The organism is Pseudomonas sp. AC211, from assembly GCF_979258055.1.
Map to the genome: position 1 here is coordinate 399,241 of NZ_OZ409830.1, position 57,154 is coordinate 456,394.

At 58.6% G+C, this 57,154-nt stretch carries 49 protein-coding genes, 1 other RNA gene and 6 pseudogenes (2 of these 56 running past the window's edge); 40 read left to right on the plus strand and 16 right to left on the minus strand.

The features are described 5' to 3' along the window. From ACZZZP_RS01985 to pcaK, 7 genes and pseudogenes are all read left to right on the plus strand, one after another. On the plus strand, positions 1-103 hold the final stretch of the coding sequence (locus tag ACZZZP_RS01985) for a DMT family transporter (protein WP_463536217.1). It extends 194 nt beyond the left edge of the window; only the last 103 of its 297 coding nucleotides appear in the window; the start codon falls outside the window, past its left edge; its stop codon occupies positions 101-103. 256 nt (positions 104-359) lie between these two features. Next, positions 360-1,079: a protocatechuate 3,4-dioxygenase subunit beta gene (gene pcaH, locus ACZZZP_RS01990; protein ID WP_463381634.1), complete on the plus strand. Its 720-nt coding sequence runs from the start codon at positions 360-362 to the stop codon at positions 1,077-1,079. Between the two features lie 13 nt (positions 1,080-1,092). Beyond that, positions 1,093-1,698 carry a protocatechuate 3,4-dioxygenase subunit alpha gene (pcaG, locus tag ACZZZP_RS01995; protein ID WP_463536218.1) on the plus strand — a complete coding sequence of 202 codons (606 nt, stop codon included), beginning with the start codon at positions 1,093-1,095 and terminating at the stop codon, positions 1,696-1,698. Between the two features lie 9 nt (positions 1,699-1,707). Continuing rightward, the gene (gene zapE / locus ACZZZP_RS02000; protein ID WP_463381635.1) at positions 1,708-2,769 is read left to right on the plus strand and encodes a cell division protein ZapE; all 1,062 of its coding nucleotides are present in this window, start codon (positions 1,708-1,710) and stop codon (positions 2,767-2,769) included. A gap of 277 nt (positions 2,770-3,046) precedes the next feature. After that, positions 3,047-3,875 (plus strand): annotated as a pseudogene (locus ACZZZP_RS02005) (IclR family transcriptional regulator domain-containing protein); the annotation flags it as partial. Positions 3,876-4,136: 261 nt separating this feature from the next. Beyond that, positions 4,137-4,274 (plus strand): hypothetical protein, encoded by a 138-nt coding sequence (locus ACZZZP_RS02010; protein WP_463381636.1) that lies wholly within the window; start codon positions 4,137-4,139, stop codon positions 4,272-4,274. Beyond that, positions 4,271-5,620 carry a 4-hydroxybenzoate transporter PcaK gene (gene pcaK / locus ACZZZP_RS02015; protein WP_463381637.1) on the plus strand — a complete coding sequence of 450 codons (1,350 nt, stop codon included), beginning with the start codon at positions 4,271-4,273 and terminating at the stop codon, positions 5,618-5,620. Before ACZZZP_RS02010 ends, pcaK begins: the two co-directional genes overlap by 4 nt. 4 nt (positions 5,621-5,624) lie before the next feature. On the opposite strand, the gene ACZZZP_RS02020 is transcribed toward pcaK, so the two are convergent. The 3 genes from ACZZZP_RS02020 to ACZZZP_RS02030 all read right to left on the minus strand — a co-directional run bounded on the left by ACZZZP_RS02020 (position 5,625) and on the right by ACZZZP_RS02030 (position 7,271). Next, positions 5,625-6,161 carry an HlyD family efflux transporter periplasmic adaptor subunit gene (locus ACZZZP_RS02020; RefSeq protein ID WP_463384630.1) on the minus strand — a complete coding sequence of 179 codons (537 nt, stop codon included), beginning with the start codon at positions 6,159-6,161 and terminating at the stop codon, positions 5,625-5,627. After that, complete coding sequence (locus ACZZZP_RS02025) at positions 6,149-6,646, minus strand: hypothetical protein (protein WP_463381638.1); 498 nt, start codon at positions 6,644-6,646, stop codon at positions 6,149-6,151. Before ACZZZP_RS02025 ends, ACZZZP_RS02020 begins: the two co-directional genes overlap by 13 nt. Before the next feature lie 235 nt (positions 6,647-6,881). Then, the gene (locus ACZZZP_RS02030; protein WP_463381639.1) at positions 6,882-7,271 is read right to left on the minus strand and encodes a hypothetical protein; all 390 of its coding nucleotides are present in this window, start codon (positions 7,269-7,271) and stop codon (positions 6,882-6,884) included. Positions 7,272-7,343: 72 nt separating this feature from the next. Between ACZZZP_RS02030 and ACZZZP_RS02035 the strand changes: the two genes are divergently transcribed. The 5 genes from ACZZZP_RS02035 to ACZZZP_RS02055 all read left to right on the plus strand — a co-directional run bounded on the left by ACZZZP_RS02035 (position 7,344) and on the right by ACZZZP_RS02055 (position 12,972). Next, complete coding sequence (locus ACZZZP_RS02035; protein ID WP_463381640.1) at positions 7,344-8,933, plus strand: recombinase family protein; 1,590 nt, start codon at positions 7,344-7,346, stop codon at positions 8,931-8,933. Then, positions 8,911-9,819 (plus strand): ParB/RepB/Spo0J family partition protein, encoded by a 909-nt coding sequence (locus tag ACZZZP_RS02040; RefSeq protein ID WP_463381641.1) that lies wholly within the window; start codon positions 8,911-8,913, stop codon positions 9,817-9,819. Before ACZZZP_RS02035 ends, ACZZZP_RS02040 begins: the two co-directional genes overlap by 23 nt. Further along, entirely contained in the window at positions 9,816-10,547 is a 732-nt protein-coding gene (locus tag ACZZZP_RS02045) for a ParB/RepB/Spo0J family partition protein (RefSeq protein WP_463536219.1), read from the plus strand. The genes ACZZZP_RS02040 and ACZZZP_RS02045 overlap by 4 nt, the downstream gene beginning before the upstream one ends. Continuing rightward, entirely contained in the window at positions 10,501-10,725 is a 225-nt protein-coding gene (locus ACZZZP_RS02050; RefSeq protein WP_463536220.1) for a hypothetical protein, read from the plus strand. Before ACZZZP_RS02045 ends, ACZZZP_RS02050 begins: the two co-directional genes overlap by 47 nt. Before the next feature lie 315 nt (positions 10,726-11,040). After that, entirely contained in the window at positions 11,041-12,972 is a 1,932-nt protein-coding gene (locus tag ACZZZP_RS02055; protein ID WP_463381643.1) for a hypothetical protein, read from the plus strand. Between the two features lie 17 nt (positions 12,973-12,989). Here the strand turns inward: ACZZZP_RS02055 and ACZZZP_RS02060 are convergent, their stop codons facing one another. After that, complete coding sequence (locus tag ACZZZP_RS02060; RefSeq protein ID WP_463381644.1) at positions 12,990-13,469, minus strand: hypothetical protein; 480 nt, start codon at positions 13,467-13,469, stop codon at positions 12,990-12,992. Positions 13,470-13,754: 285 nt separating this feature from the next. On the opposite strand from ACZZZP_RS02060, the gene ACZZZP_RS02065 reads away from it, so the two are divergent. Then, the gene (locus tag ACZZZP_RS02065) at positions 13,755-14,549 is read left to right on the plus strand and encodes a bestrophin-like domain (RefSeq protein WP_463381645.1); all 795 of its coding nucleotides are present in this window, start codon (positions 13,755-13,757) and stop codon (positions 14,547-14,549) included. Here ACZZZP_RS02065 and ACZZZP_RS02070 read toward each other — a convergent pair. Next, positions 14,546-15,034, minus strand: coding sequence for a GFA family protein (locus ACZZZP_RS02070; RefSeq protein WP_463381646.1), 489 nt, complete (start codon positions 15,032-15,034; stop codon positions 14,546-14,548). The genes ACZZZP_RS02065 and ACZZZP_RS02070 overlap by 4 nt on opposite strands. Before the next feature lie 186 nt (positions 15,035-15,220). Between ACZZZP_RS02070 and ACZZZP_RS02075 the strand changes: the two genes are divergently transcribed. The 15 genes and pseudogenes from ACZZZP_RS02075 to ACZZZP_RS02145 all read left to right on the plus strand — a co-directional run bounded on the left by ACZZZP_RS02075 (position 15,221) and on the right by ACZZZP_RS02145 (position 32,774). Then, on the plus strand, positions 15,221-17,578 hold the full coding sequence (locus tag ACZZZP_RS02075; RefSeq protein ID WP_463381647.1) for a DNA polymerase II: 2,358 nt from the start codon (positions 15,221-15,223) through the stop codon (positions 17,576-17,578). Between the two features lie 308 nt (positions 17,579-17,886). Then, entirely contained in the window at positions 17,887-18,540 is a 654-nt protein-coding gene (locus tag ACZZZP_RS02080) for a hydrolase (RefSeq protein ID WP_122493409.1), read from the plus strand. Between the two features lie 240 nt (positions 18,541-18,780). Next, complete coding sequence (locus tag ACZZZP_RS02085) at positions 18,781-19,059, plus strand: hypothetical protein (protein WP_122493408.1); 279 nt, start codon at positions 18,781-18,783, stop codon at positions 19,057-19,059. Between the two features lie 146 nt (positions 19,060-19,205). Beyond that, positions 19,206-20,114 carry a LysR substrate-binding domain-containing protein gene (locus ACZZZP_RS02090; protein WP_463381648.1) on the plus strand — a complete coding sequence of 303 codons (909 nt, stop codon included), beginning with the start codon at positions 19,206-19,208 and terminating at the stop codon, positions 20,112-20,114. Continuing rightward, a pseudogene (locus tag ACZZZP_RS02095) lies at positions 20,111-21,016 on the plus strand (ABC transporter ATP-binding protein); the annotation flags it as partial. The gene ACZZZP_RS02090 and the pseudogene ACZZZP_RS02095, both read left to right, overlap by 4 nt. Positions 21,017-21,028: 12 nt before the next feature. Further along, positions 21,029-21,790 carry an ABC transporter permease gene (locus tag ACZZZP_RS02100; protein ID WP_463381649.1) on the plus strand — a complete coding sequence of 254 codons (762 nt, stop codon included), beginning with the start codon at positions 21,029-21,031 and terminating at the stop codon, positions 21,788-21,790. 224 nt (positions 21,791-22,014) lie between these two features. Beyond that, a pseudogene (locus ACZZZP_RS02105) lies at positions 22,015-24,389 on the plus strand (type VI secretion system Vgr family protein). 32 nt (positions 24,390-24,421) lie between these two features. Then, the gene (locus ACZZZP_RS02110; RefSeq protein ID WP_463536221.1) at positions 24,422-25,246 is read left to right on the plus strand and encodes a hypothetical protein; all 825 of its coding nucleotides are present in this window, start codon (positions 24,422-24,424) and stop codon (positions 25,244-25,246) included. Between the two features lie 73 nt (positions 25,247-25,319). Then, positions 25,320-25,898: a hypothetical protein gene (locus ACZZZP_RS02115; RefSeq protein WP_463536222.1), complete on the plus strand. Its 579-nt coding sequence runs from the start codon at positions 25,320-25,322 to the stop codon at positions 25,896-25,898. A gap of 207 nt (positions 25,899-26,105) precedes the next feature. Then, positions 26,106-27,074, plus strand: coding sequence for a lysozyme family protein (locus ACZZZP_RS02120; RefSeq protein ID WP_463536223.1), 969 nt, complete (start codon positions 26,106-26,108; stop codon positions 27,072-27,074). Between the two features lie 765 nt (positions 27,075-27,839). Next, positions 27,840-28,331 (plus strand): hypothetical protein, encoded by a 492-nt coding sequence (locus ACZZZP_RS02125; protein WP_463536224.1) that lies wholly within the window; start codon positions 27,840-27,842, stop codon positions 28,329-28,331. Between the two features lie 449 nt (positions 28,332-28,780). Continuing rightward, the gene (locus ACZZZP_RS02130) at positions 28,781-30,004 is read left to right on the plus strand and encodes a hypothetical protein (protein ID WP_463536225.1); all 1,224 of its coding nucleotides are present in this window, start codon (positions 28,781-28,783) and stop codon (positions 30,002-30,004) included. 413 nt (positions 30,005-30,417) lie between these two features. Continuing rightward, positions 30,418-31,182, plus strand: coding sequence for a LysR family transcriptional regulator (locus tag ACZZZP_RS02135; protein ID WP_463536226.1), 765 nt, complete (start codon positions 30,418-30,420; stop codon positions 31,180-31,182). Continuing rightward, positions 31,145-31,363: a hypothetical protein gene (locus ACZZZP_RS02140; RefSeq protein WP_463536227.1), complete on the plus strand. Its 219-nt coding sequence runs from the start codon at positions 31,145-31,147 to the stop codon at positions 31,361-31,363. Before ACZZZP_RS02135 ends, ACZZZP_RS02140 begins: the two co-directional genes overlap by 38 nt. Continuing rightward, a pseudogene (locus tag ACZZZP_RS02145) lies at positions 31,351-32,774 on the plus strand (mechanosensitive ion channel domain-containing protein). Before ACZZZP_RS02140 ends, ACZZZP_RS02145 begins: the two are co-directional and overlap by 13 nt. A 74-nt stretch (positions 32,775-32,848) precedes the next feature. Here ACZZZP_RS02145 and ACZZZP_RS02150 read toward each other — a convergent pair. Next, positions 32,849-33,834 (minus strand): annotated as a pseudogene (locus ACZZZP_RS02150) (alpha/beta hydrolase). A 292-nt stretch (positions 33,835-34,126) separates the two neighbouring features. On the opposite strand from ACZZZP_RS02150, the gene ACZZZP_RS02155 reads away from it, so the two are divergent. The 3 genes and pseudogenes from ACZZZP_RS02155 (at position 34,127) to ACZZZP_RS02165 (ending at position 36,269) form a co-directional block, all read left to right on the plus strand. After that, a complete protein-coding gene (locus tag ACZZZP_RS02155; protein ID WP_122493102.1) occupies positions 34,127-34,339 on the plus strand; it encodes a hypothetical protein in 213 nt (70 codons plus the stop codon). 154 nt (positions 34,340-34,493) lie between these two features. Further along, positions 34,494-35,610, plus strand: a pseudogene (locus ACZZZP_RS02160) (alkene reductase). Between the two features lie 212 nt (positions 35,611-35,822). Then, positions 35,823-36,269, plus strand: a complete 447-nt coding sequence (locus ACZZZP_RS02165) for a lysozyme inhibitor LprI family protein (RefSeq protein WP_463536925.1) — start codon at positions 35,823-35,825, stop codon at positions 36,267-36,269. A gap of 102 nt (positions 36,270-36,371) precedes the next feature. Here the strand turns inward: ACZZZP_RS02165 and ACZZZP_RS02170 are convergent, their stop codons facing one another. Next, positions 36,372-37,574, minus strand: a complete 1,203-nt coding sequence (locus ACZZZP_RS02170) for an NAD(P)/FAD-dependent oxidoreductase (RefSeq protein WP_463381659.1) — start codon at positions 37,572-37,574, stop codon at positions 36,372-36,374. A gap of 293 nt (positions 37,575-37,867) precedes the next feature. On the opposite strand from ACZZZP_RS02170, the gene ACZZZP_RS02175 reads away from it, so the two are divergent. Next, entirely contained in the window at positions 37,868-38,404 is a 537-nt protein-coding gene (locus ACZZZP_RS02175; RefSeq protein WP_463381660.1) for an RrF2 family transcriptional regulator, read from the plus strand. 75 nt (positions 38,405-38,479) lie between these two features. On the opposite strand, the gene ACZZZP_RS02180 is transcribed toward ACZZZP_RS02175, so the two are convergent. Beyond that, the gene (locus ACZZZP_RS02180) at positions 38,480-38,716 is read right to left on the minus strand and encodes a hypothetical protein (protein WP_463381661.1); all 237 of its coding nucleotides are present in this window, start codon (positions 38,714-38,716) and stop codon (positions 38,480-38,482) included. A 341-nt stretch (positions 38,717-39,057) separates the two neighbouring features. On the opposite strand from ACZZZP_RS02180, the gene mqo reads away from it, so the two are divergent. After that, positions 39,058-40,707, plus strand: coding sequence for a malate dehydrogenase (quinone) (gene mqo / locus ACZZZP_RS02185; RefSeq protein ID WP_463381662.1), 1,650 nt, complete (start codon positions 39,058-39,060; stop codon positions 40,705-40,707). A gap of 39 nt (positions 40,708-40,746) precedes the next feature. Beyond that, positions 40,747-41,019, plus strand: coding sequence for a hypothetical protein (locus ACZZZP_RS02190; RefSeq protein WP_463381663.1), 273 nt, complete (start codon positions 40,747-40,749; stop codon positions 41,017-41,019). A 111-nt stretch (positions 41,020-41,130) separates the two neighbouring features. Here the strand turns inward: ACZZZP_RS02190 and ssrA are convergent. Then, positions 41,131-41,518: a transfer-messenger RNA gene (gene ssrA, locus ACZZZP_RS02195) on the minus strand. A gap of 154 nt (positions 41,519-41,672) precedes the next feature. Here ssrA and ACZZZP_RS02200 point away from each other — a divergent pair. Next, on the plus strand, positions 41,673-44,597 hold the full coding sequence (locus ACZZZP_RS02200; RefSeq protein WP_463381664.1) for a response regulator: 2,925 nt from the start codon (positions 41,673-41,675) through the stop codon (positions 44,595-44,597). An 89-nt stretch (positions 44,598-44,686) separates the two neighbouring features. Here the strand turns inward: ACZZZP_RS02200 and ACZZZP_RS02205 are convergent, their stop codons facing one another. The 4 genes from ACZZZP_RS02205 to ACZZZP_RS02220 form a co-directional block, all read right to left on the minus strand. After that, positions 44,687-44,995: a hypothetical protein gene (locus ACZZZP_RS02205; protein ID WP_122493087.1), complete on the minus strand. Its 309-nt coding sequence runs from the start codon at positions 44,993-44,995 to the stop codon at positions 44,687-44,689. A gap of 250 nt (positions 44,996-45,245) precedes the next feature. Continuing rightward, on the minus strand, positions 45,246-48,062 hold the full coding sequence (locus tag ACZZZP_RS02210) for an FAD-binding and (Fe-S)-binding domain-containing protein (RefSeq protein ID WP_463381665.1): 2,817 nt from the start codon (positions 48,060-48,062) through the stop codon (positions 45,246-45,248). A gap of 27 nt (positions 48,063-48,089) precedes the next feature. After that, the gene (lldD, locus tag ACZZZP_RS02215) at positions 48,090-49,259 is read right to left on the minus strand and encodes an FMN-dependent L-lactate dehydrogenase LldD (protein ID WP_122493085.1); all 1,170 of its coding nucleotides are present in this window, start codon (positions 49,257-49,259) and stop codon (positions 48,090-48,092) included. Positions 49,260-49,352: 93 nt separating this feature from the next. Beyond that, positions 49,353-51,044 (minus strand): lactate permease LctP family transporter, encoded by a 1,692-nt coding sequence (locus ACZZZP_RS02220; RefSeq protein WP_463381666.1) that lies wholly within the window; start codon positions 51,042-51,044, stop codon positions 49,353-49,355. Between the two features lie 310 nt (positions 51,045-51,354). Here ACZZZP_RS02220 and ACZZZP_RS02225 point away from each other — a divergent pair, with 310 nt between their 5' ends. Continuing rightward, on the plus strand, positions 51,355-52,122 hold the full coding sequence (locus ACZZZP_RS02225) for an FCD domain-containing protein (RefSeq protein WP_463381667.1): 768 nt from the start codon (positions 51,355-51,357) through the stop codon (positions 52,120-52,122). Between the two features lie 107 nt (positions 52,123-52,229). Here the strand turns inward: ACZZZP_RS02225 and smpB are convergent, their stop codons facing one another. Further along, complete coding sequence (gene smpB, locus ACZZZP_RS02230) at positions 52,230-52,712, minus strand: SsrA-binding protein SmpB (RefSeq protein ID WP_122493082.1); 483 nt, start codon at positions 52,710-52,712, stop codon at positions 52,230-52,232. Between the two features lie 176 nt (positions 52,713-52,888). On the opposite strand from smpB, the gene ACZZZP_RS02235 reads away from it, so the two are divergent. The 3 genes from ACZZZP_RS02235 to ACZZZP_RS02245 are packed head-to-tail and all read left to right on the plus strand — an operon-like array spanning position 52,889 to position 55,032. After that, positions 52,889-54,292 (plus strand): sodium-dependent transporter, encoded by a 1,404-nt coding sequence (locus tag ACZZZP_RS02235; RefSeq protein ID WP_463381668.1) that lies wholly within the window; start codon positions 52,889-52,891, stop codon positions 54,290-54,292. Between the two features lie 7 nt (positions 54,293-54,299). Further along, positions 54,300-54,734: a type II toxin-antitoxin system RatA family toxin gene (locus ACZZZP_RS02240; RefSeq protein WP_122493080.1), complete on the plus strand. Its 435-nt coding sequence runs from the start codon at positions 54,300-54,302 to the stop codon at positions 54,732-54,734. Then, positions 54,727-55,032, plus strand: a complete 306-nt coding sequence (locus tag ACZZZP_RS02245; RefSeq protein WP_122493079.1) for an RnfH family protein — start codon at positions 54,727-54,729, stop codon at positions 55,030-55,032. Before ACZZZP_RS02240 ends, ACZZZP_RS02245 begins: the two co-directional genes overlap by 8 nt. Positions 55,033-55,146: 114 nt before the next feature. On the opposite strand, the gene ACZZZP_RS02250 is transcribed toward ACZZZP_RS02245, so the two are convergent. Next, on the minus strand, positions 55,147-55,665 hold the full coding sequence (locus ACZZZP_RS02250; RefSeq protein WP_122493078.1) for an outer membrane protein assembly factor BamE: 519 nt from the start codon (positions 55,663-55,665) through the stop codon (positions 55,147-55,149). 97 nt (positions 55,666-55,762) lie between these two features. Here ACZZZP_RS02250 and fur point away from each other — a divergent pair, with 97 nt between their 5' ends. Continuing rightward, positions 55,763-56,167, plus strand: a complete 405-nt coding sequence (gene fur / locus ACZZZP_RS02255) for a ferric iron uptake transcriptional regulator (RefSeq protein ID WP_122454032.1) — start codon at positions 55,763-55,765, stop codon at positions 56,165-56,167. Positions 56,168-56,509: 342 nt separating this feature from the next. On the opposite strand, the gene recN is transcribed toward fur, so the two are convergent. After that, positions 56,510-57,154, minus strand: the 3' end of a protein-coding gene (recN, locus tag ACZZZP_RS02260; protein WP_463381669.1) for a DNA repair protein RecN. 1,035 nt of this gene lie beyond the right edge of the window; the window shows 645 of its 1,680 coding nt (coding positions 1,036-1,680); its start codon lies beyond the right edge, outside the window; its stop codon occupies positions 56,510-56,512.

The window sequence follows — 57,154 nt, forward strand, 5'->3', positions numbered from 1 at the left end:
GGGCAAGGTGTACCCACTGATGGCGCTGGCCTTCGTTTTGGTGCCAGTGGGCAGTTACGTGATGTTCGAGAAAAATTTCAACCGCAGTACTTTATGGGCGTAGCAGTAATCATCGCGGGCATCATCATTACCGTGAAGGCTTGACGGTCCGCAGCGGGTAGCACCCCTTGATCATCAAGTACTCGATATCCCCCACCGTGCACTATTCGCAGCAGTGTTTCCCAAGCTCAACCCAGCGAAAAGCTTTCTTCCATCACCATACGGTTATGGATAACCGCCTAACTTTCATTTTTGCGCGTCGCTTTGTCGCAGCAGACTGCCTGCCTGCTCGCCCGATAAATCTAACAAAGGAGAAGGACATGTCTGATGCAGACAGCAGTCGCTTCGTCATCCGTGACCGCAATTGGCACCCCAAAGCCCTGACGCCTGATTACAAAACCTCCGTGCCCCGTTCGCCGCGCCAAGCGCTGGTGAGCATTCCGCAGTCTGTTTCAGAAACCACTGGCCCTGACTTTTCCCATCTGAAAATTGGCGAGCACGACAACGATCTGCTCCTCAATTTCAACAACGGCGGTTTGCCGGTGGGCGAGCGCATCATCGTGGCGGGTCGTGTGTGCGACCAGTACGGCAAGCCAATTCCACATACCTTGGTGGAGATGTGGCAGGCCAACGCCGGTGGCCGTTATCGCCACAAGAACGACCGTTACCTGGCGCCGCTGGACCCGAACTTCGGCGGCGTGGGCCGTGCCCTCACCGACCGCGACGGGTATTACAGCTTCCGCACCATCAAGCCCGGCCCGTACCCGTGGCGCAACGGCCCGAACGACTGGCGCCCGGCGCATATCCACTTCTCCATCAGCGGCCCGTCGATCGCCACGCGCTTGATTACGCAGCTGTATTTCGAAGGCGATCCGCTGATTCCGATGTGCCCGATTGTGAAGTCGATTGCCAACCCCGAGGCGGTACAAAGTCTGATTGCCAAGCTCGATATGAGCGCGGCCAATCCCATGGATTGCCTGGCGTATCGCTTCGATATCGTGTTGCGCGGGCAGCGCAAGACCCACTTCGAAAACATTTAAGGAGGGTGAGTCCATGCCTATTCAATTGCTGAACGAAACCCCCTCGCAAACCGCAGGCCCGTATGTGCATATCGGCCTGGCCCTGAGCGCGGCCGGCAACCCGCCGCGTGAGCAGGAAATCTGGAACGAGATGGCCAAGCCCGACGCGCCAGGCGAGCACATTGTGCTGCTGGGCAATGTGTACGACGGCAACGGTCATCTGGTGCGCGATTCGTTTCTGGAGTTCTGGCAAGCCAACCACGAAGGCCGGTACGACGCCGATTACAACCTGGAAAAACCGTTCAATAGCTTCGGCCGTACCGCCACCACCTTCGATGCCGGTGAGTGGACGCTGCACACGATCAAGCCCGGTGTGGTGAAAAACGCCGCCGGTGTGCCAATGGCGCCGCACATCAACGTGTCGCTGTTTGCCCGGGGCATCAATATTCACCTGCACACGCGTCTGTATTTCGATGACGAGGCCCAGGCCAATGCGCAGTGCCCGGTGCTCAATTTGATTGAGCAGCCGCAGCGCCGAGAAACCCTGGTCGCCACGCGCTGTGAGGTTGACGGCAAGCTGGCTTACCGCTTCGATATCCGTATTCAGGGCGAAGGTGAGACGGTTTTCTTTGATTTCTAAGGGTGGGTTTTGACGTCCGATAACGCCGAGCCCGTTGGCCTGCGCATTCAGCGGCGCTTCAGTGATGCGCTGGAAGCCCGGGGTTACCGGGCCGACAACGCGCAACAGGCGGCCATCGACACCCTCGCCAGCTGGCTAGACGCCTGGCTGGCGGGGCGTCGTGGTTGGCTGCGCAAGCCCGTTGCCGGCATTTATCTGTGGGGCGGCGTGGGGCGCGGCAAGAGTTTTGTGATGGACACCTTCTTCGCCGCCGCGCCCGTGCAAGCCAAGCGCCGCGTGCATTTTCATGCGTTTTTGCAGGAGGTGCAGCAGCGCATGGGCGCCTTTACCGGGCAGAGCGAGCCGCTGGTGCGCGTCGCCCGTGAGGTGGCGCAAGAGGCGCGTTTACTGTGCTTCGACGAATTCCATGTGCATGACATCGCCGATGCCATGTTGCTTGGCCGCTTGCTCAAGGTGCTGGTGGACGAAGGCGTGGGGTTGGTCTGCACCTCGAACTACGCGCCGATCAACCTGTGCCCGAATCCGCTGTATCGCGACCGTTTCAAACCGGCCATCGACCTACTGGAGTCGCGTTTCACCGTGCTCAATCTGGACGCCGGCGAAGACTACCGTGAGCGTGCCGGGGCCCAGGAAGCGTGGGGGCTTTACGCCTGGCCGTTGTGCCCGGCACTGAGCGATTGGCTTGAGCAGCAATTGCAGTTCAGCGCGGCGGTTGAGCGCGACGCGGTGCTGGCGGTCAATCACCATCCGCTGCGTGTGCAGGCTTACGAGGGCAACCGCGCGTTGCTGGATTTCGATGAGCTGTGCCGCCATCCCCATTCCAGTTCGGACTTTCTCTGGCTGTGCCAACGCTTCCGGCGCATCGCCATTTATGGCGTGCCGCGGCTGGATAGCGAAGGCATCGACGTGCAGCAACGCATCCTTAATTTCGTCGACATCGCCTACGACAGCGGCGTGAATTTGCTGCTTGGCTGTGAAGCCGAATTGGACGAAGTGTGTCGGCCCGGCTCGCACCTGGACTTTGTGCGCACCCGCAGCCGCTTGCGTCAGCTCACTGCGCAGACCTTCTAAACCGTTGCAGGGAAATTGAGCCGGCCTGCCGACGCGCGGGTAGCGCGGCGGTGGCAGGGCTCGGACAGAGAAGGGAAACACCGAGGTATTTCCAAGGCCCAGCCTTGTGAGCCGAACCTGTGCCGCCACCGATGTGGGCGCAGCGGCGTCACGGTAGGCGCCGTGCCCGACAGGGTCAATTGCGATAATCGAACTTCGGTTCGATAATCGGCCACACTTCATCCAGAGCGTTTCTGGCCAGGCTGCACGAGACCTATAACAACATGACTGACGAAGCCCGCATCACCCTGCCACCCCTGGCGCCGCCGATTATTGCCTCGCCGGCCAAACGCATCGAAGCCTTCACCGGCGACCCGAATTTCATGACCTCCCTGGCCCGTGGGCTGGCGGTGATTCATGCGTTTCAGGAACGCAAACGCCACCTGACCATCGCCCAGATCAGCCACCGCACGGAAATCCCCCGCGCTGCCGTGCGCCGTTGCCTGCACACGCTGATGAGCCTGGGTTACGTGACCACCGACGGGCGCACGTACTCGCTGCTGCCCAAAGTGCTGACCTTGGGCCACGCCTATTTGTCGTCGACACCGCTGGCCGTTACCGCGCAGCCAATTCTCGACCGCCTCAGCGAACAGCTGCACGAGGCCTGCTCCATGGCCACGCTGGAAGGTGACGAAATTCTTTACATCGCTCGCTCGGCCACGCCGCAGCGCCTGATCTCGGTGGACCTCAGCGTCGGCAGTCGTTTACCGGCGTACTGCACCTCGATGGGCCGCATTTTGCTGGCCGCGCTGGATGACGCCGCGCTGGACGATTACATCGACCACGCCGAGATGCAGATCAAAACCAGCCGCACCGTGCACACGCCGGATGCGCTGCGCGCCAGTGTTGCCGAGATCCGCCAGCAGGGCTGGGTGATCATTGACCAGGAACTGGAAGTGGGGCTGCGCTCCATTGCCGTGCCGCTGAAAGATTCAGCCGGCCAGGTGCTGGCGGCGTTGAACGTGGGCACCCACGCGGGGCGGGTGTCGCGGCAGGAATTGGAGACGCGCTTTTTGCCGGTGTTGTTGGAGGCGAGCAAGGAGTTGAGTACGCGGTTGTTTCATTAACCGCTAGCCCTCACCCCTAGCCCCTCTCCCGCAGGCGGGAGAGGGGCTAGGGGGTGAGGGCTAGCGGTCAAGCTCCCTCGCCCGCTTGCGGGAGAGGGCGGGGGGTGAGGGCGAGGCGTCACGTCGATCCACAAGTGTTCGATAAACGCCCAATTAGTCGATTATCGGATTGAATCGCCCCCATCCCGCTGCGTACTGTTGGCCCTCGGTCGTTCTGTGCGACCACGCTTTGCTTCCAATAAAAACAAATGAGAGCCAGCCATGGATTTGCGTTCACCGCAGCGCACCCGCGCTTCGCTGATATTCGCTGCGCAGCGCCTGTCCAGCCCGTCCCTCATTCCTGTTCCATTCGCCTGCAGTGCCATGGCGAAGAAAAACTCACAGGAATTGCTCGCATGACCAGCCCTGCTCACGTGCCCACCACCGGCACGCTCGACGTACAAACCTTTATCAACGCCCAGCCGCTTTCCCGTTATCAGTGGAAGGTCGTGCTGCTGTGTTTCCTCATCGTTTTCCTCGACGGCCTCGACACCGCCGCCATGGGCTTTATCGCCCCCGCGCTTACGCAGGACTGGGGCGTGGATCGCGCCAGCCTCGGCCCGGTGATGAGCGCCGCGCTGATTGGCATGGTCTTCGGCGCCCTCGGCTCCGGGCCGCTGGCTGACCGCTTCGGGCGCAAGGTCGTGCTGGTCGTGGCGGTCGGGTTGTTTGGTTTCTTCAGCCTGATTTCCGCGTTCAGTACCAGCCTCGATCAATTGCTGGTGCTGCGTCTGCTCACCGGCTTGGGCCTGGGCGCGGCGATGCCGAATGCCACCACGCTGCTGTCCGAGTACACCCCGGAGCGTTTGAAGTCGCTGCTGGTGACCAGCATGTTTTGCGGCTTCAACCTGGGCATGGCCGGCGGCGGGTTTATCTCGGCGAAAATGATTCCAGCGTTCGGCTGGCACAGTTTGCTGCTGCTGGGCGGCATCTTGCCGTTGATGCTGGCGGTGGTGCTGCTGGTGTGGCTGCCGGAGTCGGCGCGTTTTCTGGTGGTGCGCAATCGCGGCGCCGACAAGGTGCGCAAGGTGCTGGCGCCCATCGCGCCGGCTGAAGTGGGCTTGGCCAATGACTTCAGCGTGCCGGAGCAGAAAACCGTGCAGAGCCGCAACGTGCTGAAGGTGGTGTTTTCCGGCACTTACAGCGCCGGCACGTTGTTGCTGTGGCTGACCTATTTCATGGGCCTGGTCATCGTTTACCTGCTCACCAGCTGGTTGCCGACGTTGATGCGCGACAGCGGCGCGAGCATGGAGCAGGCGGCGTTTATCGGTGCGTTGTTCCAGTTCGGTGGCGTGCTCAGCGCGGTCGGCGTGGGCTGGGCGATGGATAAATTCAATCCGCACAAAGTCATCGGCACGTTCTACCTGCTGGCCGGCGTGTTTGCTTACTTCGTCGGGCAGAGCCTGGGCAAGGTCACGGTGTTGGCGACCTTGGTGTTGTTGGCTGGTATGTGCATCAACGGTGCGCAGTCGGCGATGCCGTCGCTAGCGGCCCGTTTCTACCCGACCCAGGGCCGCGCCACTGGCGTGTCATGGATGCTCGGCATTGGCCGCTTCGGCGCCATTCTCGGTGCCTGGATCGGCGCCACCTTGCTGGGCTTGGGCTGGAATTTCGAGCAGGTGCTCACCGCCCTGGTGCTGCCGGCTGCCGTGGCCAGCGTTGCCGTGGTGATCAAAGGCATGGTTAGCCACGCCGACGCCACCTAAGCGGCTAAAAGCCGCTCTCGCGCATCAACACCGCCGCCACATGGGTCGCGCCGTCGGCCAACAGGCTGCGCCGCTGGCCCTCAATCTTCACGTGCCCACGGGTTTCGTGCAGCGAGGGCGGCGGTAGGTCGAGCTGAATCAACACCTGAAACAACGCATCGGTTGGCACCAGCGCGCCCCCGTGTGTGGTGGTCGGCACCGGGCCGCCGAAGCGCGAGGCGAGCATGCGGTGGTTGAGCTGGTTGGTGCGCGTGCTGCCGATGTTCAGCACGTGACCGGGTACGGCAATCGGGTGGCCGTCAGGGTAGAACCGCACGGCATCGCCGATGGGCAAGCGGTGCACCTGGTCTTGCTCGATATAGGCGTCGACTTGCCAGCTGCTGGGGTCGACCAGTATTCCCAACGCTTCCTGCACCCCCAGCCACTGGCCGGGTTGGCGTCGTGGGTCGAAATTGGCCGCAGACGTCGTAAGCGTTCCGCGTATCGAACAGCGGACACGCTCAAAATCTAGGGCGAACTTGGTCTGCGCTAAAGAAGATATTTTTCAAACCAAGATGTGGCGATAACTATCGCCGCGCCATTAGCTGTTTCCTGCGAACTGAACGGGCCGTATGCCTCGCCTGCCACGATGTCGAATCCAGCGCCCTGCTCACGCTCGACAAGTGCTTGCACCTTCACGATGACTGGATGAGGAACATAGCCCCAGGTGTATCTAACTAGGGCTTTTCGGTTCGACGAGGTAACCACAAAGCTTTCGTTAAAATCGGAAGCATTTCTTGCTGGACGCTTATCGACATTGCGGAGCGAGTATTGATTGTTAGAGAGGGGCGGTTTACTAAAAGGAAAGAGTAGCGAGTAGATTATTCGCTTCACTGGGTGCGGGCGGGGCGCGTCTGTGAAATCTCTGAAGACCTTCAAAACCGCATCAGCTCCCCGCTCGACGTCCTTTAGGCTTCGCCCGTTCTTGTCCATTTCACGGATTACAAGGAGGGCTAGCTTCTTTTCAGTTTCAGAAAGCTCACGCATTTTTTCACCATTCAGAGGGGCGGTTTTGAATAACGCTAGCAGGTGAGAGAACCTTCCGCATTTAACGCTAGGTTAGACCGCGGGAGTTGAGGCCATCAGCCGAAAAATCCGAAACGCTAACCAGCTTTTTCCGTTTCGACGCGTCTAGGAAGCTACTCTTAGCTAGTTCAGTAATGCGCGAATTATTCGGCATGAACATGAACATGAACATGAACATGAAGCGTGAAGCACCAATCTATTTAACTGCTGTTGAGATCGAAAGATATTCGTCTAACAGCGCTACCGTTTGAAGCAAGCTTGTCCGAAGCACTGGCAGCGAAAGGGCGACGATTACCTCTTGACGTTGGGCCAAATGCAAAAACATTTGTAAGACCTTTTCGGAACGGGCGGCCAGCATGATGAGGTGATACCCACTCGGACCATGCGTTCCTGCTAACCAATTTTTTGCCGTTCGCTCATTGGCATCAGTCCACTTTTGCAAGGTCTTCAAAGCGCAGCGAGTCTGCCCGAGTTCGGTTCGTAATGCCGCTGCGATGGCGTTCGCGTACAAGACGCTGCCTACGCCGTTTGGAAATTCATTGCCCATTTTAGTAATCATTTTTCCGAGACCTTCTTCTATGGTCATGAATGTGCATTCTTAACGACTTTGAACGTGCAGCAATAACATCCGACAAGCGGGAGTCTCTGAGCCATCCTCATGCCTCGAAGAAAACCTCAGTCTGAATATTTAATACCTGAAGCGCGTCCGAGATATGCGGCAGCTTATGTGCGGATGTCCACTGAGCATCAGCAATATTCGACGGAAAACCAGCTCGATATAATAAAGTTATATGCCGAGCAAAACGGCTACGAGATAACTAAGGTTTATACCGATGCGGGAAAGAGCGGCCTGACTTTGAACGGGCGAAAAGCTTTGCAGCAGTTATTTAACGACGTCGCTAGTTGTAGTTTCGAATATCAAATCGTCTTGGTCTACGACGTAAGCAGGTGGGGGCGTTTTCAAGATCCTGATGAAAGCGCGACGTATGAGGTTCGGTGTCGTCAAGCTGGAGTTGCAGTCGAATATTGCGCCGAGCAGTTCAAGAATGATGGTTCGCCTATCTCAAGTATTTTGAAAAGTGTTAAGCGAATGATGGCTGGAGAGTACAGCCGAGAACTGTCCGTAAAAGTCTTTGCAGGGCAGGCACGTCTAATTAGCCTTGGTTACAAGCAAGGTGGTCAGCCGGGATACGGATACCGACGCCAGCTAATCGATCAATGCGGTCATCCAAAAGCCATTCTGAGCAAAGGAGAGATGAAGAGCATTCAAACAGATCGAGTAGTTCTTATCCCTGGTCCAGAGAAAGAGCAGAAGGTTGTGCGTGAGATTTTTAGACTTTTCATTGAGGAGAAATTAAAGGTTGGAGCGATAGCGCGCTTATTAAACGAGCAGGGCGTTGCGTGGTGTAAGCCTACTCCTTGGAATTCTGGTCGCGTGGATTCAGTCCTAAAGAATGAGCGATATATAGGAAATAATTTGTGGAATAAAACATCTGCAAAGTTAAAACAGTTTAAGCGAGTGAATCCGGAGAATGAATGGATTAGGGCCAAAAAGGCGTTCTGTCCCATAATTAATGATGAAACTTTCTTCGCTGCTCGCGAGATTATTAGCCGTAGATCAACTGTTCTGTCTGATGAACAGTTAATCGACGATCTTAAAGCGCTTCTTGCTCGCCATGGTTATTTATCGGCTGTTCTAATTAATGCCGATAAATTAACTTCATCTCGCTCGTTATACATTTCCCGATTCGGAACCTTACGGCGGGCTTTTGACTTGGCGGGATACAGGTCTACGAGAGACTATTCCTATTTCGATGCGGACAAACGTCTTAAAGGCAGAGTTGCGATCTGTGTCGAGAGAGTCGCAGGAGTTATCAGAAGTTCGGGCGCAAGCGTTTCGGTAAACAATGATAATAGTTTATTGGTGATAAATGATGAGATTGTAATGTCGGTTGTGGTAATTAGATATAAGCCATCTCGCTTTCTGAAGTATCAATGGCAGGCGAGACTGGCTCTTGAGCTAAATCCTGACTTAAATCTCGTGGTGCGCATGTATCCAGGAGAGGAAACGGTAAAAGATTATTTGGTTATACCTACGGGAGCACTGGATCGTGCTGTGCTGAACATGAAAGACGAAGATTTGCGAGAGTTGGAGCAATACAGGTTTGATAATTTGGATGTCATAGGTGCTCTCAGTAGGAGAGTAACGATAGTCGGAGGAAGAAATGAAGAGCCTAAATTCAAATGAATGCGCGGCGCTGCATATTGGTAATGCTGAGCCAATACAGAACGTGCCCTTGGAGAAGATTAGGGTCCTTAATCCGCGAAGCCGCAATCAACAAGTATTTGCGCGGCTCGTGGAAAATATTTCTACCGTAGGCTTGAAAAGACCAATTACCGTAACGCCGAATGGCGATTCTTTCGATTTGATATGCGGCCAAGGCCGATTTGAAGCTTTTTTGGCGCTAGGTGAAACGACAATTCCGTGTGTACAGGTTTCTGCAGTAGAAGCAGACAGATATTTGATAAGCTTAATTGAGAATCTAGCGCGCCGGCGCCATTCTAATAGGGATCTTCTGGCGGCTATAAATGAGCTCTCTCAGCGAGGTTATACGCCCAAGGAAATTTCAAATAAAACCGGGCTTCAGTCTACTTATGTAGCATGCATATTGATCCTGCTAAATCAGGGGGAAGATCGGCTAATTTCCGCCGTCGAAAAAGGATGGCTTCCACTCTCGATAGCAACAAAGGTTGCGAAGTCAAATGACGGTGAAACTCAAGCCGCTATGCTAGAAGCCTATGAGACCGGTGTGCTTCGAGGAGATCAGCTACTTAAGGTCAGAAGGCTACTGGAGAAGCGCAAGGCGCTTGGGAAAAAGTTTTCAACGTCAAGGGCTACAACCGAGCGCATCACAACACCCGCGCAATTGTTAAAGACCTATCAACAAGAGGTTGGGCGTCAGCATTTAATTATTAAAAAATCTGAAATTAACCAACAGCGTCTTCTGTTTATCATTACAGCCCTTAGGAAGTTGCTTTCCGAGGATTACTTTCAAGCCTTGCTGCAAAACGAGGGGTTGAGTGATATGCCTGAGGTCTTATCCCAGCGTGTATATGCGGAGGTAGCAGCATGAAAAATGTCAAGCATGCTTTCGAGTCCAATATTTGCGCGGTGCCGATTTCCCATATCATGCCCACTCATAAGGTGAGCAAGGACGTGCTCGGCTCTATTAAGTACAAAACAGTTTTGGCTTCTATCGAAGAGATAGGGGTCGTCGAGCCTATAGCCATATACCCTGGTGGTGGAAGCGGGAGCGCCTCAAAAACATATATTTTGCTCGATGGACATCTACGGCTTGAAGCATTGCGCGAGTTAGGGGCTGTTGAGGCTCTATGTCTGATCGCGACCGAAGACGAGGGTTTTACTTACAATCGTCAAATTAACAGGCTAACTGCAGTGCAAGAACACAAGATGATTCTAGAAGCGATAGGCAAGGGCGTGACTGCAGATAGAATAGCAAAAAGCCTGAATATGAATATTGGTCGAGTGCGTGAAAGCCAAAATCTACTTGTAGGCATTACTCCTGAAGTAATTAGTCTTCTGAAAACAAAAGTAGTTCCGCGTGCTGTTTTTGCAGTCCTAAAAAATATGAAGCCTATGCGTCAAATAGAAACCGCAGAAATGATGATGGCTGCCGATTGCTACACGGTTAGATATGCGAAAATGATGTTCGCAATGACGCCTTCTGACCAGCTTAGCGAGAAAAAGGAGAAGAAAGTCTGCGCCGCATTTTCCCGCTCAGGATATTACCCGGATGGAGCGCGAGATGGAAAAGCTATATCAAAATTATCACTCCATTGAAGACGGTCTCGGAGAGACGATGCTGGTTTTGGTCGTAGCCAAAGGATATATTTCCCGTCTCCTAAAGAATGATGCAGTCGCTGCGTATATTAAGCGGTTCCAACCAGAAGTAGGGGAGGAGTTAATGGGCGTCGTTGACGCTGTCACTGCTGATGCCAGAGTGCAGCAGCGAGAGTAGAGTCGTACATAAAAAATAAGCCTGGTTAGTTTTGGAAGAGCAGATCCATTTATAAAGACTAGTGTGCCCGATGGCCAGTGTTCTCATATGTACTCGACGTTCTATAGATCGCCCTTCCAATTCCATACTTTTTATAAGCAACGGTCTTCAAGTCTTGAGCATGGTTGACTTATAGTCTGACCAGTTTGTAAGGGTATTCCTACATACCCAATGTGCTCGTTCTTACGATGCTTGCGGCTCTTTCGCCATAGGCATCTTCCGATGAAAACCTTCTCGTTTCCTCCAGTTCGTGTAGTCCTTTTCAGTGCATGCGTTGTGTTCCTCACCAGCGGCGTTGCGGCGGCGAGTACTGCGCCATTCCCTGTATTGACCGATCTGGGCCTGTTGCCCGCCGGCATCGGCAGCCGCGCCAATGCCGTGAGCGCCAACGGCAAGGTGGTCGTTGGGCAGGGCTGGGATGCCACCTACGCGCCCTGGATTTTTCGTTGGACTGACGAAGCCGGCATGGTCGGCCTCAACGGCGTTGCCATCCAAGGTTCGGCAAATGCGCTGAATTTCGACGGTAGCGTGATCGTCGGTGGCATCGGTTCGAACGCGGCGCAGCAGGCGTTTCGTTGGGATGCACTCAGTGGAGTGCAATCACTTGGTGGCTTGGGCGGTACGCACAGCATTGCCTGGGGCGTTAGCGCCGATGGCAGCGTGGTGGTTGGGGAGGCGAACGACGGAGCTGCGCTGCGTCGCGCCTTTCGTTGGACGGCATCACTGGGCATGCACGACCTTGGCAGCCTGAGCGTCGGTGGCTCCAGTGTGGCGTCGGCCATTAGCAGCGACGGCGCCGTGATCGTCGGCAGCGCCGCAGCCACGGGCGGCACCCGCGCGTTTCGCTGGGAAGGCGGCACCATGGTCGACTTGGGCACGCTGCCGGGGAGTACGTCCAGCGGTGCATTTGCGGTGAACGCCGACGGCAACGTGGTGGTGGGCAGCAGCAACCTCGCGGCGTTTCGCTGGACGGCCGCCAGCGGCATGCAGGACCTCGGCTCGCTGGGCGGCATCATGAGTTCGGCTAACGGCGTGAGCGCTGATGGTTCGGTGGTGGTGGGCACGTCGACCTTGCTCGACGATTCGTCCCGCGCCTATCGCTGGACCGCCGCCACCGGCATGACCAGCCTTGGCCTGCTGACTGGCGGCAGTTTCAGCGAAGCCACGGGCGTGAGTGCCGACGGCAACGTGGTCGTCGGCACGGCCGACAACAGCCAGGGCGAGCGGGCGTTTATCTGGAAGGCTTCGGCCGCCGGATTGGCGCCCATTCAAGACCTCGGCAACCTGCAAACCTCGGTCATCCACGGCGCCCACACCAGCACCGATCTGCTCGCCATGCAGGCCCGCCGCGCGCGCTTATTGCTGGAGCAACACTGCCTGCCGGGTGCGGCGCAACGCTATTGCCTGAGCGCCGACGGTGCAGTGAGCACGGGCGAGTCAGTGGCAGACGGCCGCCAGCGAATCGGTCAACTGGGAGCGGGGCGCCGGCTGAATGCCCAGGTGGCCGTGGGGCTGAACGTGGCCTGGGCTGAGACGGATGGGCGTCACGGTGATGGCCATGAGGACCGCGCCCATGGCCTTGGGCTGTGGGCCGCCTACCAGCAGCACGCCGACACCGAAACCGGCTGGCTGGCCAACCTCGGTGCGTCGCTGAGTACAGGCGAAAGTCGCTTCCAACGGGGCGAGCACGAGGCCGATGTACAAACCGCCTCATCGGCAGTGGCGATCAAAAGCACGGCGCAGCGATTGGCGGTGGGCTATGGCGTGGCGGTCGGCGATTCACGGCTGGTGCCGGAGTTGGCGCTTACCCATGTGCAAGGGGCACACCGTGGCTTTGAGGAGCGCAACGTCGCCTTGCCGTTGAATATTGAGGGCGCGCGCAGTGAGCAAACCTACGCCACCGCCACGCTGCGCGGCAGCCTGCCGGTCGACCCGCAACTGACCCTGACGGCCACGCTAGCCATGGATGTACTGCTCAACGAAGACACCCCGGTGTTTCGAGGGCAGTCCGATATTCCAGGGTTGGAGCAGTTCGAGGTGCGCGGCCCGTTGCGTCAGCGTTACCTCGTACCCAGCGCAACTGCCGGCAGCCGTTACGCGCTCACCCCAGCCAGCAGCGTGGCCGCTCAGGTTCACGCGCGGGCCTCAACCTTCCATGAGCAGCGCCCGGTGTTCGGCGTTCAGGTGCAGTACCGCTATGCCTTCTGAAAGCGCCGCCCCGACGCTCACACGTAAATGCTGATGCCGGCTTTGCTTTGCAGCCAGTCGCGGTAAGTCTCCAGCGACTCGGTTTGTTTGTCCCCGTTAAAGCCGGCCACTGCCACCGAATCACTCAAGCCTTTGTCGATCAGCTTCTGCACCTGCGGCAGCAAGCTGGCGGCGTCGTCACGGTTCATGCTGGCCACGTCGGGCAGTTGAATCGCGCTCTGGCTGTTGGCGCCGTTGAAGCCGGCCGACGGGGCGGGGCTGGTCTGCTCGCCACCAGCCAGCGCGTTGAACAGGCCACCGCGTGACTGCGCGACGATGGCAGCCGCGTATTTGCGCAGTTCACCAATCGGATCTTTGGGTTCTTCAGCCGCCGTGTCCGTTGCCGGGGCGGTGCTGCTGCCGGTGCCGGGGGCGGGTTTGGTGCTGTCGCTGGTTTCCGATTTAGAGATCGAGTTGATAAAGCTCAGCAGCGAAAGGTTGCTCGATACGCTGGTCATGGGTGTTTGCCGTTAACGAGTAGGTGCAGCCGTGACTGCACATCACGGGCCAACTCGCGCGATGGCTCTAGAACACGTGTTACGGCGCGCCTCGGCGCGGGGCAGGCGGCGTGAGCTTGCCAGCAGCGGCAAGCGTTTGCCGCCCGGTTTTCCCAGACGATTCAGGCAATAACCCACGGTTGGCTGCGTAGCGACGGATGGTGTGAGCGAGGGTGTTGGGCAAGGCTGCTGAGCGTTGTCGCCAAGCGAATTGGCGATGTTTGCTGGCTAACCCAAGGACTTTTCATGCAGATGTACCTGCTCTCATTTCCCCTGTGGACATTATTTTTGGTGCTGGTGGTCGGCAGCGGCGTGCTGGCCGCTGGTGCCTCGTTGGTGGTCAACCGCTACTGCCCGCAACCGAGCGACGACAACGGCGTGGGGCTGTCGATCTTCCAAACGGTGGGCGCCGTGTTCGGCATTACCTTGGCCTTCACAATTTCAGCGGTGTACGCCGAGTTTGACGCGGCGGCCAGCAACGTATCGCGCGAGTCCAACGCCCTGGGTCGCTTGTATCGCCTGGCCCAGCAACTGCCGCTGCCACACCAAACCGACCTGCAAACGGCGCTCGACACCTACGCCAATCGCGTGATCGACACCGAATGGCGAACCATGGAAAACGGGCAAAGCAGCATTGAAGTGGCGATTGCCCTGAATGAATTGTGGCATGTGCATCATCAGCTCGAACTGAGCGAACCCACTCAGCACACCCGTGGCGAGCACTTCTACCAGCACGTCGTGGACCTTAACGATCACCGGCGCAATCGCCTGCGAGACAGCCGTTCGCAGTTGCCCGCGCTCATGTGGGGCCTGTTGTTGGGTGGAGGGCTAATCACCGTGGCGTTTGCGGTGGCGTTGCGCACCGGGCACAACCGCAGCCAGGCCTGTATGACTGGCAGCCTCGCGGCGGTAATCGGCTTTGGACTGTTGCTGGTGATGGCCATGGACTGCCCGTTTACCGGCAGCGTGCGGGTAATGCCCGACGCGCTTATCGACACGCTGCAACTGTTCAACCGACCGCCCTACGGCCCTATGCATTAATCCTCCAACCCCAACCGTTGATGCCACTGCGCAATCGATTCCTTGGGGAAACCCTCGAACGTTTTGTCGCCCTTGCGCTTGTCCACCTCCACCCAACTGGCCTTTGAATCGAGCAGCAAATGGGTGTGCTCGGGTGGCACAGGCAGCTCACTGTCGATGGCGCTGGCGAACGGGTGAATCAGCTCCGGCCATTCCGGGCTGAACAGCCACAAGGCGCTGCCGCACTGGTTGCAGAAATGCCGTTCGGCGCTGCTGATGCGGGCGCGACCGGCGCCGGTGGGTTTGATTTTCGCGTGGTAAATGCTGATGTGTTTGCGCCCGCGCACTTTCATGCTGCGCGCGTCGCCACTGAGGTTGATGGCGTAACCGCCACCGCCCTGAGTCTTGCGACAGATTGAGCAATAACAGCGCTGATACGGGTACGGATGTTGGCTGGTGAGGCTGAAGGCGACGGCGCCGCAATGGCAGGAACCTTTGAGCTGCATGGGCAAATCTCCGTGGGAAGCCCGGGTTGCTTTCGGTTTTCTAGACCCCTGTAACGCGGGTTTTGGCCATGACGTCTGTCGGATTGGCGCAACGCTGTAAGCCACGGCGGCTGAAAAACAAGCGGCCGTCTGTATATCGATACAGTAGAATCGTTCGTTCTCTCTGACGCGGCTCTCGGCACCTTCATGACGGCGCAACCCCTACAGCGCGGCTTCCTCCTCTCGCGCCACTGGCGTGACACCCCGGCGGGCACGCAGGTGAGCTTCTGGGTGGCCACCGACGACGGCCCGCGACTGCTGCGTTTGCCGGTGCAAACCTCGGTCGCATTTGTGCCAGCCGAGCAGCGTTTGCGGGTTGAAGGCATGTTGGGCAAAGAGAAAGACGTCGAGCTGCGCGAACTGCAATTGCAGGACTTTCATCACCGCCCGGTGCTTGGCGTCTACACCCGTCAGCATCGGCAATTGATGAACATCGACAAGCTGCTGCGCAGTGTCGGCGTCGATGTGTACGAAGCCGACATTCGCCCGCCCGAGCGCTACCTGATGGAGCGTTTTATTACTGCGCCGGTGCTGTTTTCCGGCACGCCGGACGGGCAGGGCGGTTTCGATGATGCGCAACTCAAGCCCGACCCCGACTACCGCCCGCAGTTGAAACTGGCCTCGCTCGACATCGAAACCACCCGTCACGGCGAGTTGTATTCCATCGCCATCGAAGGCTGCGGCCAGCGTCAGGTGTACATGCTTGGCCCGCCCAATGCCGACGACAGCGCGGTGAATTTCGACCTCGAATATTGCGACACGCGCGGGCAGTTGCTCGAACGCCTGAATACCTGGCTGGCGACCCACGACCCCGACGCCATCATTGGCTGGAACGTGGTGCAGTTCGACTTGCGCGTGCTGCTGGAGCATTCGCAAAAACTACAAATTCCACTGCGCTTGGGCCGCGACGGCGAGGCCATGGGCTGGCGCGAACACGGCGCACGCACCAACCATTTTTTCGCCGAGGCGGCCGGGCGGTTGATCATCGATGGCATCGAAGCGCTGCGTTCGGCGACCTGGAGTTTTCCTTCGTTCAGCCTGGAAAACGTCGCGCAAACCTTGCTCGGCGAAGGCAAGGATATTTCCACGCCGTATCAGCGCATGGACGAAATCGACCGCATGTTCGCCGAGGACAAACCGGCCCTCGCGCGCTACAACCTGAAAGATTGCGAGCTGGTGACGCGCATCTTCGGCAAAACCGAACTGCTGAGTTTTTTGCTCGAACGCGCCAGCGTCACCGGCCTGCCCGCCGACCGTAGCGGCGGCTCGGTGGCGGCCTTTACCCATTTGTATATGCCGCTGATGCACCGTCAGGGTTTCGTCGCGCCTAACCTCGGCGAGCGCCCGCCTGAAGCCAGCCCTGGTGGCTTCGTCATGGACTCGCGGCCAGGCTTGTACGAGTCGGTGCTGGTGCTGGATTACAAGAGCCTGTACCCCTCGATTATTCGCACCTTTCTCATCGACCCGGTTGGCCTGGTCGAAGGGCTGCGCGAGAGCGACGAGGGCGCCACGGTTGAAGGCTTTCGCGGAGCGCGATTTTCTCGTCAGCGGCATTGCCTGCCCGCCATTGTGTCGCGCGTGGCCGAAGGGCGGGAGCAGGCGAAACGCGACAGCAACAAGCCACTGTCGCAGGCGCTGAAAATCATCATGAACGCCTTTTACGGCGTGCTCGGCTCCAGCGGTTGCCGATTCTTTGATCCACGCCTGGCGTCGTCGATTACCTTGCGCGGCCACCAGATCATGCATAAAACCCGCGAGCTGATCGAAGCCCAGGGCCACACCGTGATCTATGGCGACACCGACTCCACCTTCGTCTGGCTCGGTCGCGAACATAGCGACGATGAGGCCGGTGTGATCGGTCGCGGTTTGGTGCAAATGGTCAACGACTGGTGGCGCAGGCACCTCACCGAAGAACTGGGTTTGACCAGCGCCCTGGAGCTGCAATACGAAACCCACTTCCGCCGTTTTCTGATGCCGACCATTCGCGGCGCGGAGGAGGGCAGCAAGAAGCGCTACGCCGGTTTGATGGGCGAGCAGATGGTTTACAAAGGATTGGAATCGGTGCGCACCGACTGGTCGCCGCTGGCGCAGCAGTTCCAGCAACAACTGTACGAGCGCATCTTTCGCCGGCAACCCTACCAAGCCTACGTGCGCGACTTCGTGGCCGCGACGCTGGCCGGTGAGCAGGACGACCTCCTGGTGTATCGCAAACGCCTGCGTCGCCCGCTGGATGACTACGAACGCAACGTGCCGCCCCACGTACGCGCGGCGCGCATTGCCGATGCCTATAACGCCGAGCTTGGCCGGCCCCGGCAATACCAGCGCGGCGGTTGGATCAGCTACCTGATTACCCTGGCCGGACCGCAGCCGCTGGAAGCGGTCACCTCACCCATCGACTACGACCACTACCTGACACGCCAGCTGCAGCCAGTGGCAGACGCGATTCTGCCCTTCGTCGATGACGACTTCGGCACGTTGGTGGGTGGGCAGTTGGACTTGTTCTGAGATCGCCGTTGGGCGTCTCAAGATCAACAGCATCGAGGCTGAAGCCTCTCCTACAGGGGCAGTGTTCGAAGTGTAGGAGAGGCCTTAGCCTCGATTCCTGGAAACGCCTTGATCCCCGATTGCCCCTGTCATTCCCTTCGCACAAAACATCAATCCAGGCCCTTTGCATTTCTGCAAAGTGCCCGTGCAGCCCTGTCTATTCCGGGCTTTCCGGCGACCGGGCATCATGGCTCCACGGTTTGCAAACAAGCCAACGAATTCAACTAAACCCGCTACTCAGACCATTACGACTAAAAGGAAATCTACCCATGGCAATCGCAAAAGCAGTTCCAGGCAAAACCCTTCTGAACCACGACGACCACACCCTGATCATGATCGACCACCAATCGCAGATGTCCTTCGCGACCAAGTCGATTGATGCCACTACCCTGCGCAACAACGCTGCACTGGTCGCTAAGGCAGCACGTGAATTCAAGGTGTCGACCATCCTCACCACCGTCGCCGAGAAGAGCTTCTCCGGTCCGATTTTCGATGAAATCAAATCGGTATTCCCCGAGCACACCATCATCGACCGCACCAGCATGAACACCTGGGAAGACGAGCGCATTGCGGTACAGGTGAACGCCGCCGGCAAACAGAAAATCGTCCTCGCCGGCTTGTGGACCTCGGTCTGCATCGTAGGCCCAGCGCTGTCTGCCCTGGACCAAGGGTTCGAGGTGTACTTCATCGCTGACGCCTGTGGTGACGTGTCGGTAGAAGCCCACGAAATGGCAATCCAGCGCATGGTGCAACTGGGCGCCCGCCCGATGACCTCGCTGCAATACCTGCTTGAATTGCAACGTGACTGGGCACGCGGCGAGACCTACGACGAAACCGTCAAAACCTCCATCGCCCACGGCGGCGCATACGGCCTGGGCCTGATCTACGCCAAGACCATGTTCAATGCCTCTGAAGGTCATTAATGGCTAAACGCTGCGGCGTATAAACACTTCCGCCTCGATACTTCGAGGCGGGAGTTTTTTCGTGTGCGCGAAAAGCTCGCGGCTAAAGCCGCTCCTACAGGACACCGAAATCCTGTGGGAGCGGCTTTAGCCGCGATTTCCCGAACGCACGCTGTGGCCCGTCTTCCGTCGTTTCGCCTGAACTTTCTGCCGTGCTCAGTCCTCCACCCCATGAGAGCCATCACGCCAAAGGACAGGACCATGAAGCTTCTATTGAGCATTACCGCCGCCGCCACCCTGCTTGCCGCGGGGTCCACCTGGGCCAGCTGTACGCCTGAAGAAGCCGAGCAAAAGGCGCAACAACTGGCGGCCAAAGTGCATCAGCTCACCGAGCAAAATCCGCAGAAAGCCAAAGAAATCAACGATGAGGTCGAGAAGATGCGTCTGGATACCGACTCGGCCGACCGCGACAGCCATTGCGATTTGTACGACAAACGCATGAAAGAACTTGAAGCGGCCAAGGGCAAAGCCGAGAACTGATTCTGTTCGTTTTCAACCACGAAACACGCGTCAGGCCTAGTGGCGCAGGCGCCTTGCATTTCTGCACGGCGGCTATGCAGGCGTGTCTATTCTCACGCCAAGCCAAGCGGACGATCATGGCTCCCACACCACAGGGAGCCCCACTCATGAACCGCATAGACCTTCGCCGCGTAGACCTCAACCTGCTGATCGTTTTCGAAATGATGATGATCGAGCGCAATGTCAGCCGCGCGGCGGAGCGTTTGTTTTTGGGCCAACCGGCAGTGAGCGCCGCCCTCGGCCGCCTGCGCACCTTGTACAACGATCCGCTGTTCGTGCGCGTGGGCCGCAGCATGGAGCCCACGCCGCGAGCTATCGAACTCGAAGGCTTGCTGCGTCCGGCGCTGGACACCATCTCCTCCGCCATCGGCCAAAGCGTGGAATTCGACCCCTGCACCAGCCGGGAAGTGTTCCGCATCGGTTTGAGCGACGACGTCGAGCTGGGTTTGTTGCCGCAACTGATGCGCGTGCTCAGCGTTGAAGCGCCGCATATCACGCTGGTGGTTCGCCGCACGCACTACTTGTCGATTTGCAACCAACTGTCGGCCGGCGAAATCTCCCTTGGCATCTGCTACACCGGCGACCTGCCCGCCAATGCCAAATGCAAAACCCTGCGTCGCAGCCGTTCGGTAATGGTGCGCGGCGATACCGAAAACACGCCCATGACCATGGACGACTACTGCGACCGTCCCCACGCGCTGGTGACCTTCGCCGGTGACCTCGGCGGTTTTATCGACGAGGAACTGGCCAAGCGCGGGCGCAGCCGTCAGGTGAAATTGGCGGTGCCGCAGTTCTACGGTTTGAGCCAGTTGTTGCCCGGTACGCGTATGGTCGCCACGGTGCCGGATTATGCCGCCGCCGCGCTGACCTCCAACGGTGGTTTGCGTGTTGACGAACTGCCCTTCGAGGCGCCGGTTTATGATCTGTCCATGGCCTGGGGCGCAACCCAGGATATGGACCCTGCGCAACGTTGGTTGCGCAGCAAAATTACTGAATGCCTGGGTGATTCTGCATGAGCAGCGCTATATCCCTTCGGGGCTTGGAAAAGACCTACGCCAACGGCTTTCAAGCCTTGCGCGGGGTCGATCTGGAAATTCAACACGGTGAAATTTTCGCCTTGCTGGGCCCTAACGGCGCCGGCAAGTCCACGTTGATCGGCGCCATTTGCGGCCTGGTCAAACCCACTGGCGGCAGCATCTTTATCGACGGGCTGGAACTGCCCCGCCAATACCGCGAGGCGCGTGCCAAGGTCGGTTTGGTGCCGCAGGAAATGGTCAACGAAGGCTTTGAAAGCGTGCTGTCGAGCGTGCGCTTCAGCCGCGGTTTATTTGGCAAGCCCCCCGCACCCGAACTGCTCGAACAAATTTTGCGCGACCTGTCGCTGTGGAATAAACGCGACGACGCCACCATGACGCTGTCTGGCGGTATGCGTCGGCGGGTGATGATCGCCAAAGCGCTGGCCCATGAGCCGCAAGTGTTGTTCCTCGACGAGCCCACCGCCGGCGTCGACGTGGAATTGCGCCGCGACATGTGGACCATGGTGCGCCGCCTGCGCGACCGTGGCGTGACCATTGTGCTGACCACTCACTACCTCGAAGAAGCCGAAGAAATGGCCGACCGCGTGGGCGTGATCAGCGATGGCCGTTTGCTGCTGGTGGAAAATAAAACTGATCTGATGGCGCGCCTGGGCCGTCGCCAGTTGCGCCTGCAATTGCAGCAGCCGCTCACAGAACTGCCGGCAGACTTGGCCGGTTTCCCGGTGGAATTAGCCGACCAAGGCCGCGAATTGGTCCTCGATGTCGCGCGCAACAACCAAGGCATCGCCGACTTCCTGCGGCGTCTGGCCGCCAACGATATCGACTTCAAAGACCTGCACACCTCGGAAAGCTCGCTTGAGGACATCTTTGTCGAACTGCTGGAGAAAGCCCGCATGAATTTCTACTCCATCTACGCCATCTTCCGCTTCGAAATGGCCCGCTCTGCCCGCACCCTGATGCAAAGCCTGGCGGCGCCGGTATTGGCCACCGCCTTGTATTTTGTGGTGTTCGGTTCCGCCATCGGATCGCGCATGGCGGAAATCGGCAGCATCCCGTACGGCAGCTTTATCGTGCCCGGCCTGACCTTGCTGGCGGTGCTGACGCAAAGCGTCTCCAACGCCGCTTTTGGCATTTACATGCCGCGCTATTCCGGCGCGATTTACGAGATTTTGTCAGCGCCGCTGTCGCCCACCGAAATCGTCTTCGGCTACGTCGGCGCGGCGGTAGTCAAGTCGATGGTGCTGGCCGTCGCCATTCTGATCACCGCGCGCGTGTTCGTACCGTATGAAGTGGCGCATCCGTTCTGGGCGTTTGGCATTTTGTTGCTCTGCGCGGTGTCGTTCAGCATGCTCGGCTTTATCGTCGGCCTGTGCGTCGACGGCTGGGACAAGCTCGAAGTCGTGCCCTCGCTCGTAATCACGCCGCTGACCTTTCTCGGCGGCAGTTTCTACTCGCTGAACATGCTGCCGCCCACCTGGCAGACCATCAGCCTGTTCAACCCGGTGGTGTATCTGGTGGACGCCTTTCGCTGGGCGTTCTTCGACATCACTGAATTCAACCCCATGGTCGACATCGCCTTTTTGCTGGCGTTTCTGCTGGTGTGCGTCGTCATCGTTGGGCAGATATTCCGCACCGGATACCGGCTACAACATTAATCCTCAACGAGCCGGCCGCACCTTCTCAGCAACCAGTCGCCTCTAACCTATAAGGCACCGTAAGCAAAGTCGCGAGGCAAACCGTGATTTGCCCTTGCGGCTTTGCGAGGCGTCTGGCTTCGCCGCTGTTGCTCGCCAGTTCTACTTCATCGCCAACGAGCCGAGTGGTCCTCGCTTCTCGCTCGTTTTTTGCGCCTGCGTTTATATCGCACGCGCTCATCGCGATGAGGCTTTTCATGCGCCCGTTTTTCGACCACAGCCGCCATATTTTGCGGGTTTGGGATAACGACCTTCACCTCGACGTTCTGGCTTTCCGGGGCGACGAAGGCCTTAGCGAGCTGTTTCGCTACGCCATCGAATTCACGTGCACGGCGCAAGATATCGACGCCGAACAACTGCTTGGCAAGCAGGCCAGTTTCAGTCTTTTTGCCCGGCCTGAACCCCCACCGCTGCGCGGCTTCGAGATGCCCGAGGCAAAACCGTTGCGTACGCTGTACGGCGTGCTGACGGGCTTTAAACGGTTGTCCAGTTCGCGCGACGAGGCGCGCTATGAAGTGACGCTGGAGCCGCGCTTCGCCTTGCTCGGTCGTGGGCAGCAGTTCTGCGTGTATCAGCAGCAAAGCGTGCCGCAGATCGTCGAGAGCATTTTGCGCGACCGCCATGGATTTCGCGGTCAGGACTTTTTTCTTAACGTGCTTCGCGAATATCCCCAGCGCGAACACGTGATGCAGTACGCAGAAAGCGACTTGGCGTTTATCTGCCGTCTGCTCGCTGAGGTTGGCATCTGGTTTCGTTTCGTCAGCGATGACCGCTTGCGAATCGATGTGATCGAGTTTCATGACGACCAGTCGCGCTATACGTTCGGGCTTGAATTGCCTTGTCGCACGCCGTCGGGCGTGAGCAGTGACGACGCAGACGCAGTGTGGGACTTACAGTGCAACCATCAGGTCGTTGAGCGCGAAGTGGCGGTTCGCAGTTACGTTTACACCGATGCCGCTGCGCAGATGGACACCGAGATAGATCTCAGCCAGGGCGCAAAAAGCACCCACGGCCACGCCTATCTATTCAACGAACCCTACCGCGAGATAGGGGACCGTTATGCCACTGGCGCACACGTGCCCACCGAAACCGGGGCGTTTTTCGCCCGCTTGCGCCATGAGCAGTACCTCAATAACCAGGTTCGGCTCAGCGGCGTCAGTGCCCATGCCGGCGTGATGGCGGGGCACGTGCTGAAGGTAATGGTGGCGCGCCACACGCATTTTCTGCGGGTGCGGTTATCACGCGACTGACGTTGGATGCGGCGCGAGACAGCAGCCTCGACGTGCATTTCCAGGCCATTCCCTATTCGCGGGTTTACTGCTTCCGCCCGCCGTTATTGGCCAAGCCTTCCATTGCCGGCACCGTTCCTGCGCGCATCACTGCCAAAAACGCTAACGATCCTTATGGTCACATCGACCTTCATGGCCGCTACAAAGTCAGGTTCCTGTTCGACCGCGCCAGTTGGGCGGCCGGAAACGAAAGCCTGTGGCTGCGGTTGGCACGGCCCTACGCTGGCCATACCTACGGTCTGCACATGCCGCTGCTTGCGGGCGCCGAGGTGGCTATTGCGTTTGAACACGGTGACCCGGACCGTCCTTATATCGCCCATGCGCTGCATGACAGTCAGCATCCCGACCTCGTCACCCGGCGCAACCACAAGCGCAACGTGCTGCGTACACCCAGCAACAACAAGCTGCGGCTGGACGACACCCGCGGCGAAGAGCACATCAAACTCAGCACCGAACACAGCGGCAAAAGCCAGCTCAACCTCGGGCACCTGGTAGACGGCGAGAAAGCAAAACGTGGCGAAGGGGCCGAATTGCGCACCGACGGCCATGCCGCAATTCGGGCCGGCGCCGGTGTCTTTATCAGCGCCGACAAACAAGCCGGCGCGCAGGGCCCGATGCTCGACATGCGCCCCGCTATGGACCATCTGCAGCTAGCCGGCGAGCAGTTGCGACAGCTCTCGGACGATGCGCAAACCGCAACGGCCGAACCGGCGGACGTGCAGGCGCAGTTGAGCCTGATGCGCGACCAACTGGATCAACTTAAAGCCGCCGTCGCCCTCATTAGCGCGCCGCAGGGCATCGCCCTGGTCAGCGGCGAGCACCTGCAGCTGGCCGCCCGACGCAACGTCATGGTCAACGCCGGCAATCAAGCCGACATCAGCGTCGCCAGGCGTCTATTCATCGGTGTGGGGCAGGGCTTGAGCCTGTTCGTGCGCAAGCTCGGCATCAAACTGATCGCCAACCAGGGGCCGATCACCGTCCAGGCACAAAACGACACGCTTGAATTGCTGGCGCGGCACACGCTGAGCATCACCAGCACCGACGATGAAATTCACATCACAGCCAAAAAGAAAATCTTGCTCAACGGAGCAGGGAGTTACATCGCCATTGACGGGCACGGCATTGAGTCAGGGACTAGCGGGGATTTTCTCATCAAGGCCGCGCACCTAAACAAGAGCGGCCCAGCCACGTCGGCCGCCGCTAGAACCACTCTCCCGGCATTGACTGAACCGCACACCGAGTCTGCCGACGACGTGGGCTTCTCCGGTTGAACGCCGGCTAAAATCAGGAGCATTTCGCAACGATGTTCAGCTTAATCGCCAAACTCCGCCAAGCCGTGGCGATATCCGGGCCAGACGCGGTGTTCCCTAAAACACCCATGCCCCTTTGCCCGACACCGCCCGCTGCGCCGACGTATCCGGAATTGGCGCCCGTGCAAAACTGGAGTCACCCATTTAAGGACACCAGCCCTGCGCTATTGCAACTGACCCAACTGGCCAAAGCCACCTCCGGCTACTTCCCCCTGGGACGAAATGGCCTTTGGCATAACGGCGTGCATTTCGACGGTGGCACCGCCGGCACGTTGGACCAAACCAGCGTGCACTGCCTCGCCGACGGTGAAGCGGTGGCCTATCGCATCGATGAAACGTCGCCAACCGTGCGTTACAGCGATAACCGCCAGACCATCGCCAAGCCGGCTTCGCGCAACTTCGTGCTGGTTCGCCATAGCCTTCAGCCGCCGCCGATTGCGGGTAGCTCCGACACGCCGCCGCGCTTGATCCTGTACAGCCTGTATATGCATTTGCAGGACTGGGCCGATTACAAAGACGCCCCGCTCACGCCGCGTCCCGACTTCCTGGACGCTGCCACCTGCGTGCGAGGTAAGCGAACACGCCAACGACCTGCGCCGCGCCAACCCGTACGACACCGCTGCGGCAGCGCGCCCGCGGGACGAGCGCGGTGCAACGGTGTGGGGAGATACAGGGAATGCGGTGCTCGGGTTTTTGCCGCGGGGCACGGCTGTGAAGGTGTGTACCGAGGGCGAGTACGTGCAACTCGAAGGCGTTGGCCCGGCCTACCTGCAGGATGCTCAAGGCAAGCAAAGGCTACGTCGCCGCCCGGTTTCTAAAACCAACCGCGCAAGGCGAGCATTGGGTCGACACCTATCCCGGCGTGCTAAGCGTCTCGCGCTGAGAGCCAACGTGAACAGCGAAATTATCGGCAAGCTGCCCCACTTTGCCCAAATTACCGTTAGCGGCGAAGGCGAGTTTCGCAAACTGGAACGCGTCAACCAGTACGTCGCTAACAAGTCGCTGAAACGCGTGCGTGAACCCCAGGCGCAGAACCACACCGTGGTGCTGGAAAAACCGGTACCCATCAAGGCCGGCGACCTGATCGGCCACATCGGCCGGTATCAGGATGTTGGCGAGCACCAGCCAGAAAAGAAACTGCACTTGGAGGTATTCAGCCCCAGCGGCGTACCGGCCTTTATCGAAGCAAGCCGCGCCTGGGCGCAACAATTGCCCGACACGGAAAAAACCTGGCTGCACTTCCCCAAGGGCACGATGGTAGTCGCCGACCAACCCCACTTCGGCATCGCCCAGCCACCGAGCAAATACTGGCAAAACAGCTTGAGCGCCGCACCCTGTTGCTGCCCCGCAACCTCATCGACTCCCTGCCTGCCGAAAACAAAATCCGTGTTCCAGCGAAACACGGCGAAGCGGCCCGTACCTGGTACCGACTGGACGGCCTGTTCCACGACGCCAATCGAACCCTGCTGAGCGGCTGGGTATGCGAACACGCGGAAGGCGTCGAATGGCACAGCCCCTGGGCGTGGAAAGACTGGGAAATCGTGTTCAACAGCAACTCCCTGGAACAGCTGTTCGCTTCCCAGCTTTGCGCCATAAACCGTCTCAACGAAGAAGACCTGACCCGATTTGGGCGCATGGCCGCAAAAGGCGACCAAGGACCACTGAAAACTGCACTTCATGAAAAAAATCGACCTCGACAACGGCCACCCACTGACCGCCAACGACGTACAGCAAGCCATCCAACTTCCCGCCTATGCGCAACAGGTTGCCAGCGTGATTTTATTCAGCGAAAGCGAATGGATGTACCGCCCACAAAAACTAAGTGCGCTGGATAAGCTGACTAACCGAAGCAATATAAGCAAGAACCTAAACTGGGAGGCGGAGAAAGAACGAATTGAACAGTTTGACTGGATGACTGAGGCAGGAGAGAAGTTAGGGTTGCCTGGGCATGGGCAGATGTATCACTTTCATCCGATTTGGTTGAAGGCGTTTCTCGAGTGGAACGATGACAACGACGAAAAGTGGTTGAAAGTTCCGCGTGGGCAACTGACGTTTGATGCGGAAGGCAATGATGTGGAGGACGAATCCAGCCCTATTTACAAGTACTTCAGCAGGGTTGCACATTGGCCTGGTGGAGCATCTGGGGTAACAATTGGCCGCGGCTATGATCTGGGGCAGCGGCCGGACCCCGAGGGTGACTTACGTGCAGTGGGAGTTTTCGAGCCATTATATAGCTGGTTGATTAATGCAAAAGGATTAAGCAGTTTGTATGCTGAAGCGTACCTCCTCGAGAGCCCAATAAACATCAAGAAGCAAAAAATAACAAGAAGACAACAATATCAATTGTTCTTGCGAATCTACGATTTTATGTCGAGAGAAGTCGTGCGAATCTCAAACAAGCAAGATACCAAAGATAAATATGGATCATTTGATTGGGAAACCACCAATAGTAAAATTCAAGATGTGGTAGTCGACCTGATTTTTCGCGGCGACTACACAGCCAGTTCTAGAGAAATTATACAAGCCCACGTTGTAAACAATGACCTTGACGAGCTTACGCAAGCACTGGGTATTCGAGAGTCTTGGCTAGGCGTTCCGCATGACAGATTCGTGAGGCGGGTAAATTACATGAGTAAAAATTCATGATCTATCGTACATTATGGCTGCTCGCAATTTTTGCATTTTCGAATACTTCAAGTGCAGCTAATATCAACTATTCTGCTGTATATGAAGCAGGGTCGAGAAGGATCGACGGGGCACTCATTCGTTACGTTAAAACGTTTGAAAATAACTGTCTAGAGGTGCAGCGTTTAACCTCTAAATCACCGTGGAATGTTTTAGATCGGATGAACTTATGCGACTTCGAAGGTAAAAAATTTTTCTAATCAGTACGCAGATGCCGGGTTTGACGAAATTTATTTTGAAGAGGACGGACTTCACCTCACATTAAGATTTACCCCCGTAGAGCCCACGGGTGAGCAGAAGCGGAAGTGCATGATTGCGGTTAAGGATGGCATGATGAAGCCCCTCGAATGTACGCCCGTTAGGTATTAATTTTAATGTCGGCGGGCTGGATTAATTGGGGAGGAGATGAATCAAATGTTGTCGGGTCAGATCTATAGGATTTTCATTCGGAGTTATTATGTCCGGGTCCTGAATCTTGAGTTAAAAGGGGCAGATTTATTAAGCTGTTCTAACCTAGGACTCAAATAAATCTGTCCCCTTTTTCCTCTAAATATTATGCCGACGGCTATAAGGTCCGCGGTTTGGTTTTGGGGACGCGATGCGGTAAGAGCGGAACAGGGAGGAGGACTTGCGGATGTAAAAAAAGTAACTAGGTACGTGAATGGCGGCACCCATGGGCCTCCAGGAGCGTGAAGAGGCGTTTAAACTTTGTGAGGAGGCGTTGAAGTGAAGCGAAATATTTATATAGCTTACATATTCGCATTAATTAGCGGCGCGGGCTCCGAAAACTCAGGGGCCGAAGACGAGAGCCTCTGTAATTCAGATGAGATCATGATCGCCACTTGCGATTTAAGAACAGAAAAGTCAAGCCGATCTATTTGCGGGAATGGCGATGAATCCGTATTTTACAGGAGCCGTACGCGAGGAAAACTTGATTTCTCTATCAAATTCACCCGAGCGCTTTCCTATTGCCGGTGGACTGATCTGGGCACGTACACAACTTATTTTGGTTACAGGGATGACGAGCGAGCATATATTTTTGGTGTGCCAGAAGAGAAGTATGGTGCCGTGGCTTTTCTCGTATCTAGAAAAAGTAATGAGAGCGAAGATCTGATCCAGTGCCGTGAAAACTCTTTCGGCGATAAAAAATACCCAAGTAAAGCAATTATAGATATGGATGATGACTATGCGCGCGAGAACAAATTCTGGCTTCCGTAACTGAGCCCCTCCTGAAGATAGTTTCAATCTGTGGCAGCTTAAATTAATCTACTCCAGTTTTGTGCTTTTTAATGAATAAATTTGATATTAACGCGCATGTTTCGCTTTTTGCTAACTTTTACAAGGGTCGGTCTTAGCTTAATGCTTTTTCCGTTCCGAATTTTTGATGTCTAATAAAGAGGTTTTATTATGAAAGGCATCATGCACGTAGGCATTAAAATTAATGACGATGCTGCACTTTTCGGGTTCCTCGAATGACGTTCGACAAGTTGGGGGTCGCACGGATGGCCGATACGGTCATTTTTGCGCCTTTCGGGTCATGGCCCCACCGCTATCGCGCGAGGCGATCTTTCATCTTGCGAAAGAGACTTGCCTTTCACTTTCCAAAAACAGCAGCCCGAACGTGCTTATCTGCTGATGTCTTCGTTACCGACCCTGGGCGCTAGCTGATGGCGGTCAGAATCGATAAGGTGCTTGCACCCGCACTGAACCCAGGTCGTCCGAGCGCTCTTGTTTGGTTTTTACTGTTGATACTTTGTGTCTTGGTTTTCATGTCGGTTCAGTTGCTCCTACTGGACAACCCTAAGGCGCCGTTGCCTGTGCGGTTTTGGTTAAAAAACCTTGGCGGGTCATTCTTAATATGGTGGATTTTGCTTGGCGCGCGCGCTATCCCGTTGGTTATTAGCTTCGGTATCAGAGATACCTGGCAGGACATGCGGCAGCGAGACCTTGCTCATGCAATGCAGGTTGGTCAGCGTTTTCAGCACGTGTTGGCGGTCAGCTTGCATACCGCACTGCGCGACAGTGACGACCGCAACGGGAAGGCTCAGGTGGCTGCATTGAGTAGCGGAAAGTCCGCCGTACGCGCTCAGCCAAGCTGGGCAGGCGAGCACTCGCGTCATAGCCATCTTGCGCGTGACGAAGGCGATACGCCCGCGCAGGTTATTGAGGCTCTGCTGACAAAGCTCTTAGCTGAGTTGGCCCCCGCGCTGCAGTTGCTTCCCGCAAATAAGCCCGTGGATTTATTGCTGCAAATCACGGGCGATATACCGGACGACCACGCGCAAGCACTATGGGATCGAGCGTGGCGTGTCGCAGGTATCCAGCAACGGGCGATGCGCATGAACGCAAGCGGTCTCGCCGTGGTGGAGAGTCGGCTCGATTCGGATGAGCAAAGCGATAGTCTGTTGCTGGTGGTGGCGCTGCAAGTAGCGCCTGCGGTAGTAGCCGACAGTGCAGAAGTCGCGGTGGGGTTGTTGATCGGGAACGTGACGTCCTCGCCAGCCACGCCGTTGGCTTATTTGCATCGTCCGGAGCAAGAACACGCGCCCAGCCAGGCTGGGTTGAGCTATGCGGTTAACCAGGCGCTGGACTGGGTGCCACTCGAAGCTCGGGCGATTAAGCAGGTATGGTCAGCCGGCATAGGCGCCAGTCGTGACAAAGAGCTGGCCACTTCGCTAAGCGAACTTGCGATGCCGTTGACGGCTGAGGATGGGATGCATCGGCTCGACTGGGTGCTCGGTCAGCCCGGCAGCTGCGCTGCTTGGCTCGCAGTCGGTGCTGCGGTTGAAGCTGCGTCGGCGACGGCGCGACCGCAGTTGACCGTCAGCGGTGAAGGCGTTGCTGACCAGCCGCTGTGGTGCACAGTGATCCGGCCATTTTCGAACGATTGAACCCGCAGATTCACAGGTGCTTGTCGCTGGCAAATTCGTTTCCAGGCCAGCACCTGGTTCCTCTTGTATTCGCTACCCAGCCTGACGATGCCGCTTTGTTTGCCCGTGGATCTGATGCTGCGCGCACGAGTGGAGAGAGTGTGACCCAGCGTTTGCGTGGAAGGCGCTGGAACATGCATGCCTCGCAGACCCACTACGACCAGCGCATATGGCCGCTTGCACCGGTGGCTGTCCGGGAAGAGGGCGCTGTGCAATGGCGCTGCTATGAGCGGTAGATAGCTCCCTTAACTCAATGCTCTGCTTCGTCCGCAAATTCCTTCCCCAGGTCAGCACCAAAATCCTATCCTTGTCCGCTAACTTGCGGTAACGATGCCGGTTTGTTTGTCACCTCGTTCTGAGGACAAGGAGTACCCGTGGGGCCCGACGCTACTAATTTTGACTGGAACGACATTCCGCTCCTGCTGGCCCTGGCGCGCGAGGGCAGCATGAGCGCGGCCGGGCGCACCCTGGGTATCGACCCGTCGACCATGAGCCGGCGTCTTGCGGCCGCCGAGTCGGCGTTGCAGCGCCGGCTGTTTATCCGCGACAACTCCGGCTACCACGCCACGGAAGCGGGCACGGTGTTTCTCACCTATGCCGAGCGCGTGCTGGGTGATGTGAAAAGCATGCTGCTCGACACCTGCAGCGAGGCCGACGGCGTGGCCGGGCCGGTGCGCATCACCTCCATTGATTTCCTGTTCAGCCATTGGCTGGTCGAACACATGCCGGCGCTGATGGAATGCCATCCGCAGCTGCAGCTGCAATTGCTGGTGGCGAATCAGGCGCTGTCGTTCACCCGTCGCGAAGCAGACTTCGCCTTGCGCCTGGCGCGCCCGCATGATGACGCTGCGTTGGTGATGCGCAAAATCGGTGAGCTGGGTTTTGCCGTGTATGGCGCCGAGCGGTTCGCCGACATTCCCCGCGACCTCTGGTGCGAGCAACCGTGGCTGGCCTACGGCGAAGAATTGTCGGAGATGGCCGAGATGCGCTGGCTGCGCGACATCGCCCCACTGGCTCATTACCCGCTGCGGGTCAGCAGCGTGAGCACGTTGGTCAATGCCTGCGAAACCGGTTTGGGCCTCGGCGTTGTTGCCGTGCTTGTTGGGCGATCGCATTGGCCTGCGCCGCCTCAGCGATGATGTGGAAGTGCACCGCGAAGTCTGGTTGCTGAGCCACCGTGACGCCGGGCGCATCGGCCGTTTTCAGGCGGTGGCCAACTGGTTGAAAGACGTGTTCGAAAAAGACGCTGTACGCTTGCGCGGTGAATGTCGCGCGCCGGCGCCGCCTCCTTTGAATCAGGAAGACCCATGTTCGAGCTGATCAACAGTCATCTGCTGCTAATCGCCGCCGCCTTGCTGCTGGTGGACATCGCCGCCTGGCGACTGCTGCCGGGCCGACGCCAAACTCTGGCGCGTCGTGCTGCGTGTGGTGTTTTTCCTCACTTACAGCCTGGTGATTGTTGAAGCCGGTCTTAGCCTGTTGCTGCCGCCGCCCTGGCAGACGCCGGCGCTGAATGTGCTCGGTTCGGTATTGGGCATCGCCTGGTGGCTGATGCTCGCGCGCGCGGGCACGGTGCTGATGGGCGTGGTGCTGATGCCGCGCAGCGGCCATACCGGACGGCTGTTGCAAGACGTACTCGGGGCGCTGATTTTCCTGCTCGCCGCCGTAGCCGCAGCGGCGTATGTGATGCAACTGCCGGTCAAGGGCTTGCTCGCCACCTCGGGCATTGTTGCCATCGTCATCGGCTTGGCCTTGCAGAGCACTTTGAGCGATGTGTTTTCCGGCATCGTGCTGAACACCACCAAGCCGTATCGACTGGATGACTGGATCAGCATTGACGGCGTGGAAGGCCAGGTTATTGAGATCGACTGGCGCGCCACTTACCTGCGCACCGCGCAGGGCAGCACAGTGGTGATCCCCAACTCGGTGGCCGCAAAAACCAAGGTCATCAACCTCAATCGCGCGGCCAATGTGCAGGGGCGTTTCCATCAGCATCAGCGTGCCCGCCGCTGTGCGTCCACGCGTGGTCATCGAGGCGCTGGAAAAAACCTTGCAGGGCGTTCGCGCCTTGCTGCCAAAGCCGCCGGGGCGTGTCTCGGTAAAAGGTTCGGATCTGGAGTCGGTTGAATACGAAGCCAGCGGCTTTATCGCGGCGGGCAGCAGCAGTGCCGAAGCGCGCAACCTGATGTTCGACCTTGCCCATCGGCATCTCGAAGCGGCGGGCGTGCAGCGCGGCAGCGAAGTGCCGGCGAGCCGGATGCGTGCGGTATTGGATGACGTGAAAATCTTCAGATCCCTTAGCGGCGATCAGAAAGACGAACTCAGCCAGCACATGCAGGCGCAACGCTTTGTGGCCGGGCAAGTGGTGCTGGATTTTGAGCAGGTGTCCGAGCATCTGATGGTGATCGGCACCGGTGCGGTGTCGGCGTCGGTGCCGGCCAATGGCGGCGATTTCGTCGAGGCGGGGCGCATGGGCCCCGGCGAAGTATTGGGCGAGGAGGGCGTCACCGACGGCGTGCCGTCCCATGGCCGTTTCGTTGCACTCACCTCCGCGATTATTTATCTCATCGAAAAAGAGCAGTTTCAGCATTGCCTGCAAGAAAGCACTGAGGTGTCGAGCGCCTTGACGAAGCTGCACGCCTTTCGCATGAGCGCCACCGATTCGTTGTTGTTGCAAAAGCCGGCAGAAGTGAAGAAGGGCAAATTCCTAAGTTGGTTACAGCGTACCTAGCGGCCCGTTTCGCAGGCATGAAAAAAAGCCGCCGACGTTTTCGCGTCGGCGGCTTTTTGGTTTTCCGCGTTGGGTTATTGCAGGTGTTTTTTCAGTTCGCCACCGGCTTGCAACATCGCCGATTTCGCGCCGCTGATGTGGGCCAGCGGGTTGAGCAAACCGAAGTCATGGATCATGCCGTTGTAGCGGGTGGTGGTGACTTCCACGCCTGCCGCATCGAGCTTACGGCCGTACGCTTCGCCTTCATCACGCAGCACGTCGAACTCGGCGGTTTTGATTAGGGTTGGCGGCAAGCCTTTGAGTTGGTCCAGGCTGGCACGCAGCGGCGATACGTGGATGTTGGCGCGCTCTTTGGCGTCGGTGGTGTAGTTATTCCAGAACCATTTCATCAGCGGCTTGGTGAGGAAGTGGCCTTGGGCAAATTGGTTATACGAACCCGTCTCCAGGTTGGCATCCGTCACCGGCCACAGCAGGGCCTGGAAGCGCAGTTTCGGCGTACCTTTTTCTTTCGCCATCAGCGCGCACGGCAGCGGTCATGTTGCCGCCCACGCTATTACCGGCAACGGCCAAGCGAGTGCCGTCCACATTGATTTCCTGACCGTGCTCAGCCACCCATTTGGTCGCTGCGTACAGCTTGGTTGATGGCAGTGGGGTAGTGCGCTTCAGGCGACGGCGTGTAGTCGACATACACCGCGACCGCACCAGAATTCACCACTAGGTCGTGAATCAAACGAGCGTGGGTTGGGTAGTCGCCCAGCACCCAGCCGCCACCGTGGAAAAACATAAAGACCGGCAAGGTGCCGGTAACGCCGGCCGGACGAACGATGGTCAGCTTGATGCTCTGGCCGTCGGCGTTGATGACTTTGTCTTCGACCTGCGTATCGGAAAGATCGAACTTCACCGAAGCCTGTGCGCCAGTCAGCACCGCGCGTGCATCTTTTGGCGTCATCTGCTCAAGCGGCTTGCCGCCACCGGCTTCCAGGGCCTGCAGAAAGGCCTGAGTGTCCTGCTCCACGCCCGGGCTGCCAGCGGCAAACGCGGCGTTGAACGATAACGTCATGGCGGCGGCGATCAGGGTTTTTGCAGTTTCATGGTGAAGCTCCTTAAAGAATTGAGAGACCGAATTAGGTAGTGCCGTAAGGTGGGTCTGCGCTGTGTGCCAGACCGTGAGCAAATGATGGCGGCACGGCTCAAGGTTCGGAATAGACAGGGCTGCACGGGCACTTTGCAGAACTGCAAGGGCGCTGTTGCACGAACGCACGTGGGTTTTCGGCGTGACAGAAACGCAGAAGAATCTAGGGTTAAGGGGTCAAACGCCTGAAGCCGTCGACCCGTTGCAGTGAGGGGGAAGTATGCGAACCATCGTCAGTCGAGAGCCGTGGTGGGCCAAGCCGCCATTACCGGGGCAGGGAGAAATGCAGTTGGAATGGGGGTACCTCGTGGTTTACAGCGACGGGGTCTTCGAGTTTGAGCATGTGCGCCCCAGTGATGAGGAAATTCGTCAGCGCAAAGGTTGCCGCGTGCACCATTCGGAGCGCGAGCCAAATGCCAAGTCGTCTTTCTGACTGAGCGCCCTTCGCGCTCACTACGCGTCGCAGAAAGCGCACATTTTTAATCATTCCTTGAAGGTGCTTCTTAGGCGGCTGGGTGTTTGCCCGCTGTGAGATCGGTGATGGTACGGCCACGTTTACCGTCGTCACTTAATCAAGGAATCGCCTCATGAACACGGCTTCTCACCTGTTTGAACCTCTGCAACTGGGCACGCAGCAACTGCCTAACCGAATCGTGATGGCGCCGATGACGCGGTCGCGCACCGACCAGCCCGGCGACGTGCCCAATCAACTGATGGCCGAGTATTACGCCCAGCGCGCCAGTGCCGGCTTGATCGTCACCGAAGCCACGCAAATAAGCCCGCAAGGCAAGGGATACAGCTTTACGCCGGGCATCTACAACGCAGAACAGGTCGCCGGCTGGAAGCGCGTGACCGACGCGGTGCACGCGCAGGGCGGTCGAATTTTCATCCAGCTGTGGCATGTGGGGCGTATGTCGCACCACAGCTTTCACGCCGACCAAACGCCGGTCGCGCCTTCGGCCATCAAAGCCGACGCGCAGGTATGGGTGGTCGGTGACGACGGTGTGGGCCGCATGGTCGATGTCAGCATGCCGCGCGCGTTGTCGCTTGAAGGTATCAGCGAAGTGATTGGCGACTACCGCCGCGCCGCTCGCAACGCGATAGCCGCGGGTTTCGATGGCGTGGAAATCCATGCCGGCAATGGCTACCTCATCGATGAATTCCTGCGCACCACTTCTAACGTACGCGACGACCAGTACGGCGGCAGCCGCGACAATCGCGTGCGGTTTCTGTATGAAGTGGCCAGCGGTATCGCCGAGGAAATTGGCGCGGCGCGTACCGGCGTTCGTATGGCGCCCTTTATCACCGCACGCGGTATGAATTGTCCTGACGTTATCCCGACGATTTTGTTGGCTGCGCAGAAACTGCAGGGCTTGGGCGTGAGTTATATCCACCTAGCCGAGGCTGATTGGGATGACGCACCGCAGGTGCCAGAAGACTTTCGTCACCAGTTGCGGGCGATTTATCACGGTCGGGTAATTGTGGCTGGACGCTACGACTTGCAACGCGCCGAGGCCATTTTGACTGCGGGCCTTGCAGACCTGGTGGCCTTCGGCAGAAGCCTTCGTCGCCAACCCCGATTTGCCCGCACGGCTGCTCCATGGCTGGCCATTGGCAGGCTTTGACGCCAGTCAGCTATTCGGCGGTAACGAGCGGGGCTACAGCGACTACCCGCGTTATGCTGACACGGTCGAACCGGCCTGAAATCAGCTCGGCTGGCTTTGGTATCAGGCTGCTCAATCGGGGGTCGTCTAACGGGGAGGGGCATGATGAATCTGAAATTTCGAGTGTTTGGCCTGGCGCTTTTTTCGGCGCTGTGGCCGGTAAGTTACGCGAACGCGGCATCGTTCAACTGCGCCAGGTGGCCGCCGGCAGCGTTGAAGCGTTAGTGTGTAAAAACGCCTGCGCTGAGTGCGCTGGACGATGACTTGGCGCGGGTCTACAAGCAGGCCCAAGTCAAGGCCAAAAGCGAAAAGCCGCCCACTCTCAAAGCAGAGCAGCGTGGCTGGCTGAAGGCGCGTGATGAATGCTGGAAGACCGGTGACAAAAACCAGTGCCTGACCGACAGCTACCGGCGCCGCATCGCCGAGCTGCAGGCGCATTACGCGCTGGTGGCGGGTAAGGGGCCGATACGTTTTGTCTGCGACAACAAGGCCACCAACGTCGTCACCGCCACGTTTTACCCGACACAGCCTTCCACGCTGATAGCGAGCTACGGCGACAGCACCTCGTTGATGTTCGCACGCTCGATGGGCGCTAGCAGCGAGTACCAGGGCCGCAATGAATCGTTCGAACTGCATGACGACGGCGCAACGGTTGTCTGGGGCTATGAGGCGACGCCGATGCACTGCCAGAAAAAGTAGAAGGTCCGTCGCGCGTGCAGGACTTCTCTTCATAGAATCCTGCACGCGCGGCAGAGCATTCGCCGGGGAGCAACAACGGGCTTGGTGTGCCTGTTTTCCCGCTTACGCCACCACAGGAATCAACGGATCGGCTGCCGCTAACGCTTCAGCGCGATCGGCTTTAGGCGGATAAATCCAGAAGCCGTTGATTTCACTTTTGATCCGCTTGCCTTCATCGCGCACAAATTTCACCTCGCGTTGCCAACCCTCGGTAAACACCGCTCCCCAAGCGCCCAAGTCCAGGCAGGTAACGTATTTGACCTGGCTGTAGGCAATAGGCGCGACACCCAGCAAGTCGGCGGCCGCGTTATTGCCGGCGGAGCGGCCCAGGGCAATGGCATGTTGGCAGGTCATGAGCGCGTGATTGCCGCTGTCGTCGACCTGTGCGTAGGCCACATCGCCCGAGGCATACACGTCGGCCTGGCCCAACACCTTCAGGTTCCGGTCCACGTGCAAGCGGCCTTGGTTATCCCGCTCGCCAGGCACCTGTGCCGTGAGGGCGCTGGCCCGCACGCCGACGGTCCAGATAACGGTGTGGGCTTCGATACGTTGACCCTCCGCGAGGGTCACGCCAGTGGCGTCTACCGATGCGACGCTGCTGTTCAGCCGCCATTCGACACCCAGTTCTTCACACGCCTGGGCAACAAGCTGCTGGGGACCGTCGCCCATTGCGCCGCCGATTTGGCCGCCGCGATCAACCACAATCACCCGTACATCCGCATCGGCCCCGAGTGCTGCGCGCAGCCGCGCCGGCATTTCGGTCGCCGTTTCGATACCGGTAAATCCGCCACCCGCCACCACCACGGTGTTGCGCGCCGTAGAGACAGGGCGTTGGCTGAGGGCGTTCAGGTGCTGTTCCAACTGCATGGCGTGTTCGATTTGATCGACGTCAAACGCGTGCTCAAGCCCTGGCAGCTCTGGCCGCCATACCGTGCTGCCGCTGGCCAATACCAGGCGGTCGTAAGTGAGCGTAGCGAGAACGCCAGCGCCGTCCCGGTAACCGACCTGCTTGCCGGCGACGTCAATTTCTTCCACGCTGCCCTGCACAAAGCGAACACCTACCGCGTTGAACAGTTCGCCCAGCGGCGCAGTCATGCCGTGAACGTTGGGCTCATAGAAACGCGGGCGAATGCGCAGCTCGGCTTGCGGTGCGAGCACCGCTACTTCGGTGTCGGTGTGATGGTGTTGGTCCAGCAGACGTGCTGCGCTCAGGGCGCTCCACATACCCGCAAAGCCCGCGCCGACGATCAGAATGCGTTGTTTCATGTTCTTATCTCTTTTGTTGGAAGGGAAAGTCGCTGAAGAACGAGTACATCAATCGCCTTAGGCCCGGGCAGGCTGTTGCTCTCGTAACGCCGACTATAGTTGTCGGAGTTATGCGCTTCAAGTGGATTTTTTAGGCTAAAAGATGAGGCTTTGCGTGTTTGGTGTATTTCTCCTTAAATAACAGTTGCTTGCGTGTGAATAATTGCGTTTATGTAAAAAATGAAATGTGTTTTTTGTTGATAAAATATCAGAGCTTTCGCATCATTATGCGACCAAATCAGTCGGAGTGTTAAGTGGCTTTGTATAGCGCAGGTGTGGAGTACGGCATCCACTGCATGTTGTGGTTAGCGGACGAGAAGGGTGATAGCCGCGAGGCCAGCGTGCGTGCCTTGGCGCAATTGCAAGGCGTACCGCCGGAACTGCTCGCGAAGATTTTCACCCGGCTGGCCAAGGCCGAGTTGGTGGTTGCCACCACGGGCGTACGCGGCGGCTTCAAGCTCGCGCGCCCTGCGGACGAGATCACCATGCTCGATATCGTGCGTGCCATTGATGGCGATAAATCCATCTTCGATTGCCGCAACGTGCGCGAGCGCTGCGCTGTGTTTGACGGCTCCCCGCCCGAGTGGGCAATGGCCGGAACCTGCGGCGTTCATGCGGTGATGCTCACGGCGCAAAAACGCATGGAAGAAGCGCTGGCGCAGCAAACCGTGCTTGACGTTGCCCGTCGCTTCGGCCGCAAAGCGCCGCCCGAATTTGGCGAGCAGGTGATGCGCTGGTGGGATGAGCAGCGCGACGGGAAAGCCAGTCCGCCCGTCTCTGACACGGAATAGGCAAGCGCCTGAACGCCGAATAAAAAAACGCCCGCATTCTCACGAAGCGGGCGTTTTTTTTGCAGCTGCAAAGCGCTATTCGCTGCCGGCTTTGACCTGCACATCGGTAATTTTAAGCACTTCAGCCTGCTCCAGCACCTCAGCTTCGCTGGCTTCGGCATCCGGCATCAGCAGGCTGTTCTCCGCATCGCCATGGTGCAGCTCAATGAGATGACGCACCGCCTGCGCCTGGCTGAGTTGGCCGTTTCCAGTGTCGATGGCGTGCGAGCGAGGCTCGGCTTCGAAGCGGTAATGAATGGTGAATTGGGGCATGACGAGTTTCCTTTGCATGTGAACGGATAACTAATTGATCTGTAGGTCAAGAAAATCGTTCACACCGTGTCGTTGCTCGTACCCCGCGTCGTTTCTGCAGCGATTCGCTTAGGGGTTCGGCAAGCGGCGACGTGCTTTTGGTCGAATTCGCAACCTCGCGGCCGACGGTCACAGAGGTTGAACAAACTCCGAAGCCTCGCCGTCGACTCTCTGACTTCTGCAGATTTCCTCGCCTCGCTTCGCCGGCAGCGTGGGAAGCCGCTGCCACTTTTTAAGACCCTTAGAGGCTGTCCGCTCGACCCGTTCCCAAGCGTATGTGCCCTGATTTTTAGAGGTGATTCATGAACACGACTTTTAAGCTGGCCTCGATAGGGCTGTTTGTTTCGTTCGGTTTGCAAAGCGCGTTTGCCGAAGAAACGAAGAAGGTGGACGTGCTACTCGTGGGCGGCGGCATCATGAGCTCGACCTTGGCGATCTGGTTAAACGAGCTGGAGCCTGGTTGGTCGATGGAAATGATCGAGCGCCTCGACGGCGTGGCCGAAGAAAGCTCCAACGGTTGGAACAACGCAGGCACCGGTCACTCGGCATTGGCCGAGTTGAACTACACGCCAATGGACGAAAACGGCAACGTCTCGATCAGCAAGGCGGTGGAGATTAACGAATCGTTCCAGATCACCCGGCAATTCCTCGCCTGGCAAGTGAAAAAGGGTGCGCTGAAAAACCCGCGTTCCTTCATCAATTCCACTCCACACATGAGCTTTGTATGGGGTGACGACAACATCAAATTCCTGAAAAAACGCTACGAGGCGCTGCAGGCGAGCCCGCTGTTCCGGCCGATGCAATATTCCGAAGACCCGGAGCAAATCAAGCAATGGGTGCCGCTGATGATGGAAGGCCGTGACCCCAACCAGAAGCTCGCCGCCACCTGGACCCCCTTCGGCACCGACGTGAACTTTGGCGAAATCACTCGTCAATTCGTCAGCCATTTGCAGAGCCAGCCGAACTTCGCGCTGAAACTGTCCACCGAAGTGCAGGACATCACCCGCAACGACGACGGCTCCTGGCACGTGGAATACAAGAATCTGAAAGACGGCAGCGAAGGCGCCACCGATACCAAGTTTCTCTTCGTCGGCGCCGGTGGTGGTGCGTTGAAGCTGCTACAGAAATCCGACATACCCGAAGCTCACGAATACGGCGGCTTCCCGGTAGGTGGCTCGTTCCTGGTCACCGAAAACCCGACCATTGCCGAGCAGCACATGGCCAAGGCCTACGGCATCGCGCCGACTGGGGCGCCGCCCATGTCGGTTCCGCACCTGGACACCCGCGTGCTCGACGGCAAACGCGTGATCTTGTTCGGACCGTTCGCCACGTTCTCCACCAAATTCCTCAAAGAGGGCTCGTTCTGGGATCTTTTTAGCAGCACCACCACCGAGAACGTCTGGCCGATGACTCGCGTCGGGTTGCGTGAATTCGACTTGGTGCAGTACCTGATTGGCCAAGTCATGCAATCGGACGATGACCGTTTCGAAGCGCTGCAACAGTACTTCCCACAAGCCAAGAAAGAGGATTGGCACTTGGTACAGGCCGGCCAGCGCGTGCAGATCATCAAGCGAGACGAAGACAAAGGCGGTGTGCTGAAACTGGGCACCGAAGTAGTCACCTCCCAGGACGGCACCATCGCCGGCCTGCTCGGTGCTTCGCCGGGCGCTTCGACCGCTGCGCCGATCATGCTTGAAGTGCTGAAAAAGTCCTTCAAAGACCAAGTAGAAACGCCCGCCTGGCAGGAAAAGCTGCATCAGATTATTCCCAGCTACGGCACTCATCTAAACGACAGTGCCGAACGTGTCGAGCAAGAGTGGGCGTACACCAGCGAAGTGCTGCAACTGGCACCACCGCCCGGCATCAACAAAGAAAAGGTGCCGCAGCCGACCGGGCCGGTTGGAGAGCCGGGTGAAACGCACCAAAACCAAGACCCCGACTTGAACCCTTGATGCAGGCGAAGAGCCTGAGGGATGAGCAGGACGGCGCCCATGAATGAAACCGAACGTGCAAAGGAAATGGCAGCTTGGCGATACCTGCTCGAAGACGACGTGTACCGCCTGGGCTTCCCGAAGGATTTCCATCGAACCCTGATGACGCGCGCCGATGAGCTGCTAGCGCGCGGAGTGATCTGCGAATCGGATTGGAATCTGCTGAAAGATGCCGCTGACCAAGCTTATAAACGCACCTGCGACGGGCTTGAGCGCAACGAAAAGGATTGCGTCAATCTGGCTTCGCTGCGGTTGCCTGGGGACGTGCAGTGACGTTTGCGCTAAATAGACGGTTCAGCGTCGTAGCGGTTGGAGTGGCAACTTCGCTCGCCCACCGCTTAAAGAAAAAACCCCGAAGGTTTTCGCCTTCGGGGTTTTTTTGTTTGGTGGAGCCGGGGGGATTTGAACCCCCGTCCGCCAGTCCGCTGCTGTCGGTTCTACATGCTTAGCCGTGTCTATTGAGTTAACCCTCAGCCGCCCGACGGGCAGGGTGCTTTGGGCGAGTTGTGTAAGTTTTAGCCGTTTCGTCCACAACGTACTACGCGGCGATTCTGTTCTATATGACAATCATTTTGGGTTTACAGACATCCCCTCATGATTGCTGGAGCCGAAGCTACCAGAAGTGCGACTAGGCTGCTTACGCAGCTAGTTGGGCACCGTAATTGTCATCATTGGCAATTATAGAGTTTTGCAACAGTGGATTTACGAGTTCTGTTACCAACTCGGCATGCCCCTCAAGTTTTGTAACCGGCGTCGAATCCTAATCGGCCCCAAAACCTATCGTGGTCAACGATTGGGACCGGCAGTCTACTGCAAAGGTTCCAGCGCGTCGACCAGCTTGCCGTACGCCATCGGCGCCAACAGGCTATAAGATTAGGCTCATAAGTATTCTGTCGTAACGTGCAGTTATTGCTGAGACCTGCCCTATGCCGTGTAGCCCGCGTTACCCCTTGCGCCAATGGATTTGGCGCGCGTTTTTGCAAAGTGCGTTGATTCCGCTGGTGCTGGTGGAGTCGGTACTCATTGCCGTGTACCTGCTCACCAATACCGCCATTCGCGATACCCAGTTGGACTACCTGCAACAGCGCGCTGCCCAGGATTTAACCGGCACCGTGCAACGCGAGGGCGAGATCATTGGCCGGCGCCTCGAGGGCTTGGAGGCGCAGACAAAAATCTACCAGGCCGCGACCACGCGCGCGTTATCCGACCTGACGTATCAGGCCGATGCACTGGAGCGCTCACGCTATTCCACAACGCCCGACGGCGTGCATTACAGCCATCGCGACGAGGGGCGTGCGGCGTCGTTTTATTCCAACGCCACACCGTTGGAAAAACAGGACCACGCCAAGGTGCTGCGCCTGTCCCGCGTGGACGTACTGATGCGCTGGATACGCGACGCCAACCCGCTGGTGTCGGCCCTGTATTTCAACAGTTGGGACAGCTACAACCGCATCTACCCGTTCTTCATGACGCCGGATCGCTATGTTCACGACATGGTGATTCCTGATTACAACTTCTATTACTTGGCCGACGCCAAGCACAACCCCGAGCGTAAGGTGGTGTGGACCGACGTGTATCTCGACCCCGCCGGCCAAGGCTGGATGATGTCGGCGGTGGCGCCGGTGTACCGCGATAATTTTCTTGAAGGTGTGGTGGGGCTCGACATCACGGTCGGTCAGATGGTCAGCGAAATCGGCAACCTGCAAGTGCCCTGGCATGGCTATGCCGTGCTGGTCAGCCGCGATCAGAAAGTCATCGCCTTGCCCGCTGCCGGCGAGCAGGATTTCGGCCTTAACGAACTGACCGAATACAGCTACGCCGAAGCGGTGCGGCGTGAGGTGCTCAAGCCCGACGACTTCGACCTGAAAGACCGCCGCGATTTGCAGCCGTTGCTGCAAGCCATGACCGCCAGCCGCAGTGATGTGAAAGAAGTGATGCTGGGCGGCCGAAAGCAACTGGTGGCCTGGAGCGAAATTCCGCAAACCGGCTGGCGGTTGATGGTTGTGGTGGATGAAGCAAACATCTTCCAGGCCACCGAAAATCTGGCCGAGCGCTATCAGCAGATTGGCTACCTGCTGATCGCCGGTCTGGTGTTTTTCTACCTACTGTTCTTCGCCTGGATGTGGCGCCGCTCACGGCTGCTGACGGCCAAATTGGCCAAGCCCATGGCGGATGTGGTGGACATGATGGGCGAGCTGGGAAAAGGCAATTACAAGCCGCAGTCCACCGACATCGAGATCGACGAGCTGGCCTACATGGCCGAGGCGGCCCAAAAGACCGGGCAGCAACTCCAGGCCAGCGAAGACGAGCGCTTCAAAGCCCAAGCACAGCTGGAGTTGGTGCTCGAAAGCACCACCGAAAGCCTGTGGGAAGTCGAGGCGCGGAGCATGACCATTACCGTGCGGGGCCGTGGCGTAAAGCGTTACGGCCTGAATATCCAGTGCCTGACATTTGCCGAGTTCAACCAGCGCGTGCACCCCGACGATCTTGACCGCTTGCGTCAGCTGCGTTTCGGTTTTGCCGATAGCACCGAAGACACCTTCGAGGCGCAATATCGCTTCGCCGACGCCGAGGGCAATTACGTCTGGCTGCTCAGTCGCGGCAAAGTGCTGGAACGCGATGCGCAAGGTCGACCCATGCGCGTGGCCGGCACCCACGTGGATATTTCCGGGCTCAAACAAGTGCAGGAAGACCTGCGCCGCGCCAGCCTGGAGGCGCAAGAGGCCAGCCAGGCCAAGAGCCGTTTCCTGTCGAGCATGAGCCACGAGTTGCGCACACCGCTCAACGCCATTTACGGCTTTGCGCAATTGATCGAGCTGGACGCCCAGGAGCAGCCCGGCGCCGAACAGCAGGCCGACTATGCCCGCGAGATCGTTAACGCCAGTCGCCATTTGACCTCGCTGGTGGAAGACATTCTTGACCTTTCCAGCATCGAAAGCCGGCGCCAGCAATTGCAGTTTTCCTCCGTCGACGTGGCGGAGCTGCTGCGCAGTTGTGCCGAGCTGGTGCAGCCGGAAGCCTCTCAACGTGGCCAGCAGTTGCAAGTGATGGCGTCGGAACAGTCCGGCATGTACGTCTGGGCCGATGTCCGTCGGGTGCGGCAGGTGATGCTCAACCTGCTGTCCAACGCGATTAAATACAACAGCCCGCAAGGCATGGTCAGCCTCGGCTACGAAGTGCGCGCCAGCGGCATTCGTCTATGGGTGCAGGACACCGGGCCGGGCCTGACCGACGATCAACAGAGCCGGCTGTTCCAACCGTTCCAGCGCCTCGGTTGGGAAAATTCGACCATCCCCGGCGCCGGCATCGGTTTGGTGCTGAGCCGCGAACTGGCGGAGTTGATGGATGGCGAGCTGGGCTTGATGAGCACGCCCGGCATTGGCAGCCGTTTCTGGATCGACCTGCCTAGCGCTGCCGCACCGGAAACCAGCGCGCCGTCGAGCGCCGTTGCCGCGAAGGAAAGCAAGGAATTGGCTGCCGTGCTGTGTGTGGAAGATCACCCGGCGTGCATGCGGGTATTGCAGGAAGGCCTGCGCGGAATGGCGGACGTACGTGGTGCCGCGTCCATACAGCGCGCGTACGCCATGCTCGAAAGTTTCACGCCGGACCTGGTGCTGCTCGACCTCGACCTGCCCGACGGCGATGGCCTGCATATTCTCGACCTGCTGCGCCGCACCCCGCACCTCAGCGATGTGCCGGTTTTGGTGGTGAGCGCCGCTGCCGACGAAGACGTGTTCGCCGACGCGCTGCGCCGTGGCGCGCAAGACTGCCTGGCCAAGCCCGTGGACTTGCAACAGCTGCGGCAAGTGGCGATGAAGCTCTTGGTGGAGGTGGTGGTGATTGATCAGTAGGGCGACGCAAGACGCCTGACGGCGACTAAATTCCATCCACAAAAAAAGCCGGCAGAACGCCGGCTTTTCATTTACGCGAAAACCGACAATCAGCTACCGCCGCTGCCGCCACCGCTGTCGCCGCTGCCTTCGGTGTTCGGCGCTTCGAGGCGTTGCACGGCCATGGCCGAGGCTTCCACGCATTTCTTCTCATCGCCAGCGGCTTTCGCTTGCTTGGCGGAGGTTTGCAGTTCCATCACTTGAGTCTTCAGCGACTCGCTCATCGTGGCCTGCTTGGTGGTCAGGGTGTCCTGGATTTTCTGCAGGTTGGCTTCGCACAGGTCGGCGGCGAAAACAGGTGATGCCATCAGAGTCGCGGACAGTAGTGCCGCTGGGTACAGCAAGGCGGTGCGCTTCATGGTGAATCTCCTTCTCGTGGCTGCAGCTCTCGTCCAGAACCCCGGGTTGGGGCTCGCGGAGCCGTGAGGGGGCGAGACTGTCATAACCCGCTTTATCACCGGGCGTATACAGATGGACTTTCACCTAAACGAAGCGGTTCAGTGTTTTTTCCAGCCTTTTCTCACCCGACTTTTGTAGGAGCGGCTTCAGCCGCGATCGGCCCGATGCACTGATGCCGTCCTGCTCGCACCGAATCCCAACCGCTCAGCCCTACACCGACGGCACCCGCGGCTGCGTCACCCTATCCACCAGATACACCAGGCTGTGGTAGTCGATGCCGCTATGTTGGCTCAGGCCAATTTCACAGGTGCGGCTGGTGGAAATGCCTTCGTCGCAGTGCTGCACGGCGTCTTTCAAACTGCGCAAGGCGTGGGCGTTCAACTGCGGCGTGGTGAAGCCTTTGTCGCCAGCGAAACCGCAGCAATGAATGCCTTCGGGCACCACCACATTTTTGCTGCACAGGCGCGCCAGGTCGATCAGCGCCTGGCTTTCGCCGAGGTGTTGGGTGCTGCACGTTACGTGTACGGCGATGGGCGCGTCCTGGGGCACGAATGTCAGCTTGTCGAGCAGGTGGGTGCGGATGAAGCGCACGGGGTCGTAAAGGTCCAGGCGTGGTTCGCCGAGGTCCTGCACCAGCCGAAGCGTGCACGGACTGGTGTCGCAGTAGATCGGGTCGAGCCCGCCACGGCTGGCTTCAAGCAGGGCGTTGATCAGTTCCTGGCGTTTGGCGTCTGCCTGCTCGTTGTAGCCTTTCGAGGCGAAGGGCTGGCCGCAGCAGAGGTTGTCCAGATTGCTCGGAAACACCACTTGATAGCCGGCTTTTTCCAGCAACCTTTGGGTTTTGCCGAATAGCGACTGTTGTTCACGATCCGCCGCTGCGGGGCCCATGGCGCGGGAAACACAGGCTGCCAGGTACACCACGCGCGGCCTTGCTTCTTCTACGGGCGGGGTGAAGCGAACCGCCCGTTCGGGTTGCGGCATGGCCGGTGACCACTGCGGAACGCGCTGTTTCGAGGCCTTGCTAAACCATGCCGAAACCTTCGCCAGGCGCGGCGCGCCGAGCAGCATGCGTGCGCCGTTGGCGACATGAAGGGTGAAGCGCGCACCTTGCAAGGCGGTGTGAAAATTCTTGCTCAGCCAGTCGGCGGCTTTGCCCTGATCGGCGCTTTGCGCGCGGAGTTTTTTCACCAGCTCGCCGGTGTTGATCCCGACCGGACAGCGCTGCGCACAGAGGCCGGTGGCGGCGCAGGTGTCGATGCCTTGGTAATGGAAGTCGCGCTTCAGGTCGGTGGTGTCGAGGCCAGCCCGTTGCTTGGCTTGAATGTCGCGCCAGATCACGATGCGTTGGCGCGGACTCAGCGTCAGGCCCTTCGATGGGCACACCGGCTCGCAGAAGCCGCACTCAATGCATTTGTCGACGATCTCGTCGGCGGCCGGCAGCGGTTTCAGGTGCTTGAGGTGCACCTGCGGATCTTCGCTGAGCACCACGTCCGGGTTAAGAATGCCGCGCGGATCGAGCAGCCGTTTGAGCTGCCACATCAGTTGATACGCGTCGCTTCCCCATTCCAATTCCACGAACGGCGCCATGTTGCGCCCGGTGCCGTGTTCGGCTTTCAGCGACCCGCCAAATTCCACCGCCACCAGTTGCGCCACGTCATCCATAAACGCCGAATAGCGCGCCACTTTTTCCGGCGTGTCGAAGGCCTGGGTGAAGACGAAGTGCAAATTGCCCTCCAGCGCATGGCCGAACAGGATCGCCTCGTCGTAGCGGTGCTTGTCGAACAGGGCAATCAGGCGGTTGACGCCGGTGGCCAGGTGTTCGACCGGAAAGGTCACGTCTTCAATGATCACCGTGGTGCCGGTCTCGCGCACCGCACCGACGGCGGGGAAGGTGTCTTTGCGAATCGCCCAGAGCTGGTTGTACACCGACGGATCGGTGCTGAAGTCGACCTGTTTTTCCACCGGAAAGCCGGCGAGCGAGGCCATGATCAGGCCGATTTGTTCGTGCAGCAGACTGTCGCTGGCCGCGCGGGATTCGATTAGCAACGCGCACGCGCCCGCTGACAATTCGCGAACGAATGCCGGCATGCCGGCTTTGTTTTCCACCGAGCGCAGACTGCGTCGGTCGAGCAGTTCCACCGCTGAAACCGGTTGGCTTTTCAGCACGGTCACGGCGTTGCAGCAGCTCTCTACATCGGTGAATACGATCAGCGCCGAGGCTTTATGCGGGTGATCGATAACGGTGTCGTAGGTCACGGCGCTGATAAAGCCGAGCGTGCCTTCGGAGCCCACCAGCAGGTGAGTGAGGATGTCGAGCGGTTGGTCGTAGTCGACCAAGGCATTGAGCGACAAGCCGGTGGTGTTTTTCAGGCGGTATTTATGCCGAATTTTTGCTGCCAGTTCGGTGTGCGCTCGGGTGTTACGGCCCAGTTCAGCGAGCTGCTCCAACAGCGCGCCATGGGTGCCATGAAAGGCGGCGACGCTGGCCGGGTCTTCGCTGTCCAGGCGTGTGCCATCGGCCAGTACCAGGCGCATGCCAGCGAGCGTGTGGTAGGTGTTTTGCGCCGTGCCGCAGCACATGCCACTGGCGTTGTTGGCGACGATACCGCCAATCTTGCAGGCGTTGATCGAGGCTGGATCCGGGCCGATCTTGCGCCCGAACGGCGCTAGCCAGGCGTTGGCCTGGGCGCCGATGACGCCAGGTTGCAGACGAATCTGCGCACCGTTCTGACGAATCTCACGGCCATTCCAGTTATCGCCCAGCACGATCAATACCGAGTCGCTGATGGCTTGGCCCGACAAGCTGGTGCCCGCCGCGCGAAAGGTGACCGGCACCTGTTCGGCGTGGGCCAATTGCAGCAGTTGCACCACTTCGTCTTCGCTTTCGACGCGCACGACCAGCTTGGGAATCAGCCGATAAAAACTGGCGTCAGTGCCGAAGGCCAAGGTGGACAGCGCATCGTCAAAACGCCGTTCGCGCGGGATCAGCTGTTCTACGGCAGCGAGGAAAGCAGTGGGCAAACTCAAAGGGCAACTCCTGAACGATGGCGCGGGTTACTGCTGAAATTGCTCAATCACGGGCTGGCCGAGTTCGCGCACCAGTGAGTCGGCGTTGATGTCGGCGATGGTTTTGGCGCCCGTCAGCACCATGGCCACGCGTATTTCCTTTTCGATCAGCTCCAGCAGGTTAGTCACACCGGCGCCGCCCGCTGCGGCTAGGGCGTAAATAAACGCGCGGCCGAGCATGACCGTGTCGGCGCCCAGGGCGATCATGCGCACCACGTCGAGGCCGTTGCGAATGCCGGAGTCAGCCAGAATCGCCAGGTCGCCTTTGACGGCGTCGGCGATGGCCGGCATGGCGCGGGCGCTCGACAATACGCCGTCGAGCTGACGGCCGCCGTGGTTGGAGACGACGATGCCATCGGCGCCAAATTTCACCGCGTCTTTGGCGTCTTCTGGGTCGAGGATGCCTTTGATCACCATCGGGCCGTCCCAGAAATCGCGGATCCATTCCAGGTCTTTCCACGAAATCGACGGGTCGAAGTTGGCACCCAGCCAGCCAATGTAGTCGGCCAGCCCGGTGGGGTTGCCTCGGTACGCGGAGATATTGCCAAGGTCGTGCGGGCGGCCAAGCAGGCCGACATCCCACGCCCAGCTCGGATGGGTAATGGCTTGCAACATGCGGCGCATCGGCGCGTTGGCGCCGCTCATGCCGGAATGGGCGTCGCGGTAGCGGGCGCCAGGCACTGGCATGTCGACGGTGAATACCAGCGTGGTCACACCGGCTGCCTTGGCGCGCTCCAGGGCGTTTTTCATAAAGCCACGGTCTTTAAGCACGTACAGCTGGAACCACATGGGGCGGTCGATGGCGGGCGCTACTTCTTCGATGGGGCACACCGAAACGGTCGACAAGGTGAACGGAATACCTTTTGCGGCGGCGGCTTTGGCGGCCTGCACTTCGCCCCGGCGCGCGTACATGCCGGTCAGGCCGACAGGTGACAGCGCCACGGGCATGGCCAAGGTTTCGTTGAACAGCCGGGTTTCCAGGCTCAGCTCGGACATATTGCGCAGGACGCGCTGGCGCAGGGCGATGCTGGCCAAGTCCTCTACGTTGCGCCGCAAGGTGTACTCGGCGTAGGCGCCACCGTCGATGTAATGAAAGAGAAACGGCGGCAGCTTGCGTTGGGCGGCGATCCGGTAGTCGGAAGAAGCGGAAATAATCATAGGGTCGTCCCGTGTGGAAAAAGACCCGAAGCGGCGAGCCGCCTCGTTCAGTTCAGCGCCGACACCCGCAGCGGCGGGGCGGCGCCAGCGGGTTTAATGCACCAACATGCCGGTAAGCCAATAAGCCTGGGCCAGGGTGATCAGGCCGACAAAAGCGGCGAAGATCAGGCTGTGCTTGAGGGTGAAGCGGAACAGATCCGACTCCTTGCCCACCAGGCCGGTCGCGGCGCAGGCCACGGCAATTGACTGCGGCGAGATCATTTTGCCCGTCACGCCGCCGCTGGTATTGGCGGCCACCAACAGGGTGTCGTTCACCCCGATCTGGTGCGCGGTGGTGGCTTGCAACGAGCTAAAGAGCGCATTGGAGGAGGTATCCGAGCCGGTCAGGAACACGCCCAGCCAGCCAAGGAACGGTGAGAAGAACGGGAAGGCCGCGCCGGTGCCAGCGAGTACCAAGGCCATGGTCGAGGACATGCCCGAGTAGTTGGTGACAAAGGCAAAGGCCAGCACCATGCCGATGGACAGGATCGGCCAGCGCAATTCGTACAGGGTTTCTTTAAAAGTGGTCAGACCAGTTTTGAAATCGATTTTCAGGATCAGCATGGAGATGAGCGCTGAGAAGAAAATCGCCGTGCCGGTGGCTGAAATCGGATCGAGCTTAAAGATCGCCGGAATGGCCGTTGGCGCGGTCACGATAGGCGCCGTTTTGATCACCAACTGATCCAGGTGCGGAATCGCGAAATTGAACACGGTGCTGTACATCGCGCCGCCAGCCGCAAACAGAGCCTTGAACGGCTTCAGCGTCCAGATGGTCACCAGCACGGTGAGAATCAGGAAGGGCGACCAGGCTTTGAATATTTCACCCAGGCTATAGGGCGAAGCGGTGGTCGTACGCGGTTGGCCGAAACCGCCCACGCTCGCCACTGCACTGCCACCCGTAGCGCCGGCAATTTGCGCATTGGCGCTGCGACGCGGCTGCCACACTTTCAGGAACAAGGTGAGCGACACCAGGCTGACGAGTGCGGAGGTGATGTCGGGCAGTTCCGGGCCGATGAAGTTCGAGGTGAAGTACTGAGTGATCGCAAACGACAGACCTGCCACCAATGCTGCCGGCCAGGTTTCTTTGATGCCGCGCCAGCCATCCATCATCGCCACCAGCCAGAACGGCACGATGATCGACAGAAGCGGCAACTGGCGGCCGGCCATGGCGCCGATCTTGAAGGCGTCGATACCGGTCACCTGGCCTGCGACGATGATCGGAATACCCAGCGCACCGAACGCCACCGGTGCGGTGTTGGCGATCAGGCACAGGCCCGCCGCATACAACGGGTTGAAACCCAGGCCCACCAGCAACGCGGCGGTAATCGCCACTGGCGCGCCGAAGCCCGCCGCGCCTTCGAGGAACGCGCCAAAAGCAAAACCGATCAACAAGACCTGCAAGCGTTGGTCGTCGGTAACGGAAAGCACAGAGCTGCGGATGATTTCGAACTGGCCGCTTTTCACGGTCAGTTTGTAGAGAAATACCGCCGCGACGATGATCCACGCGATTGGCCAGAGGCCGTACATAAATCCGTAGCCGGCGGCGGCAAACGCCATGTCCGCCGGCATCTGGAAGGCGACGATGGCGATGACGATCGACAACGCCAGGGTGATGCTGCCCGCCACGTGGCCTTTGAGGCGGAACACGGCGAGCGCAAGGAAGAAGAAAACGATCGGTACGACAGCCGCCAGGGCGGACAGCCCAAGACTGCCCAATGGGGTGTACAGCTGTTGCCAGGTTTGCATCGTCGGTTGGCTCCCTGATTATTGTTGGGTGTGCCTGGGTGTTGGGTCACGGTCCAGGCGCTTGTGGCGGGATGGGTGTGCTCAACTTGCGTGTCGGTTAAGTGGTCATACCAATTTACAAAACCGACGGCTCAGGGTAAAAGCCCTACACAGACTCTGTCAATTTGCCTACATACGACTTTGGTCTTGGTGTGGGCGGAGTCAGGTAATTCTTGTGAGATGAACGGCGCGGTCGTTAGGCTGCTGCCGACGCGTCTCAGGCGCAGGCTAGAACGGTCGCGATTTGAAATTGGGCGTAGCGGAGAAAGGCATGGGGTTCGGTCATATTCAACAGCGCCGCTTGTCGGACGATATCGTTTCACAGCTTGAGCGCATGATTTTGGAAGGCACGCTCAAAGCAGGGGAGCGTTTGCCGGCCGAGCGAGCGCTGGCGGAACAGTTCGGCGTGTCGCGCCCTTCGTTGCGTGAAGCCATTCAGAAGCTGGCGGCCAAGGGGCTTTTAGTCAGTCGCCAGGGCGGCGGTAACTATGTGGCGGAGTCGCTGGGCTCGACCTTCAGTGATCCCCTGCTGCATCTGCTGGAGAGCAATCCCGAGGCTCAGCGCGACTTGTTGGAGTTTCGCCACACCCTGGAAGGCTCGTGCGCGTTTTATGCGGCGCAACGGGCCACTGAACTGGACCACCAGCGCCTGCGCGAGGCATTCGAAGCGCTGCAACAGTGCTACGCCAGCGAAGGTAAAGTCAGTCGCGCCGAAGAGGGCGCGGCGGATGCGCGCTTTCATCTGGCCATTGCCGAAGCCAGCCACAATGCCGTTTTGCTCCACACCATTCGCGGGCTGTTCGACCTTCTTAAGCGCAACGTGGTGACCAACATCGGCGGCATGTACGCCCTGCGTAGCGAGACGCGCAAAATGCTTATGCAGCAGCACGGCGAGCTGTATCAAGCGATTATTGACGGACGCGCGGAAGAGGCGCGGGAAGTTTCCAATCGCCATATTCACTACGTGCAAGAAGTGCTGGCCGAAGGGCTGCAAGAGGCGCAGCGCGTGGCGCGGGCGGAGCGGCGGCAGGGGTTTTAAACGCGCTGAAGCAAAAAAGCATCGCGGCTAAAGCCGCTCCTACAGAGTGCGCGAGTCGTAGGAGCGCTTCAGCCGCGATGCTTTTGGATGCAGCAGGTTGGGCGGTGTTAGTCGTCCTTGCCTTTGGTGCGGACGGCGCGTTGCAGCTCGCGGTCGGAATCGCGCTCACGCTCGGTGTGGCGTTTGTCGTATTCCTTCTTACCTTTGCCCAAGCCGATTTCGCACTTGATCAGGTGCGCTTTCCAGTAAATCGACAGCGCCACGCAGGCATAACCTTTCTGCTGCACTGAAGAAGTGAGCTTCTCGATTTCGCGCTTGTTAAGCAGCAATTTGCGGGTGCGGACCGGGTCGGCAATAACGTGGGTGCTGGCCGCAGTCAGTGGCGCGATGTGCGCGCCGATGAGCCAGGCTTCGTCGTTTTTCAGCAGTACGTAGCTGTCGACTAACTGCGCTTTACCGGCGCGCAGGCTTTTGACTTCCCAGCCAGCGAGCACCAGACCTGCTTCGAATTTATGTTCGATGAAGTAGTCGTGACGGGCTTTCTTGTTTTGGGCGATGGTGCCCTGAGGGTGTTTTTTTTGCTTGGCCATAGGCGCGGCATTATAAGCAACAGTCTTGCTGCTGGCGACAGTTTACGCAGCCGCTACGCTAAGGCTGCTCGTGTTGCCATCACGGCGCGTGCCCTTGAGGGGCAGGGGTGAATCTCGGACAATGCGCGCCTCTTCTTTTCGGCCTCCCTTGGGCCGCATCAACCGGCAGGTTTTTTATGGCAGGCGACAAGGTTTCGGTTCACGGCTCGTGGGCCAGCCGCTGGGTATTTATTTTCGCCGCAACCGGCTCGGCGGTAGGGCTGGGCAGTATCTGGAAATTCCCGTACATGACCGGCGTGTATGGCGGTGGCGCGTTCGTGTTGATGTTTTTGCTGTGCATCGCGCTGCTGGGTGTGCCGGTGATGGTGGCGGAGACCTTGATTGGTCGCCGCTCCCGCTTGAGCCCTGCCAACGCCCTGCGAGCGCTCGCCGCTCACACCGCCCATGCGGGTAAATGGTCGTGGGCAGCGTTCGCCGGAATGGTCACTGCCCTGTTGATTCTTTCCTTTTATAGCGTGGTAGGCGGCTGGGCTTTGGACTACATCCTCGGCGTTGGCTGGGGGAAATTTCAGAACATCGAGGGCGAACAAGCCTCGCGCTATTTTGCCGACATGGTTGCTGACCCCTGGCGGCTGATCCTTTGGCACTCTGCCTTCATGCTGTTGTCAGCTGTGGTGATCGCTCGCGGCGTGGTCGAAGGGCTGGAGCGCAGCTTGCGGGTAATGATGCCGCTGTTGTTTGTGCTGCTGCTGATTTTGCTCGGCTACAGCCTGACCACCGGCCATTTCATGGAGGGCGTGCGGTTTATGTTCCACCTCGACCCTTCGAAACTCATGGATGGTTTGCTGCCAGCTATGGGGCACGCGTTTTTCTCGTTGAGCGTGGGGATCGGCGCCATCCTGGTGTATGGGGCGTACATGCCCAAGCAAACGTCCATCACCGGCACGGTAGTGGGTGTCGCGTTGCTGGACACCTTCGTGTCGCTGATCGCCGGTTTGGCCTTGTTCCCGATTGTGTTCGCCGCCGGTTTGAACGCGGGCGAGGGGCCGGGGCTGATGTTCGTGACCTTGCCGCTGGCATTTGGCAACGTGGCGTTCGGGCAGGTGATCGGCGTGGTGTTTTTTGTGCTGGTGACGGTTGCCGCCTGGAGCTCGGCGATTTCGCTGCTGGAGCCGATGGTGGCGTATCTGGTTGAGCGCACCCGTTTCAGTCGCGCCAAGATCACCTCGGCGCTGGCCTTCAGTTGCTGGTTCGTTGGGCTCGGTACGGTGTTTTCGTTCAACATCTGGAAAGAGGCCAAGTTCTTTGTTAGTGAGGGCGAAGGTTTCCGGCTTTATCAGTGGGGTGCTGCCGGCGGACTCGACCTGTTCGGCGTCATCGACTTTTTCACCTCACGCATCATGCTGCCGCTCGGCGCCTTGACCTTCGTGGTGTTCGCCGGCTGGATCATGGGACGCGAGGCGGTCCGTGATGAACTGGCGATGCGCAATCCTCGCTTGTTCGCCATTACCTTCTTCCTTATGCGTTATGTCGCGCCGCTGGGTATCCTCATCGTGTTCGCTACGCAGTTATTTAAGTGAGATTTGCATGACCACCCATATTCAACGCTCCGCTTTACTGCCGTATCCGGCCCAGGCGCTATTCGACCTGGTTAATGACGTGGCGAGTTACCCGGACTTCCTACCCTGGTGCGCCTCGACCACCGTGATCGAGGAGACCGACACCTTGATGCGCGCGAGTCTGGAAGTGGCCAAAGGTGGATTGAGCCAGCGCTTCGTTACGCGCAATACGCTGGTCAATGGCCAAAGCATCGAGATGAATCTGGAAGAGGGGCCGTTCACTGAATTGCATGGCGTCTGGCAGTTCAAGGCGCTGACCGACAAGGCCTGCAAAATCAGCTTGGACCTTTCCTTCGAGTATTCCGGCCAATTGGTGCGTGCCACCTTGGGGCCGCTGTTCAACCAGGCTGCTAACACCTTGGTGGATGCGTTCTGCCAGCGGGCTAAAGAGTTGTATGGCTGAAGCGCTGATTACGGTTGAAGTGGTGTATGCCTTGGCCGATGAGCAGCACCTGTTGCCGTTGCAGGTGCCGGCGGGTACGACGGCGCGGCAAGCCGTAGAGCGGTGCGGCCTGACGGCAACGTTTGCCGAACTGGATCCGCAAACCTGCCCGCTCGGAATCTTCGGCAAGGCGCTGGCTGATCCACAAGCGCGTGTGTTGGAAGACGGGGATCGGGTAGAAATTTACCGCTCCTTGCTGGCTGATCCGAAAGAGGTGCGCAAGCTGCGCGCAGCGAAGGCGGCGGCAAAGCGGCAGTAGCTTTGTTCTTGGCGTGGTAGCGAATCGTCCCACTGCCCACAGCGCTTGGTTTACGAATTTCAGGCAACAAAAAGCCCGGACTGGTCCGGGCTTTTTTGTGTCGCCAGTAAAGGATTACTGAGGCGAGGTTTCCAGCGGAGTTGGCGTTGGAACCGGTACGGTCTCGACGTCGACGTCTTTCTGGATTTTCTCAAGCAGCGAGCCAGGCTTGGCGGGCTCTTCGGGCTTGGTTTTTTCTTCCGCTTTCGGCGCTGCGGCCGGGGCGTCATCCGGGCCGAGAATTTCCTGGTCGCGGCTCACGCCTGGCATGAAGTCACCGGACAAGCCTGCCAGTTGGTCATTGGCGTCGAAGAGGATGCTCACGCGTTCTTGCAAGCGCTGACGGCCACCGGGCTGGATGCTGTAGAGGTAGTCCCAGCGGTTGGCGTGGAAGGTGTCGGTAATCATCGGGTTGCCCATGATAAACCGCACTTGGCGTCTGGTCATTCCAGGCTTCAACTGGTCTATCATGTCCTGCGTCACGACATTGCCCTGCTGGATGTCGATTTTATAAACCCCGGGGAATGAACAGCCGGCGAGTGCGAGTAGGCCCACAACGGTGAGGCTAGTCAGCAAGAGCTTGGTGTTTTGCATCGGTGGGAGACTTCCACTATCTTGGCTGGGCAATTTGGCCACCGATCATACCTGCATTGAAGGGAGCTGCGAAGCAGCAACCACGAGAAAGCTGACCATGGTAGAAAATAGCGAACTACGTAAAGCTGGCCTGAAAGTGACCCTGCCGCGGGTCAAGATTCTGCAGATGCTCGACTCTGCAGAGCAGCGCCATATGAGTGCGGAAGATGTCTACAAGGCACTGATGGAGGCTGGCGAGGATGTGGGTTTGGCCACGGTCTACCGTGTTCTGACACAGTTCGAAGCTGCTGGTCTCGTGGTGCGTCATAACTTCGATGGCGGTCATGCCGTATTCGAACTGGCAGATGGCGGTCACCACGACCACATGGTCTGCGTCGATTCCGGCGAAGTGATCGAGTTCTTCGATGCGGAAATCGAGAAGCGCCAGAAGGAAATCGTGCGTGAGCATGGTTTCGAACTGGTGGATCACAACCTGGTTCTCTACGTCCGCAAAAAACGTTGATTGGAATCTTCTGGTCGTCGGCCATGCTGCGTTGAGCGCCGCCATAAAATGCTCACGTACTTGAGTACGCTGCGCTTTTCTGCCGTCGCTCGCCTTGCCTGGCTCTAGCCCAGAAGCCCCAATCCACGTTTTTAGATACGCAATAAAATTGGAATCTTCTGGTGGTCGGCCATGCTGCGTTGAGCGCCACCATAAAATGCTCACGTACTTGAGTACGCTGCGTTTTTCTGCCGTCGCTCGCCTTGCCTGGCTCTAGCCCAGAAGCCCCAATCCACGTTTTAGACTCACGAAATAAAAACGCCGCGTCTCGAAAGAGCGCGGCGTTTTTTATGGCGGCCGTTTTTAAGCGTTGGCTGCAGCGCTGCTGACCATTTTCTTCGCATGGGCCAGAGATTCTTCCGTGAGATCCACGCCGCCCAACATCCGCGCCACCTCTTCAACGCGACCGGCGCTGTCGAGGGTTGCCACGGCCGTGTGGGTTTCGCCATCACCGCGCGCCTTGTGTACGAACAAATGTTGATGCCCTTGCGCGGCCACTTGTGGAAGGTGCGTCACGGTCAGCACCTGCCCTCGTTCACCAAGCCGGCGTAGCAATTGGCCGACCACTTCGGCCGTTGGGCCACCAATGCCGACGTCCACTTCGTCAAATACCAGCGTGGGTACGCGCGAGGTCTGGGCCGTGATTACCTGAATCGCCAGGCTGATCCGCGACAGCTCGCCGCCAGAGGCGACCTTCGCCAGCGCTTTAAGCGGCTGGCCTGGGTTGGCGCTGACCAAGAACTCCACCTGTTCCAGTCCTTGCGGGTGCGGGTCAGTGCTGTTGGTGTTGTGCAGTTCGATGGTGAAACGTCCGCCGGGCATGCCCAGGCGCTGCATTTCTACCTCGACGGCGCGGGCCAGGTTGCTGGCGGCGCCGTGGCGAAGGGCGCTGAGTTCTTCAGCTTTTTCCTGGTAATGACGTGCGAACGCCGTCAGCTCTTCGGCGAG

Coding starts and splice junctions, on each gene's coding strand:
- pcaH (WP_463381634.1), top strand. CDS start 360: ATGTCTGATGCAGACAGCAGTCGCTTCGTCATCCGTGACCGCAATTGG.
- pcaG (WP_463536218.1), top strand. CDS start 1,093: ATGCCTATTCAATTGCTGAACGAAACCCCCTCGCAAACCGCAGGCCCG.
- ACZZZP_RS02010 (WP_463381636.1), top strand. CDS start 4,137: ATGGATTTGCGTTCACCGCAGCGCACCCGCGCTTCGCTGATATTCGCT.
- pcaK (WP_463381637.1), top strand. CDS start 4,271: ATGACCAGCCCTGCTCACGTGCCCACCACCGGCACGCTCGACGTACAA.
- ACZZZP_RS02025 (WP_463381638.1), bottom strand. CDS start 6,646: ATGCGTGAGCTTTCTGAAACTGAAAAGAAGCTAGCCCTCCTTGTAATC.
- ACZZZP_RS02030 (WP_463381639.1), bottom strand. CDS start 7,271: ATGACCATAGAAGAAGGTCTCGGAAAAATGATTACTAAAATGGGCAAT.
- ACZZZP_RS02035 (WP_463381640.1), top strand. CDS start 7,344: ATGCCTCGAAGAAAACCTCAGTCTGAATATTTAATACCTGAAGCGCGT.
- ACZZZP_RS02040 (WP_463381641.1), top strand. CDS start 8,911: ATGAAGAGCCTAAATTCAAATGAATGCGCGGCGCTGCATATTGGTAAT.
- ACZZZP_RS02045 (WP_463536219.1), top strand. CDS start 9,816: ATGAAAAATGTCAAGCATGCTTTCGAGTCCAATATTTGCGCGGTGCCG.
- ACZZZP_RS02050 (WP_463536220.1), top strand. CDS start 10,501: ATGGAGCGCGAGATGGAAAAGCTATATCAAAATTATCACTCCATTGAA.
- ACZZZP_RS02060 (WP_463381644.1), bottom strand. CDS start 13,469: ATGACCAGCGTATCGAGCAACCTTTCGCTGCTGAGCTTTATCAACTCG.
- ACZZZP_RS02065 (WP_463381645.1), top strand. CDS start 13,755: ATGCAGATGTACCTGCTCTCATTTCCCCTGTGGACATTATTTTTGGTG.
- ACZZZP_RS02070 (WP_463381646.1), bottom strand. CDS start 15,034: ATGCAGCTCAAAGGTTCCTGCCATTGCGGCGCCGTCGCCTTCAGCCTC.
- ACZZZP_RS02075 (WP_463381647.1), top strand. CDS start 15,221: ATGACGGCGCAACCCCTACAGCGCGGCTTCCTCCTCTCGCGCCACTGG.
- ACZZZP_RS02080 (WP_122493409.1), top strand. CDS start 17,887: ATGGCAATCGCAAAAGCAGTTCCAGGCAAAACCCTTCTGAACCACGAC.
- ACZZZP_RS02085 (WP_122493408.1), top strand. CDS start 18,781: ATGAAGCTTCTATTGAGCATTACCGCCGCCGCCACCCTGCTTGCCGCG.
- ACZZZP_RS02090 (WP_463381648.1), top strand. CDS start 19,206: ATGAACCGCATAGACCTTCGCCGCGTAGACCTCAACCTGCTGATCGTT.
- ACZZZP_RS02100 (WP_463381649.1), top strand. CDS start 21,029: ATGAATTTCTACTCCATCTACGCCATCTTCCGCTTCGAAATGGCCCGC.
- ACZZZP_RS02110 (WP_463536221.1), top strand. CDS start 24,422: ATGTTCAGCTTAATCGCCAAACTCCGCCAAGCCGTGGCGATATCCGGG.
- ACZZZP_RS02120 (WP_463536223.1), top strand. CDS start 26,106: ATGAAAAAAATCGACCTCGACAACGGCCACCCACTGACCGCCAACGAC.
- ACZZZP_RS02130 (WP_463536225.1), top strand. CDS start 28,781: ATGGCGGTCAGAATCGATAAGGTGCTTGCACCCGCACTGAACCCAGGT.
- ACZZZP_RS02155 (WP_122493102.1), top strand. CDS start 34,127: ATGCGAACCATCGTCAGTCGAGAGCCGTGGTGGGCCAAGCCGCCATTA.
- ACZZZP_RS02170 (WP_463381659.1), bottom strand. CDS start 37,574: ATGAAACAACGCATTCTGATCGTCGGCGCGGGCTTTGCGGGTATGTGG.
- ACZZZP_RS02180 (WP_463381661.1), bottom strand. CDS start 38,716: ATGCCCCAATTCACCATTCATTACCGCTTCGAAGCCGAGCCTCGCTCG.
- mqo (WP_463381662.1), top strand. CDS start 39,058: ATGAACACGACTTTTAAGCTGGCCTCGATAGGGCTGTTTGTTTCGTTC.
- ACZZZP_RS02190 (WP_463381663.1), top strand. CDS start 40,747: ATGAATGAAACCGAACGTGCAAAGGAAATGGCAGCTTGGCGATACCTG.
- ACZZZP_RS02200 (WP_463381664.1), top strand. CDS start 41,673: ATGCCGTGTAGCCCGCGTTACCCCTTGCGCCAATGGATTTGGCGCGCG.
- ACZZZP_RS02205 (WP_122493087.1), bottom strand. CDS start 44,995: ATGAAGCGCACCGCCTTGCTGTACCCAGCGGCACTACTGTCCGCGACT.
- lldD (WP_122493085.1), bottom strand. CDS start 49,259: ATGATTATTTCCGCTTCTTCCGACTACCGGATCGCCGCCCAACGCAAG.
- ACZZZP_RS02220 (WP_463381666.1), bottom strand. CDS start 51,044: ATGCAAACCTGGCAACAGCTGTACACCCCATTGGGCAGTCTTGGGCTG.
- ACZZZP_RS02225 (WP_463381667.1), top strand. CDS start 51,355: ATGGGGTTCGGTCATATTCAACAGCGCCGCTTGTCGGACGATATCGTT.
- smpB (WP_122493082.1), bottom strand. CDS start 52,712: ATGGCCAAGCAAAAAAAACACCCTCAGGGCACCATCGCCCAAAACAAG.
- ACZZZP_RS02235 (WP_463381668.1), top strand. CDS start 52,889: ATGGCAGGCGACAAGGTTTCGGTTCACGGCTCGTGGGCCAGCCGCTGG.
- ACZZZP_RS02240 (WP_122493080.1), top strand. CDS start 54,300: ATGACCACCCATATTCAACGCTCCGCTTTACTGCCGTATCCGGCCCAG.
- ACZZZP_RS02245 (WP_122493079.1), top strand. CDS start 54,727: ATGGCTGAAGCGCTGATTACGGTTGAAGTGGTGTATGCCTTGGCCGAT.
- ACZZZP_RS02250 (WP_122493078.1), bottom strand. CDS start 55,665: ATGCAAAACACCAAGCTCTTGCTGACTAGCCTCACCGTTGTGGGCCTA.
- fur (WP_122454032.1), top strand. CDS start 55,763: ATGGTAGAAAATAGCGAACTACGTAAAGCTGGCCTGAAAGTGACCCTG.